Annotated in this window: 54 protein-coding genes and 2 pseudogenes (2 of these 56 only partly in view); 32 read left to right on the top strand and 24 right to left on the bottom strand. The window is 67.7% G+C overall.

Annotated features, from left to right (window positions below):
• The 3 genes and pseudogenes from QM019_RS01980 to QM019_RS01970 all read left to right on the top strand — a co-directional run.
• Positions 1–747, top strand: the 3' portion of a protein-coding gene (locus tag QM019_RS01980) for a metalloregulator ArsR/SmtB family transcription factor (protein ID WP_282828186.1). It extends 255 nt beyond the left edge of the window; 747 of the gene's 1002 nt are visible here — the last part of the coding sequence; the start codon falls outside the window, past its left edge; the stop codon is at positions 745–747.
• 20 nt (positions 748–767) lie between these two features.
• Positions 768–1172: an arsenate reductase ArsC gene (locus tag QM019_RS01975; protein WP_282828184.1), complete on the top strand. Its 405-nt coding sequence runs from the start codon at positions 768–770 to the stop codon at positions 1170–1172.
• An 83-nt stretch (positions 1173–1255) separates the two neighbouring features.
• Positions 1256–2447 (top strand): annotated as a pseudogene (locus QM019_RS01970) (IS3 family transposase).
• Here QM019_RS01970 and QM019_RS01965 read toward each other — a convergent pair.
• Positions 2444–2680 carry a hypothetical protein gene (locus QM019_RS01965; RefSeq protein WP_282851659.1) on the bottom strand — a complete coding sequence of 79 codons (237 nt, stop codon included), beginning with the start codon at positions 2678–2680 and terminating at the stop codon, positions 2444–2446. The pseudogene QM019_RS01970 and the gene QM019_RS01965 overlap by 4 nt on opposite strands.
• A gap of 12 nt (positions 2681–2692) precedes the next feature.
• Positions 2693–3046 (bottom strand): RNA-binding S4 domain-containing protein, encoded by a 354-nt coding sequence (locus QM019_RS01960; protein WP_193128206.1) that lies wholly within the window; start codon positions 3044–3046, stop codon positions 2693–2695.
• A 155-nt stretch (positions 3047–3201) separates the two neighbouring features.
• Between QM019_RS01960 and QM019_RS01955 the strand changes: the two genes are divergently transcribed.
• From QM019_RS01955 to QM019_RS01935, 5 genes are all read left to right on the top strand, one after another.
• Positions 3202–3468, top strand: coding sequence for a GlsB/YeaQ/YmgE family stress response membrane protein (locus tag QM019_RS01955; protein WP_282851658.1), 267 nt, complete (start codon positions 3202–3204; stop codon positions 3466–3468).
• Between the two features lie 109 nt (positions 3469–3577).
• On the top strand, positions 3578–4942 hold the full coding sequence (locus QM019_RS01950; RefSeq protein ID WP_282851657.1) for a hemolysin family protein: 1365 nt from the start codon (positions 3578–3580) through the stop codon (positions 4940–4942).
• Positions 4939–5979, top strand: coding sequence for a hemolysin family protein (locus QM019_RS01945; RefSeq protein WP_249385936.1), 1041 nt, complete (start codon positions 4939–4941; stop codon positions 5977–5979). The genes QM019_RS01950 and QM019_RS01945 overlap by 4 nt, the downstream gene beginning before the upstream one ends.
• A 28-nt stretch (positions 5980–6007) precedes the next feature.
• Positions 6008–7393: a lipase maturation factor family protein gene (locus tag QM019_RS01940; protein WP_282851656.1), complete on the top strand. Its 1386-nt coding sequence runs from the start codon at positions 6008–6010 to the stop codon at positions 7391–7393.
• 95 nt (positions 7394–7488) lie between these two features.
• Positions 7489–8793, top strand: coding sequence for an amidase (locus QM019_RS01935; protein WP_282851655.1), 1305 nt, complete (start codon positions 7489–7491; stop codon positions 8791–8793).
• Between the two features lie 94 nt (positions 8794–8887).
• Here the strand turns inward: QM019_RS01935 and QM019_RS01930 are convergent, their stop codons facing one another.
• On the bottom strand, positions 8888–10147 hold the full coding sequence (locus QM019_RS01930; RefSeq protein ID WP_282851654.1) for a hypothetical protein: 1260 nt from the start codon (positions 10145–10147) through the stop codon (positions 8888–8890).
• A 169-nt stretch (positions 10148–10316) separates the two neighbouring features.
• Here QM019_RS01930 and QM019_RS01925 point away from each other — a divergent pair, with 169 nt between their 5' ends.
• A complete protein-coding gene (locus QM019_RS01925) occupies positions 10317–10667 on the top strand; it encodes a hypothetical protein (RefSeq protein WP_282851653.1) in 351 nt (116 codons plus the stop codon).
• A gap of 718 nt (positions 10668–11385) precedes the next feature.
• Here the strand turns inward: QM019_RS01925 and QM019_RS01920 are convergent.
• From QM019_RS01920 to QM019_RS01910, 3 genes are all read right to left on the bottom strand, one after another.
• Positions 11386–12414 carry an McrC family protein gene (locus tag QM019_RS01920; protein ID WP_282851652.1) on the bottom strand — a complete coding sequence of 343 codons (1029 nt, stop codon included), beginning with the start codon at positions 12412–12414 and terminating at the stop codon, positions 11386–11388.
• 106 nt (positions 12415–12520) lie between these two features.
• On the bottom strand, positions 12521–13717 hold the full coding sequence (locus QM019_RS01915) for an McrB family protein (protein WP_282851651.1): 1197 nt from the start codon (positions 13715–13717) through the stop codon (positions 12521–12523).
• The gene (locus tag QM019_RS01910) at positions 13603–15861 is read right to left on the bottom strand and encodes a restriction endonuclease (protein ID WP_282851650.1); all 2259 of its coding nucleotides are present in this window, start codon (positions 15859–15861) and stop codon (positions 13603–13605) included. Before QM019_RS01910 ends, QM019_RS01915 begins: the two co-directional genes overlap by 115 nt.
• A 246-nt stretch (positions 15862–16107) precedes the next feature.
• On the opposite strand from QM019_RS01910, the pseudogene QM019_RS01905 reads away from it, so the two are divergent.
• The 4 genes and pseudogenes from QM019_RS01905 to QM019_RS01890 form a co-directional block, all read left to right on the top strand.
• Positions 16108–17108, top strand: a pseudogene (locus QM019_RS01905) (NAD(P)-dependent malic enzyme); the annotation flags it as partial.
• A gap of 139 nt (positions 17109–17247) precedes the next feature.
• Positions 17248–17769, top strand: a complete 522-nt coding sequence (locus QM019_RS01900) for a dihydrofolate reductase family protein (RefSeq protein ID WP_282851649.1) — start codon at positions 17248–17250, stop codon at positions 17767–17769.
• Positions 17770–17850: 81 nt separating this feature from the next.
• Entirely contained in the window at positions 17851–18147 is a 297-nt protein-coding gene (locus QM019_RS01895) for a hypothetical protein (protein ID WP_282851648.1), read from the top strand.
• 43 nt (positions 18148–18190) lie between these two features.
• Entirely contained in the window at positions 18191–18568 is a 378-nt protein-coding gene (locus tag QM019_RS01890; protein WP_193128197.1) for a DUF4870 domain-containing protein, read from the top strand.
• 18 nt (positions 18569–18586) lie between these two features.
• Here QM019_RS01890 and QM019_RS01885 read toward each other — a convergent pair whose 3' ends face one another.
• The 11 genes from QM019_RS01885 to QM019_RS01835 form a co-directional block, all read right to left on the bottom strand.
• Complete coding sequence (locus QM019_RS01885; RefSeq protein WP_282851647.1) at positions 18587–19462, bottom strand: MurR/RpiR family transcriptional regulator; 876 nt, start codon at positions 19460–19462, stop codon at positions 18587–18589.
• Positions 19440–20258 carry a phosphonate ABC transporter, permease protein PhnE gene (gene phnE / locus QM019_RS01880; protein WP_282851645.1) on the bottom strand — a complete coding sequence of 273 codons (819 nt, stop codon included), beginning with the start codon at positions 20256–20258 and terminating at the stop codon, positions 19440–19442. The genes QM019_RS01885 and phnE (QM019_RS01880) overlap by 23 nt, the downstream gene beginning before the upstream one ends.
• On the bottom strand, positions 20255–21091 hold the full coding sequence (gene phnE / locus QM019_RS01875) for a phosphonate ABC transporter, permease protein PhnE (protein WP_282851644.1): 837 nt from the start codon (positions 21089–21091) through the stop codon (positions 20255–20257). Before phnE (QM019_RS01875) ends, phnE (QM019_RS01880) begins: the two co-directional genes overlap by 4 nt.
• The gene (phnC, locus tag QM019_RS01870; protein ID WP_282851642.1) at positions 21088–21915 is read right to left on the bottom strand and encodes a phosphonate ABC transporter ATP-binding protein; all 828 of its coding nucleotides are present in this window, start codon (positions 21913–21915) and stop codon (positions 21088–21090) included. Before phnC ends, phnE (QM019_RS01875) begins: the two co-directional genes overlap by 4 nt.
• 27 nt (positions 21916–21942) lie before the next feature.
• Complete coding sequence (locus QM019_RS01865; RefSeq protein WP_282851641.1) at positions 21943–22956, bottom strand: phosphate/phosphite/phosphonate ABC transporter substrate-binding protein; 1014 nt, start codon at positions 22954–22956, stop codon at positions 21943–21945.
• A gap of 8 nt (positions 22957–22964) precedes the next feature.
• Positions 22965–23663: an HAD family hydrolase gene (locus QM019_RS01860; protein ID WP_282851640.1), complete on the bottom strand. Its 699-nt coding sequence runs from the start codon at positions 23661–23663 to the stop codon at positions 22965–22967.
• Between the two features lie 51 nt (positions 23664–23714).
• The gene (locus tag QM019_RS01855) at positions 23715–24362 is read right to left on the bottom strand and encodes an amino acid deaminase (protein ID WP_428831948.1); all 648 of its coding nucleotides are present in this window, start codon (positions 24360–24362) and stop codon (positions 23715–23717) included.
• Positions 24359–25435 (bottom strand): ABC transporter ATP-binding protein, encoded by a 1077-nt coding sequence (locus QM019_RS01850; RefSeq protein WP_282851639.1) that lies wholly within the window; start codon positions 25433–25435, stop codon positions 24359–24361. Before QM019_RS01850 ends, QM019_RS01855 begins: the two co-directional genes overlap by 4 nt.
• Positions 25428–26279: an ABC transporter permease gene (locus tag QM019_RS01845; protein ID WP_282851637.1), complete on the bottom strand. Its 852-nt coding sequence runs from the start codon at positions 26277–26279 to the stop codon at positions 25428–25430. Before QM019_RS01845 ends, QM019_RS01850 begins: the two co-directional genes overlap by 8 nt.
• Positions 26276–27112 carry an ABC transporter permease gene (locus QM019_RS01840; RefSeq protein ID WP_282851636.1) on the bottom strand — a complete coding sequence of 279 codons (837 nt, stop codon included), beginning with the start codon at positions 27110–27112 and terminating at the stop codon, positions 26276–26278. Before QM019_RS01840 ends, QM019_RS01845 begins: the two co-directional genes overlap by 4 nt.
• A gap of 121 nt (positions 27113–27233) precedes the next feature.
• On the bottom strand, positions 27234–28355 hold the full coding sequence (locus tag QM019_RS01835; RefSeq protein WP_428831947.1) for an ABC transporter substrate-binding protein: 1122 nt from the start codon (positions 28353–28355) through the stop codon (positions 27234–27236).
• Between the two features lie 208 nt (positions 28356–28563).
• On the opposite strand from QM019_RS01835, the gene QM019_RS01830 reads away from it, so the two are divergent.
• Positions 28564–29205 (top strand): hypothetical protein, encoded by a 642-nt coding sequence (locus QM019_RS01830; protein ID WP_282851635.1) that lies wholly within the window; start codon positions 28564–28566, stop codon positions 29203–29205.
• Here QM019_RS01830 and rarD read toward each other — a convergent pair.
• A complete protein-coding gene (rarD, locus tag QM019_RS01825) occupies positions 29132–30217 on the bottom strand; it encodes an EamA family transporter RarD (RefSeq protein ID WP_282851633.1) in 1086 nt (361 codons plus the stop codon). The two genes, QM019_RS01830 and rarD, sit on opposite strands and share 74 nt — an antisense overlap.
• 103 nt (positions 30218–30320) lie before the next feature.
• Between rarD and QM019_RS01820 the strand changes: the two genes are divergently transcribed.
• Positions 30321–31220 (top strand): LysR family transcriptional regulator, encoded by a 900-nt coding sequence (locus QM019_RS01820; RefSeq protein ID WP_282851677.1) that lies wholly within the window; start codon positions 30321–30323, stop codon positions 31218–31220.
• Between the two features lie 14 nt (positions 31221–31234).
• On the opposite strand, the gene QM019_RS01815 is transcribed toward QM019_RS01820, so the two are convergent.
• The gene (locus QM019_RS01815) at positions 31235–32248 is read right to left on the bottom strand and encodes an MDR family oxidoreductase (RefSeq protein WP_282851632.1); all 1014 of its coding nucleotides are present in this window, start codon (positions 32246–32248) and stop codon (positions 31235–31237) included.
• 165 nt (positions 32249–32413) lie between these two features.
• On the opposite strand from QM019_RS01815, the gene QM019_RS01810 reads away from it, so the two are divergent.
• The 6 genes from QM019_RS01810 to QM019_RS12890 all read left to right on the top strand — a co-directional run bounded on the left by QM019_RS01810 (position 32414) and on the right by QM019_RS12890 (position 37108).
• Positions 32414–33493 carry an NADH:flavin oxidoreductase/NADH oxidase gene (locus QM019_RS01810; protein ID WP_282851631.1) on the top strand — a complete coding sequence of 360 codons (1080 nt, stop codon included), beginning with the start codon at positions 32414–32416 and terminating at the stop codon, positions 33491–33493.
• 90 nt (positions 33494–33583) lie between these two features.
• Complete coding sequence (locus tag QM019_RS01805) at positions 33584–34399, top strand: ABC transporter ATP-binding protein (RefSeq protein ID WP_282851630.1); 816 nt, start codon at positions 33584–33586, stop codon at positions 34397–34399.
• Position 34400: 1 nt separating this feature from the next.
• Complete coding sequence (locus QM019_RS01800) at positions 34401–35069, top strand: ABC transporter permease (protein WP_282851629.1); 669 nt, start codon at positions 34401–34403, stop codon at positions 35067–35069.
• Positions 35066–35746: an ABC transporter permease gene (locus QM019_RS01795; protein WP_282827866.1), complete on the top strand. Its 681-nt coding sequence runs from the start codon at positions 35066–35068 to the stop codon at positions 35744–35746. The genes QM019_RS01800 and QM019_RS01795 overlap by 4 nt, the downstream gene beginning before the upstream one ends.
• Before the next feature lie 67 nt (positions 35747–35813).
• Complete coding sequence (locus QM019_RS01790; RefSeq protein ID WP_282851628.1) at positions 35814–36731, top strand: ABC transporter substrate-binding protein; 918 nt, start codon at positions 35814–35816, stop codon at positions 36729–36731.
• Between the two features lie 80 nt (positions 36732–36811).
• Positions 36812–37108 (top strand): NmrA family NAD(P)-binding protein, encoded by a 297-nt coding sequence (locus QM019_RS12890; protein WP_428831946.1) that lies wholly within the window; start codon positions 36812–36814, stop codon positions 37106–37108.
• Here the strand turns inward: QM019_RS12890 and QM019_RS01780 are convergent.
• Positions 37105–37524 (bottom strand): DUF1801 domain-containing protein, encoded by a 420-nt coding sequence (locus tag QM019_RS01780; protein ID WP_282851627.1) that lies wholly within the window; start codon positions 37522–37524, stop codon positions 37105–37107. The genes QM019_RS12890 and QM019_RS01780 overlap by 4 nt on opposite strands.
• Before the next feature lie 115 nt (positions 37525–37639).
• Here QM019_RS01780 and QM019_RS01775 point away from each other — a divergent pair, with 115 nt between their 5' ends.
• Genes QM019_RS01775 through QM019_RS01765 form a run of 3 tightly spaced genes read left to right on the top strand, consistent with a single transcriptional unit; the run spans position 37640 to position 39613 of the window.
• The gene (locus QM019_RS01775; RefSeq protein WP_282851626.1) at positions 37640–38611 is read left to right on the top strand and encodes an intradiol ring-cleavage dioxygenase; all 972 of its coding nucleotides are present in this window, start codon (positions 37640–37642) and stop codon (positions 38609–38611) included.
• A gap of 39 nt (positions 38612–38650) precedes the next feature.
• On the top strand, positions 38651–38959 hold the full coding sequence (locus QM019_RS01770) for an ArsR/SmtB family transcription factor (RefSeq protein ID WP_282851676.1): 309 nt from the start codon (positions 38651–38653) through the stop codon (positions 38957–38959).
• Between the two features lie 36 nt (positions 38960–38995).
• Positions 38996–39613, top strand: coding sequence for a hypothetical protein (locus tag QM019_RS01765; RefSeq protein ID WP_282851625.1), 618 nt, complete (start codon positions 38996–38998; stop codon positions 39611–39613).
• A gap of 46 nt (positions 39614–39659) precedes the next feature.
• Here QM019_RS01765 and QM019_RS01760 read toward each other — a convergent pair whose 3' ends face one another.
• A complete protein-coding gene (locus tag QM019_RS01760) occupies positions 39660–40496 on the bottom strand; it encodes a class II fructose-bisphosphate aldolase (protein WP_282851624.1) in 837 nt (278 codons plus the stop codon).
• A 129-nt stretch (positions 40497–40625) separates the two neighbouring features.
• Between QM019_RS01760 and QM019_RS01755 the strand changes: the two genes are divergently transcribed.
• The 3 genes from QM019_RS01755 to QM019_RS01745 are packed head-to-tail and all read left to right on the top strand — an operon-like array spanning position 40626 to position 42678.
• Entirely contained in the window at positions 40626–40946 is a 321-nt protein-coding gene (locus QM019_RS01755) for a putative quinol monooxygenase (RefSeq protein WP_193127738.1), read from the top strand.
• A 58-nt stretch (positions 40947–41004) separates the two neighbouring features.
• On the top strand, positions 41005–41520 hold the full coding sequence (locus tag QM019_RS01750) for an SRPBCC family protein (RefSeq protein WP_282851623.1): 516 nt from the start codon (positions 41005–41007) through the stop codon (positions 41518–41520).
• 9 nt (positions 41521–41529) lie between these two features.
• Complete coding sequence (locus tag QM019_RS01745; RefSeq protein WP_282851622.1) at positions 41530–42678, top strand: DUF418 domain-containing protein; 1149 nt, start codon at positions 41530–41532, stop codon at positions 42676–42678.
• An 8-nt stretch (positions 42679–42686) separates the two neighbouring features.
• Here QM019_RS01745 and QM019_RS01740 read toward each other — a convergent pair whose 3' ends face one another.
• Positions 42687–44615, bottom strand: coding sequence for a DEAD/DEAH box helicase (locus QM019_RS01740; RefSeq protein WP_282851621.1), 1929 nt, complete (start codon positions 44613–44615; stop codon positions 42687–42689).
• A gap of 338 nt (positions 44616–44953) precedes the next feature.
• On the opposite strand from QM019_RS01740, the gene QM019_RS01735 reads away from it, so the two are divergent.
• A complete protein-coding gene (locus QM019_RS01735; RefSeq protein WP_282851619.1) occupies positions 44954–46171 on the top strand; it encodes a CE1758 family FMN-dependent luciferase-like monooxygenase in 1218 nt (405 codons plus the stop codon).
• A gap of 86 nt (positions 46172–46257) precedes the next feature.
• Positions 46258–46968, top strand: a complete 711-nt coding sequence (locus QM019_RS01730; protein ID WP_282851617.1) for a CE1759 family FMN reductase — start codon at positions 46258–46260, stop codon at positions 46966–46968.
• A 33-nt stretch (positions 46969–47001) separates the two neighbouring features.
• On the opposite strand, the gene hrpB is transcribed toward QM019_RS01730, so the two are convergent.
• Positions 47002–49497 (bottom strand): ATP-dependent helicase HrpB, encoded by a 2496-nt coding sequence (hrpB, locus tag QM019_RS01725; protein WP_282851616.1) that lies wholly within the window; start codon positions 49495–49497, stop codon positions 47002–47004.
• A gap of 155 nt (positions 49498–49652) precedes the next feature.
• Between hrpB and QM019_RS01720 the strand changes: the two genes are divergently transcribed.
• The 3 genes from QM019_RS01720 to QM019_RS01710 all read left to right on the top strand — a co-directional run bounded on the left by QM019_RS01720 (position 49653) and on the right by QM019_RS01710 (position 52497).
• A complete protein-coding gene (locus QM019_RS01720; RefSeq protein WP_282851615.1) occupies positions 49653–51143 on the top strand; it encodes an SPFH domain-containing protein in 1491 nt (496 codons plus the stop codon).
• Between the two features lie 88 nt (positions 51144–51231).
• Entirely contained in the window at positions 51232–51897 is a 666-nt protein-coding gene (locus QM019_RS01715; RefSeq protein WP_282851614.1) for an alpha/beta hydrolase, read from the top strand.
• A gap of 9 nt (positions 51898–51906) precedes the next feature.
• A complete protein-coding gene (locus QM019_RS01710; RefSeq protein ID WP_282851613.1) occupies positions 51907–52497 on the top strand; it encodes a DinB family protein in 591 nt (196 codons plus the stop codon).
• Between the two features lie 109 nt (positions 52498–52606).
• On the opposite strand, the gene QM019_RS01705 is transcribed toward QM019_RS01710, so the two are convergent.
• Positions 52607–55470 carry the 3' portion of an AAA family ATPase gene (locus QM019_RS01705; protein ID WP_282851611.1) on the bottom strand. The gene runs 127 nt beyond the window's last position, so only the last 2864 of its 2991 coding nucleotides appear in the window; its start codon lies beyond the right edge, outside the window; its stop codon occupies positions 52607–52609.

Raw genomic sequence — 55470 nt, 5'->3', positions numbered from 1 at the left:
GCCTCGGAACGGCGCGGCACCTGGGTCTGGTACCGGATCACCCCGGCACGGCAGCGCGCCGTCGCCGCGCTCCTGGACGCGTTCGCACCAGCCGCGGTCTCAGGTGAGCCGGAGCAGCCCGAGGTCCGGGCTGAGGCGCTGCGCGACATGGACGCCCGCGTCACCCGCCTCGCCGAGGAACTCGCGGACGAGCTGACCGGCCTGAACCGGGACCTCGTGATCGCGATCGTCCGGGAGTCCTACGCGGGCCTGGTGCGGTCGGCGAAAGTGACCCGGCACATGATCCCGCTCACCGAACGCTTCGCGAGGCAGCGCCTGGCCGATCTCACCCGGGACCGCGTGGCGGGAATACCGCAGGTGCTGTTCGTGTGCGTGCAGAACGCCGGCCGCTCCCAGCTCGCCGCCGCCCTTCTCAATCAGCTCGCTGGCGGCACCGTCATCGCACGCTCGGCCGGGTCGACCCCGGCGTCGGACGTGCACCCGCATGTGCGCTCTCTGCTGACCGAGATCGAGGGCGAACCGGAGGCGGGGTCGGCGTTCCCGAAGCCGCTCACCGACGACGCCGTCCGAGCCGCCGACGTCGTGATCACGATGGGGTGCGGGGACGTGTGCCCGATCATCCCGGGAGTCCGCTACGAGGACTGGGCCGTGGGCGACCCTGCCCTCGCCTCCCCGGAAGGGGTTGCGGCGATCCGCGACGACATCGAAACCCGCGTCCGCGCACTCCTCACCACCCTCACCGACTGAACGAAAGAAGCGAACCGAACATGACCGATCACAAGCCTTCCGTGCTGTTCGTCTGCGTCCACAACGCCGGCCGCTCCCAGATGGCCGCGGGCTACCTCCGCCACCTCGCCGCCGGCCGGGTCGAGGTGCGCTCGGCCGGTTCCATGCCCGCCGAGCAGATCAACCCCGTCGCGGTCGAGGCCATGCGCGAGGAAGGCATCGACATCACGGCCGAGCAGCCGAAGATCCTCACGACCGAGGCCGTGCAGGACTCCGACGTGGTGATCACGATGGGCTGCGGGGACGCATGCCCGTTCTTCCCCGGCAAGCGGTACGAGGACTGGAAGCTCGACGACCCCGCCGGCCAGGGCATCGACGCCGTGCGCCCGATCCGCGACGACATCAAGCAGCGCATCGAGACGCTGCTTGCGGAACTCCTCGACTGAACGGAGCAACGAACGGGTCTGATGTAGGAACTGGTGACATCAAACATGGCTAGCCGAGAGGGCTGGCCTGGAAGGATGTCATCATGCCCAAGCCGTTCCCCAAGGAGTTCCGCGACGACGTCGTCCGTGTCGCGCAGAACCGCGACCCAGACGTCTCCCTCGCGCAGATCGCGAAGGACTTCGGCGTCCATGTCGGAACTCTCGACAAGTGGATGCGTCAAGCCCGCATCGAAGCCGGCCAACAGCCGGGTGAGACGAAGCAGGATTCCGCCGAGCTGCGCGAGCTCCGTAAGCGCAATCGCCTCCTCGAGCAGGAGGTCGAGGTGCTGCGTCGCGCGACCGCGTATCTGTCCCAGGCTCATCTGCCGGGAAAATGATGTACCCGCTCGTGAGCGAGCTCGCCGCCGACGGAATCCCTGTCGTGGTGTCGTGCCGGGTCTTGAAGCTCGCTCGCCAGCCCTACTACCGCTGGCTACGTGATCCTGTGACAAGCCGGGAGCTCGAGGAGGCGTATCGGGCGAACGCGCTGTTCGCCGCGCACCGCGACGACCCGGAGTTCGGGTATCGGCTCCCCGCCGACGAGGCCCGCGAGGAGGGCCAGGCGATGTCGGATCGGACCGCGTGGCGGATCGCATCATCGAATGGCTGGTGGAGTGTGTTCGGGAAGAAGCGGAGCAAGAACGGCAAGAAGCCTGGCCCCGCCGTTCACGACGATCTCTGCGTCGTCATCGAGGAGCACGGGCGTGAGCGTCACCGGTTCGTGGCGTCCCGGCCGAACCAGCTCTGGCTGACCGATATTACGGAACACAAAACGAACGAAGGTCGGCTCTATCATTGCGCGGTCAAAGACGCCTTCAGCGGTCGGATCGTGGGTTACTCGATCGACTCGAGAATGAAGGCATCACTCGCGGTCCGAGCTGTCCGCAACGCCATCCGGATGCGCGGAAACGTGAACGGCTGTATCGTCCATTCAGATAGAGGATCGCAATTTCGAAGCAGGAAACTGCGCCGCGAACTCGCCGTCCATAACCTCGTCGGTTCGATGGGCAGGGTCGCGTCCTGGGGCGATAACGCGGCGATGGAATCGTTCTTCAGCTTGCTGCAGAAGAACGTCCTGAACCGCCGCTCCTGGACCACACGTGAAGAGTTGCGCATCGCGATCATGACCTGGGTCGAGCGGACCTACCACCGCAGACGCAGGCAGGTCCGCCTGGGCCGTTTGACGCCATCTAGTTCGAGGCCATCATGAACAACGACCTGGCCCTCGCGGCCTAACTAGAACTGTCACCTCTTCCTGCATCAGACCCTTCGATCCAGCGCGCATCCTGCTCTTCGCGCAGCGAAATCGACCCTGCGTCGGCGCCGTCGACGACGATGACCTGCGTATTCTGCGGCCGAAATGCCGCGCGCATCCGCTCGCGCACTCGGTGTTCGCCAAACGCTCCCAGGCGCGCGAGGTCGGCGCGCAGTACCTCGGCCCGTAGCTCAACGAGCCACTCGATGTCCATGGCAGTGCTCGCTTAGTAGCCCCGCAGCCGTTCGATCTCGCGGCGCTCGCGCTTCGTGGGGCGCCCGGCGCCGCGATCGCGCACCGCGATGACGGCCACTGGCTCTCGCTGAGGCGTGCGATCCTCGTAGGCCTCGGCAGCCACCGCCGCACCGACTCGCTTCACGAGCGTGCGGCCCACGACGAGGATGCGATCGAAGCCGTTCTGGCGCACTCGCAGCACATCGCCGGGGCCGACTTTCTGCGCGGCTTTCACACGCTCATCATTCACGCGCACATGGCCCGCGCGGCACGCCGCCGTCGCCGCTGACCGGGTCTTGTAGGCCCGCACGGCCCAGAGCCAACTATCCACGCGCACCTGTTCCATGCGCCCATCCTAAGTTCGACGCGACGGCAAATGCAGGGCGAGGAGTTGGTTGCATCGCGGTTACATTTGCGTGTCGCTGTGATTTTCATGTGATCACGTGGCAATAATCGACACAGCACACGCACCCGTGTGCGAAAAATGAAAGGAGAGCTCTCATGGGCTTTTTCAGTTTCCTACTTCTCGGCCTCATCGCCGGAGCCATCGCAAAACTGATCCTTCCCGGTAAGCAGGGCGGCGGCTGGCTCGTCACGCTGCTGCTCGGCGTCGTCGGCGCCTTCCTCGGCGGCTGGCTCGGCGGCATCCTGTTCAACGCCAACCTCGAGGAGTTCTTCTCGCTGCAAACCTGGGCGCTCGCGATCGGTGGCTCGATCATCGTGCTGCTCATCTACGGCCTGATCGTTGGGCGCGGCGAAAAGAAGTAAGCACGCCGTAACCAAAATGCCCCTAGAATTCGGCCATGGAAGATTCTCCTGGTCATAGTCCTAAGCTCATCCCAGCGCCCAAATATGCGGGCCACGAGCGGGGTGAGCGATGAACTTCGAACTCTGGGGCATTCTTGCCGGCGTCCTTCTGACGTTCGGCACCGGCGTCTTCGTGGCGTCGGAATTCGCCCTCGTTAACCTCGATCGACCTGACCTTGAGCGGCGCCGTGACCGTGGTGAGAAACGTCTCGGCCCCACGATCAGCGCCCTCAAGGTCACGTCAACCCACCTCTCCAGCGCGCAGCTCGGCATTACGCTCACGACGCTGCTTGCTGGCTACACTTTTGAACCCGCGATCTCGTCGCTGCTGCGCGAGCCGCTCGCGGGCTTCGGCCTCAGCGACGCCGCGATCACCGCATCCGGGGCCATCATCGCCATCGTCATCGCGACCCTGTTCTCGATGATCTTCGGCGAACTCGTGCCCAAGAACTTCGCGCTCGCCGTGCCGCTCGCGACGGCGAAGCTCGTCGCACCGCTGCAGATCGCCTTCACCTGGCTCTTCAAGCCGGTCGTGCTGCTGCTCAACGGCACCGCAAACTCGCTGATTCGCGCCATGGGCATCGAACCGAAAGAAGAGCTTTCGGGTGCCCGCAGCGCAGAGGAGCTGAGCTTTCTCATTCGCCGCTCGGCGCTCGAGGGCTCGCTCGACCACGATGATGCAGCGATGCTGCACCGAACCCTCACGTTTTCGGAGCGCACCGCCGACTCGGTGATGACCCCGCGGGTGCGGATGCACACGCTCGCGAACGATGTCACGGCCGCGGATGTGGTGGCCGAGGCCGAGCGCACGGGCCACTCGCGGTTTCCGATCATGGGGCGCGACGCCGACAACATCGTGGGCATCGTCCACGTGAAGAGCGCGTACGGCGTGAACTTCGAGGACCGCGCGACGACCCCCGTGACCGAGATCATGTCGAAGCCACTGCTCGTTCCCGAAAGCGCGGGCGTCGGCTCGCTGCTCGGCACGCTCCGCGGCCGCGGCTACCAGATCGCCGTCGTCGTCGACGAGCACGGCGGCACCGCCGGCATCGTCACGCTCGAGGACCTCGTTGAGGAGCTCGTCGGCGACCTCCACGACGAGCACGATCAGGCGCAGCACCGCATCCACGTCGGCGAGAGCTCGGTGACGCTCGCCGCCTCGCTGCGCCCCGACGAGCTGTGGGAGCTCGCGGCAGTGCGCATCCCCGAGAGCGACGAGTACGAGACGGTCGCGGGCTACGTGCTCGAGAAGCTCGGGCGCATCCCGGCCGTCGGCGACGAGGTCGAGACCCCGCACGGGCGCCTGCGCGTCGAGCGCATGGTCGGCCCGCGCATCGATCGGCTGCGCTACCTGCCGAACGACATCACCAAGGACACCGCGTTCGCTGACACCCGCGAACGCATGATGGAGCAGTTTGAGGAGGGACAGCGATGAGCGAATACCTTCCCGGCCTCATCTGGCTTGTTGTACTGCTGGTGGTGAACGCGTTCTTCGTGGGTGCCGAGTTCGCCGTGATTTCGGCCCGCCGTTCGCAGATCGAGCCGAAGGCGGCCGCAGGCCACCGCGCCGCGAAGACGACCCTGTGGGCGATGGAACACGCCACGCTCATGCTCGCCACGAGCCAGCTCGGCATCACCGTCTGCTCGCTCGTGATTCTCAACGTGTCGGAACCGGCGATTCACCACCTGCTCGAGTACCCGCTCGCGTGGACCGGTCTCTCTGCCGAGGGCGTGACGCTGACCGCGTTCATCGTCGCCCTCGTGCTGGTGACCTTCCTCCACGTCGTGTTTGGCGAGATGGTGCCGAAGAACATCGCGTTCTCGGTGCCCGACCGCGCCGCGCTCATCCTTGCCCCGCCGCTCGTGTTGGTGAGCCGCGTCGTGAGCCCGATCATCCGTTCGCTCAACTGGATCGCCAACGGCATCTTGCGCCTGTTCCGCGTGCAGCCGAAAGACGAAGCCACGAGCGCCTACACGATAGACCAGGTCGCGACGATCGTTGAGGAGTCGCAGCGCGAGGGCACCCTAGTCGACGACTCGGGCACCGTGAGCGCCGCGATCGAGTTCACCGAGAAGCGGGTCGCTGATGTCGAGGTGCCGCTCGGTTCGCTCGTGCTGCTGCCGCACACCGCGACGCCGCGCGACGTACAACGCACGGTCGCCGAGCACGGCTACTCGCGCTATGTGCTGACGGATGAGCAGGGCACGCCGAGCGCGTATGTGCACCTCAAGGACCTGCTCGACCTGAGCACCCCCGAGGTGGTCGACGCGCCGATCCCGGCCGACCGCATCCGACCGCTCGTGACTCTCGACGCGCAGATGGAGCTCGAGGATGCGCTCGCGACGATTCGCGCGCGCGAGACGCACATTGCGCGCGTCGCCGACGCGACCGGCGTGACGACGGGTGCGCTGTTCCTCGAGGACATCGTCGAGGAGCTCATCGGCGAGGTGCAGGACGCGACCCGGCGGTAGGCGGGTGGCTTCGGCATAGTCTGGCGGCATGGACGGGTTCGCGGCCGTCGACTACGGCCTTGCTCGAGAGGTGTTGCAGCGCGGCATCGCGGCGCTGTTCGTGGTGGCTTTCGTGTCGACGCTGCGGCAGTTCCCCGTGCTCCTCGGGGAGCGCGGGCTGCAGCGGCGGCCAAAACAGCCCGTGCGGTTCACAATTTTTCGCTGGCTGCGCTACACCGACCGGCGCCTGCGCATGCTGTGCTCGGGTGGCATTGTCGTCGCGGCGCTGATCGTGGCCGGGCTGCCGCAGCTCGGGCCACCGTGGCTGCCGATGCTCGCGTTTCTATTGCTTTGGGCCGGCTACATGTCGGTGACGAGCCTCGGCGCGGTGTTCTACAGCTTCGGCTGGGAGATGCTGCTGCTCGAACTCGGCTTTCTCGCCGCGTTTCTCGGCTCGCGCTCGCAGGCGCCGTCGATCGTCGTCATCGTGCTGTTCTGGTGGCTGCTGTTCCGGCTCGAATTCGGAGCGGGCATGATCAAGATTCGCGGCGGCCGCGAGTGGCGCGACTTCACCGCGCTCACCTATCACCACGAAACGCAGCCGATGCCCGGGCCGCTGAGTCGGCAGGCGCACCTGCTGCCGCGGTGGTTTCACCGGCTCGAGGTCGCGGGCAACCACTTCGCGCAACTCGTCGTGCCGTGGTTCCTGTTCGTGCCGGGCGTGGTCGGCACCGTCGCCGCGGGCATCGTGGTAGCGACGCAACTCTGGCTCGTGCTCACCGGCAACTTCGCCTGGCTCAACTGGGCAACGATCGTCATCGCGGCGTCGGCCGTGGCGGTGCCCGGCGCCCCGATCGGTTCGGCCGAGCTGCCGGCCTACTGGGTGGTCATCACCTGGGCCATCGGTGCGCTCTACCTCTGGCTGAGCTGGCCCGCGTTCCACAACCTCTTCTTCGCGAAACGGCAGGTGATGAACTGCGCGTTCAACCGGCTGCAGCTCGCGAACGCCTACGGCGCGTTCGGCAGCGTGACGAAGGTACGCGTCGAATACGTCGTCGAGGGCACCCGCGACGCGAACCCGCGCGACGCGACGTGGCACGAGTACGAGTTCTACGGCAAACCCGGCGACGCTCGGCGGCGGCCGCGCCAGTTCGCGCCGTACCACCTGCGGCTCGACTGGCTCATGTGGTTTCTGCCGCTCGGCCGCGGCCTCGACGGCTGGTTCCGCACGTTCCTTGGCAGGCTGCTCGAGGCGGATGCGCCGACGCTGCGGCTCGTGCGGCACGACCCGTTCGCGGGGGAGCGGCCCGCGTGGGTGCGGGTGGTCGCGTACCGCTACCGCTTCGCTACTCGGGCCCAACATCGCGAGACTGGCGCGGTCTGGGTGCGCGACCAGCGGAGGCTGTTGAAGGGCCCGATGCGCCTGCGAAACTGAGGTTTCGCGCCGCTCGCGCTTGTCTCCGCGAACGCAGTCGGAGGCGCGTAGCTAACGCAATGGTCGCCCTCTCGTTCCGGGCTACGCTGGCGGGCGTGGCGAACAATGACGTGCATCCGACCCTGACCCAACTCGCGGCGCAGCTTGCTGCCGGCGAAACGACCTCCGTCGAGCTGACTCGACGGGCGCTCGAGGCGGCCCGCGCATCCGACAATCTCTTCATCACGGTGGACGACGCCGGGGCGCTCCGGGCAGCGGAGGAATCGGATGCGCGTCGCGCCGCGGGGGAGTCGCGCGGGGCGCTCGACGGCATCCCGACCGCGGTGAAGGACGTCATCGACACGGCGGGGCTGCGCACGACGATGGCCTCGGAGTTCTTCCGCGACAACGTGCCCGAGCACGACGCGTTCATCGTCGCGCGGTTGCGTGCGGTGGGCGCCGTGGTCGTCGGCAAGACGAACGCGCAGGAGTTTTCGTACGGCATTCGCGGTGACGTCGGGGCGTTCGGCGTCGTACGGAATCCCTTCGACGCCGAGCGGGTGCCCGGCGGCTCGAGCTCGGGCTCGGCCGCGGCGGTCGCGACTGGCGTCGTGTCATACGCGGTCGGGTCAGACACGGCCGGCTCGATTCGCCTGCCCGCCGCGCTCTGCGGCGTCGTGGGGCTCAAGCCGACGCTCGGCCTCATCGACACCACAGGCGCGTTCCCGCTCTCGGACGCCTTCGACACGCTTGGCTTTTTCGCGACCACGGCCGACGACATCGCTGTCGTGATGGAGGCGACCGGATTCCTTCGCGGTGCGGATGCGCAGGTCGCGAGATTCCTCGCCCTCGAGGATGTACGGGCCAAGGTCGTCGACGCGGCCGCCGGCGTTCCTCACGACCGCGTCGTGGCGCAGTTCGGCGCCGAGGCAGCTCGGCTGCCGCAGCTTGATGGCCACGACATCGACTATGCCGAGCTCTATCGCATCGTGCGCTCGAGGGAAGCATACGACTTGCACGCCGAGCGGGCACGCACGTCGCCCGAGAAGTTCCAGCCCAAGATTCTCGCGAACGTACTCGCTGGGCGCGACGTCACCGATGCTGAGGTCGCGGCCGCCGAGGCAGAGATCGACCGCGTGCGCGAGCTCTTCGAGGCGACCTTCGACGAACGCGAGGTACTCATCAGCCCGAGCTCGCCCATCCTCGCCCCGCGTTTCACCGACCCCGGTCCGAGTCGCGAGCTCGCATCAATGACGAACATCTGGAACGTGCTCGGCTGGCCCGCGATCGCCCTGCCGATGTGGGTCGACGGATGCGCGCTGCCGCAGTCGGTGCAGCTCATCGCGCGGCCCGGTCAGGAAGCTCTGCTGCTGAGTGCCGCCGCGCTCGTCGACAGCGCGAGCCTGCACATCGCCGCCTGATACTCGGCCCGCGCGACCTGCCCGAGCGGCGGGGCGCCGCGATCGCGGCGGCCGACGCGCATTGCGCCGACCGCCACGACAGCAGAGGCTCCCGTTAGAAGGTCACCTTGCTGACATCCGTCGAGTCAAACCTGTGACGTTCTTCGAGGTGGAACGACCGGATTCGGTCGTCGTCATGCGCGCCACGCGCGGCGAGGCCGAGGAGACGTTTCGCGCGGGGCACGCCCTGAGCATCGAGCGCGGCGAGAGCCGATTCGATCGCCCAGCTTGGCTTCGCGTCGGCACGTACCTCGTCACCGATTGCTCGGGGCCACAGCAGCAGCGCGGTGCGGGTCGATACGCTCGCATATCTCCGCGTAGCCGACCGGAGATCTGACCGATCCATCTCGATGACGTGCTGAGGATCGAGGATGCACTCGCGCCGAACCGTGAGGTCGATCACGCCCGGACACTCGGTGTCGTTCCACCAGCTGAGCTGCAGGGTTGTCCTCGCGTCGTCATATTCCTCGACGTCCAGGCGGCCTCCCGCGTACGCCCACTCGAATCCGGCCCGAGCGGCGCCGGAGCAGACCATACGGACGAGCGCCTCGTCTTCTGGACGCATCGCGTGGTCCGCCAACGCCAAGTCGGCGTAATCGTCGCTCAGCAGGAGCGCGACCGGCTCTGTTGCGTCTCGGCCCGCGTTATGGAGGTACCTCGCGACGACTTCGAGCTGGTCGGGCTCGGCCCCGATCGGGTTACTTGATGTCAGCGTGAAACTGAGGTGGATGACATAGCCCGAGGTCACCTCCGAGCTCGTGGGCTCATGCCCGAGCCGAATGGCGTGGGCGTCGTTGCCAAAGCCTCTCCATCCGTAATCCCAGCCGTTCGAACTACCGTGCCGCCTCCGCGACTCCTCGCGCTCAAACTCTCCGCCGCGATGTGTCGAACGGAGCTGCACGAAGACACGAGCAACAGCATCCGTGCGGGCGATTGCGGGCGCGGGCAATGTTATCGGCCCGGTGCCGTGCACGATGAGGCCATCGAAGTGGGCGTCGAGGCGGGTGCCATGTGGCATCCCGAGCTGCATCGGTATGTCGACGAGGGCCTCGGCGAGTTGCTCGTGCCAGTGGTCGGCGAGGTGGACCTGGGCGGGGGAGATGCGCCACGTGTGGCAGTCGGGCGCAGCGGGCTCGGCGATTTCGATGAGTTGTGCGGCGCGAGGCTTGGTGATGCTGTTTTGGAGCCCAGGCTGCCCGGCAATGTCGATGCCGACTCGGTTTGGCTGGAGGGCGAAGCGCGCGACTTGGGGCACAGTGCCCGCGCACAAGTGGGTCAGCAGGGTTTCAAGGTGTTCGACGTGGCTCAAGGTCATGGTCGCATCCTTCCCAGGGCTGCTTTGGTGGGTGCGACGAACAGTAGACCGAGCCTCCGACACAGTTTCTCGCCAGGTGAATCGATCGTTATCGCTTGTGCCTTTTCTGGGCTCCGACCTGGCCGTAGCGTTGCTCGCAGATCGTCTACGCAGCAGGGGGCGCAGAGCTATGACGAAGAACAATTTGGCGCGCATTTTTGCCGTCGGGGCCGTGGCCGCGCACGAGTACTACACCGGACGCTGGTGTGCGGCACCCGACAGCCCGGTCGATTCGGGCTGCATTACTGTCGAGTGGCCGGCGGCGACGTTCGACAACGGTCAGGTGTCGGTGAATCTTGAGTTCATGAACATGGATGACTTCGGTTGTCTCGTGATCTCGCAGGGCGACGCCCCGTTCGGCTCGTTCTGCCCTGCTGGCGTCGAACTTGATCTGCCGAACCCGAGCTTCCTGGGCCGCGACTACCCCGAGGAGGATCGCCTCTGGAACTCACAGACCGGCATCATGTACCTGCGCGACTAGTTCGAGGAGACAGACGCCATGCGGTGCCCCAGCCGCGTACTGGCCGAATGGCTCGTGACGAGAGCAGGCGCTGGCTCACCGTATCCCGCTGGTGGCATGGCTCGATCGAAGGCGTCGCGCTTGCGAGCGTGGTGATCCCGATCGTGCTGATCTTCACCGACGGCGCCGACGCGAACTCTGGTGACACTGGCACTGGAGTGAGCATTTCGGTTCGCCTCGTGCCGTTGTTCAGCTACTCCATCGTCGACAGCAACTTCGTCGTGGCGATCGTATGTTTGCTGCTCGTCGCAGACCCTCTGCGGCAGTGGCGCTGGTGGGATGCGCTCCGGCTCAAGGCGCTGCTCGCCATCACCAACACGGGCATCGCCTACGCCGTCGCGCTCGCGCCGGTCATCCAGCTGACGGGCTGGGCGCAGGCCGCGAACGTCGGCTTTCACTACATCGTGCCGTGGCGATGGTGGCGGGGTGGCTCGTCTTTGGGCCGCGCCCGCGGTTCGGCCGGCGCACGCTCGCCGCGGCGTTCATCCCGCCGATCGTGTGATTCGTTTCCCTTTTCATCCAAGGACCGTTCACGCGCTGGTGCTCGCATCCGTTCCTCGACGTCACGACGATCGGGCTCGGGACGGCGCTGTTCAACGCCGTGCTCGTGCTCGTGGTTGCGGCGGTGCTCAGGCTTATCCATTTGCCCGTCGACGCGAAGGTGCCGAGCATCCTTCCGTCACGGGCGTAGGTGCGACAGCTTAGTCGTGAGTTGTATACCAGCCTCCGGCGCAGACAAATCCACCGACACGACGTGGATGCGGCGGTCGCCGATGATGAGTGTTTCGTCGCGACCGGCATTGCCCGCGTAGACCAGTGCTCCGTCGTTTACGCCGGTCGCCGTTAAGTACGCATTCAGCTGATAGACGTCGTCACGACGAGCGCCCGACGAGGCGAGAATCTTGTACTTCACGTCGCCAATGAACAGCCAACCACCACCGCGGTACACGCCAAGGTCCGGCTGCAACTCGACGCGTCGGCCCTCATCGAGCCAGAGCTGTCGCTTCCAGGAATCGCGCATTGCAACGTTGTCGAGCGACCAGGCTCGGCGCAATCGTGTGCGCACCCACTGTTCGATCACCTGTGGCATGTTGAGCACGAAGCCGGGTATCCCGAGGGCCCCATCGTCCGGCGAGATTGAGCCAGACGCGAGGATGATCCGTGCCAGTCGAATGGCCTGTTCGTACGCCATGTTCTGCCGAGTCCAGACAACCCGCGCTGATGCCTCGAGTGGATCGCGAAGCTGCGCAACGTGACGAATTTCGCGCCACTGACGATGTGCTCCAACGCGCGTGCGGTCGGACACTATGGGAGACGTTCGTACGAGCTGCAGGGCCGATCGCAGGATGCTGTTTTCCAGGTTGTCCTCGTCAAATACGTCTGACTCGACAGCGACGGGAACGGGCGCGACTCGACGCACCGTCTGGGGGATGAGTATCTTGCCTCTTACATATGCGAGGTCCTGGCGGGTACGGCGATATGACCGCAGAAGGCCTCGGCGAAAGGTCTGCTGACATGCGCGTACAAAGAGCGCAGCAACGGCGTCTTCAACGGTGGCAGCGGCGGCGACAGCCTCGTCAGGCTCGAGCCAGCCGTACGGATCCGCGACCTCGCTGAGCAAGTGCAGCAACCGATCGATCGGAATCTTCGGCACCACTGACACGGCGAGGCCATCAATGATGGCGCCGCCGACTCGAGCGCCTGGCACCACCGTGACCAGGCCTCCGGGCGCGGGCGCGATTTCTGCGTCAAACCATGCACGGAGCTTTTGCTGTTGATTCAGTGTGAGTGCGAGGGCCGTGCTCCGGCGATGTTCAGTCAGTTTCAGCATCAGTGCTGTCGATCCCAACTGCAGCCTTCAACGCGTCGAACTCCAAACGTGCGACTCGATCTGGCTGGCCGTAGAATAGTTCACGCAGCGTCGGCATGACCGTGAAATTCCACGCTCGTTGCGCGTTCTGCTCACTCAGGTGGTCGGTGGGCATGAGGAAGTGGCTCGGTCCAACAGCCTGGTCGCGGTCACCAATGATCTTGTTTGCTTCGTCGAGGAGGCGTCCGAGCCACTCGAGTTCGGGTGCTCGATCTTTGACCCATTCGTCGAGTACATCGAGCATCGGCGGTTCGCCAGGTCGCAAGTCTCGGATCATGAATCGTCGGCGCAGCGCCGCGTCAATCGCGGCAATTGATCGGTCCGCGGTGTTCATTGTGCCGATAAGCAAAAGGTTCTTCGGCAGCGTGAACCTATCTCCGTAATTGAGGGTGACTTCCTCGTTGCGGTACTCGAGTAGGAAGTAGAGCTCACCGAAGACGGCAGGGAGGTTGGCTCGGTTGATTTCATCGATGACAAGTACATAAAGATGATCGGGGTCGCGGCGGGCGCGTTCGGCGACCTCCATGAGCGGGCCGTTGCGCAACTCGAAGTGCCCCGAGGTGTCCGGTTTCGGCCGAAGTCCCTGTACGAAGTCCTCATAGGCCGTGGCCGGATGAAACTGCACCAACGTCACCCGAGAACGATCGCGGGTGAGGAACCGCGATAGTGCTTGAGCGACGAACGTCTTGCCAGTGCCGGGAGGCCCCTGGAGGATGATCTGTCGCTTATCGAGTAGCAAGTCGCGAGTCAGGGTCAGCCACTCTCGGCTCTCACGAGTCGTGAACCCAAGCGAATCGGCCAAGTCCGATACCGTTTCGGGAATTGTCTGCTTGGGTGGTGTAACCACCTGTTCGCCGGTCTTGAGCTCTCTAGTAATTGGCTGGTAAACCACTATTTCGTCGGGCGATGTGACAGCGCGCCCTGATCGCCAATCGACAAACGCCGCTGCGAGTTCGGCAGGCCAATCCGTATCAGCAGGATTAAGGTCGAGCGTGAGTTGCGCAAGGTCTGCGGCATCCGTCGGGCTTAAGTCGATACCCTCGCGCTCAAGGAGCAGGCGCTGCAGCGTGGCGGTGCCTTCGAGGAGAATTTGGTAGGCCTCGCCAGGTCCGAATGGCACCGACGTGTCAATATTGGACAATTGCTCGGAGATTTCTCCCTGGTTTGCGCGAAAAAAACGGGTCGAGCGTAATTGATTGCTTGCAGCAGTGTCGAAGCAGCCTCAACGAACTCAGCAACATCACCACCAAAGCCTGATTCGATGTGGAGGTCGTCAATCGCACGTGATGGCTCGCCAAGACGGCTCTGTTCCAACACTGCGGTTGCGTTCACGGCATTGTCGTTTATCCACTGAATCAATGAGTTGGCGGCGTCCGTTTGCAACTCGTAGAGAGCTCCCACGGCCCGTGGCAGCGACTCCAGTGTGACAGGCTTTGACTCTTGGCGGTGGTCTTTCGGCTCGAGACCCTCGCGCACCAGCGACGCCCACGCAGCCCATGTCATTTGGGCATCGTTCGGCCGGCGCCATTCGAATACAAGGGGAGCCGCGTACAGATTCACTTGCCGTCGATCGCCGTACTTCAAGTTCGGCTCAAGGACATTCACGAGGCCATTGACGTCGTTAGATTCGAGGACCTCCGAGTATGCGTTGCTGATTCGCCTTCGGTCGTCGATGGCTGCGCCGTTCATCGCTCGTCCCGGGAACCATAGATGTTGCACGAGCCGCTCCATCGACCCGGCGGCCTGCACACGCGAGCGATCGATTGTGGCGTTCAGATCACTCCAGTTCGTGGTAACTCGATCCCGATCGGCTGTGGGGAGGGACGTGAGTTCACCCACAAAGGTGATCAAGAACTGCATGATTCGCCAGCGGTACGTGTGGTACCCAGTGCCGCCAGAGAGGATTCCTGAACTCAGCGGTGCAATGAATTCGTCGGGGAGGGGCGACAGGGAGGGCCGCCAACCTAGAATCTCGGCAATCTGTGCCTGTTTGGTTTCAGATCGCATCGAAGATGGCAAGAGTGGAAGACAATAGATGTAGAAGAGTTCGGCCGCCAGTAAGACCGCCTCGTCTGAAGCTGCGGCGAGCTGGACTCGGAGCTTCTCGAGGAACGAACCGTCACCTTCATCCGGCTTATTGATGAAATATGTAACGAGATCCGCGACGGCGTGTTCATATGGGAGCGCCTCGTTGGTGAACAGCGATCGCCCATTAACAAGCGCCAGTCGCCACCTTTCTGCCATGTCATACACAGGGTCCGCGGAAGGCCGTGAAACCCGAAAAGTTGCTGACGATGCTGTTGCCGGTGATGAGATAGCGGCGGTGGCGTCGTCATACGCCCAACGTTCGTCCGAAAGAAATGCCTCGAAGTCTTGAGGCACATCTTCGAAAATGAATCGCTCGAGTTGTTGTGCGTGAGAGTTGTCGAGATCGAGTCGCCAAACGAAACCACGGAAGGTGTAGAAATACCAATCGCGCGTTTCAAATTCGGGATCCCATGCGACACGAACGCGGTCGTCTTGCGTCGCGACAATCTCGCCGCGGGCTTTGATCCGCAATGTTGACACCGAACGGCCCTTTGCTTCAAAGGGTAAGTCATGTCGACGAACGTACGCTGCCTTGATCGCTATGCGATCACCCACTCTCATCGACTCGGCCTGGGCGGGAAGACCGTCAGGCAGCGCCCAGTAACCATCTTTGACGAAGGTTTCAGCGCGGTCATTTTTCCCTTCGAATGCGCTAACGAGCCAAACATTCTGCCGTCTGGGGATCATTGAGTTCTCGGTTAGTTGAACCGACCGAAACGGCTCGGCCCGGGTCGCATCGTTAGCGATGGATTCGTAGAGGTCGGGCGAACGAAGTACCTTCGACAGCGTCTGGATGCTCTTGAGCCCATTCCGCGTCTCGACGGGCAAGGCATCGCGCAGCATATCGGTCACCGACCACTGGACGGGGCGCCGATGTCGGTGGCTCGGTGCTTCCGCGTCGAAATAGTACGGTCCCGCAATTTTCCCGACTCGCAGTCGTCGGCTCTGGTCGTACGGCGCGACCACGACGTCGCCGACCTGAATGTCTTCGTAGAACCGGCGCAGGGTTCCTGCCCAGGCCAACAAACTTCCTCGAGAACTCTCGCCATGGGTCCTCTGCAACTCGCCCACAAGTGAAGCGGTATCGAGCGCGGTCTGCGCCAGGTCACCTATCTCGTCCCAACCAATTGAGATAAATCCGTCCCGCACGAGTTCTTCGTCGAACACGTCGTTCCGGATGAGCCACACCTGCGCCATGACAAGTCCTTTCTTCGTTTGAGGTGAGTCTATTGAGCGCCAACGACATCAACTGCCACCTATCGAGCATCCTTCACGAACCGGAAAAACCGAGACATTTCTCGCATCGATGGCGCACGGGTCGCGGTTTCTGCTGAATCTGCGTGTTGAATCGAAGTGGCAGATGACCTCTGCATCGTCCACACCTCGCTGGCCCCGCGCATCCGTACCGTCCCACAAGGATGTCGGTCTTCGTGGGCAAGCGCGCACTCGGTCATTTCGGTCGCGCAGACTCAAACGTGGTCGTCGCGCCTCGTCGCGGTCATCTCAGACGGCAGCGCCGTGCTCGGCCTCGGCAACATCGGCGCGAGTGCGTCCCTGCCGGTGATGGAGGGCAAGAGCGCCCTGTTCAAGAGATTCGCTGAGCTTCACTCGATTCCGATCGTGCTCAACGCCACCGACCCCGACGAGATCGTCGAGACTGTCGTGCGCATCTCGCCGAGCTTCGGCGCGGTCAACCTCGAGGACATCTCGGCACCTCGCTGCTTCGAGATCGAGCGCCGCCTCATCGAGGCGCTCGACATGCCGGTGATGCACGACGACCAGCACGGCACCGCCGTGGTCGTGCTCGCCGCGCTGACGAACGCCGCGAAGGTCGCCGGCAAGCCGCTCGAGGACCTCAAGATCGTCATCTCAGGCGCCGGCTCGGCCGGCGTCGCCGTCACCGAGATTCTGCTCACCCGTGGCGTGCGCGACATCGTCGTGCTCGACTCGCAGGGCATCATTGAGACCGGCCGCGCGAGCCACCCGCCGCACAAGGCCGACCTCGCGAACCGCACGAACCCGCGCCATCTAATGGGCGGCATCGCGGATGCGCTGGAGGGCGCCGACGTGCTCATCGGCCACTCGTCGGCACGATCGAGACCGAGATCGCCCAGACGATGGCCGACGGTGCGATCGTGTTCGCACCGTCGAACCCTGATCCCGAGATCACACCCGCGGAGGCCGGGACCTTCGCCACGGTGATCGCCACCAGCCGCAGTGACTTCCCGAACCAGATCAACAACGTGTTCGCGTTCCCCGGCATCTTCCTCGGCGCACTCGCTTCGGGCGCGAAGCGCATCACGCCTGAGATGAAGCTCGCGGCCGCCGCGGCGATCGCCGAGCTCGTCGGTGACGAGGTGAGCGCCGAGTACATCGTGCCGAGCCCGCTCGACCCGAGCGTCGCCCCCGCCGTCGCGACGGCCGTCGCCAGCGTCGCGCACTAGCTCGCGCCGCGCCGCAACAGCCCGACCCAACTCATCCCTGTCGCGGAGGGCGGATGCTCGACGAAGCTTCCGCCCACCGCGACGGAGCGTTTCTGGCGCACGGGTGCGGGCTGCCAGGGCGGCGCGCGAGAATGCACACATGACGACGCATTTCTACACCGCGACCAGCCTCGACGGATTCATCGCGACGCCAGAACACTCGCTCGATTGGCTGCTCAAACAGGACTTCGACGAAGAAGGCCCGATGGCGTACCCGGCATTCATCGAGGGCATCGGCGCGCTCGCGATGGGCGCGTCGACCTACGAGTGGCTGCGCAAGCACGACAGCGTCTGGTCGTACGAGCAACCGACGTGGGTGTTCACGCACCGCGCGCTCGAGACGACCGAGGGTGCGGATGTGCGCATCACGCAGGCGAACATCCGTGACGTGTACGCCGAGATGACCGCGGCAGCCAACGGCAAAGATCTCTGGATCGTCGGCGGGGGAGACCTCGCCGGGCAGTTCGCCGACCAGGGCCTGCTCGATGAAGTGTGGCTGCAATACGCGCCCGTGATGCTCGGCGCCGGCGCACCGGTGCTGCCGCGCGCCCTCAACCTCGAGCTCATCGAGCTCGCGCGTAACCGCTCGTTTCTCTGCGGGCGCTACCGTGTCGCCGGTTAAGCGAGCCACCGTGGCCTCGAGCACCCTGCAGTTTGCCGAAGACACCGAAGAAACCGAAGACGCCGACGAGGCGACCCGGTAGTGGCACGCCGAACCGCGCGGGCCGCCCTGCTCGCCGCCGAGCACCTCGAGCGAGAAAGGCCGAGCGAGACGGGGCTTGACGCTGTGCCGCTGTCATGGTTTCTGCCCGTCTGCATGAACCCCGGCGAGAACCTGCTCGGCCCGCTCGCGATTCCGACTCACTTCACCGTCGCGATGCTCGTCGGTATGGGGGCGAAGCGCGGGTGGGTGCTGCTCTGGCAGGTGGTTGCGATCGTGCTTTTGACCGTCGCACTCGCGCTGATGATCACTCGCGTCACGACCGTCGTGCTGCGCTAATGCAACTCAGCGTGCGCGCCGCCGAAGCTGCGAGAATGGCGGAATGACGCAGCAACCCGAAAATGTTTCGACCCAGGCCCGTGGCGCGGCGGTGCTCGCACACCTCTCGGCGCCGATCGCGGCGATCGTCTCGGCCGGCTGGCTCGCGATCGTCGGCCCACTCGTCGTGTGGCTGTTCTCGCGCAACAACTCGCAGTTCGTGCGTGTGGCCGCCGCTGGCGCGTTCAACTTTCAGATTTCGGCGTGGGTGATGTCGGTGCTCGGGTGGATCCTCTGCTTCACCGTGATCCTGCTGCCGGTCGGGATCCTGCTCATCGTGCTCGGCAACCTGCTCACCTTCGTGCTCGGCATCTGGGGTGCCGTACGCACCTCGGGTGGCTACCAGTACAAGTACCCCTGGCAGATTCCGATCCTGCACTAGGTAACCGGGTGGTTGTGTCTACTCGTGCAGGCCGCCGCCGAGCATCGACACGGCGGCGGCCTGCGCATCGCGGCCTCGATCGCCGCGATGCGCGATGAGCTGGTCAACGAGCTGCTCGGTGAGCAGCATGAGCGCGGCCCGCGAGGTGTGAATCAGCTCGTCCTGAAACGACTCGTTGATCGGTGGCACGACGAGCACGACATCGGCCTCGTCGGCGAGCACCGAGCGGGCGAACGAAGTGATCGCGAGCACCCGCGCCCCGCTTGCCTTCGCGGCCCGCATCGCCTCGAGCGTCGAGCGATTCGCGCCCGAACCAGACAGCACGACGCAAACCGAACCCGCACCGAGCAGGCGTGCGGAGATCTGTTGCGACATCGAATCCATGAGCATTTCGGCAGGGCGCCCCGCCGAGTTGAGCCGCAGCACGAGGTCCAACCCGAGCGACGACGAGAGTCCGTTCGCGATAACGAGCACGCGCTCGGCCTCATCGAGCCCGTGCACGAACGCGCCGACCGATTCCTCGGTGAGCGCCGACACCGTGTGGCTGAGGCGCGCGCCGAAGCGCTGCACGCCTGCGCGTACTGAGCCGACCATCGTGCCGTCGCCCGCATCCTCACCTGCCGTGTCACGGGCCGAGGTCTCGAGCGCGAGCTCCTGCGCGAGGGCAACGCGCAGCTGCGGGTAGCCCTCGTAGCCGAGCGACTGGGCGGCGCGAATGACCGTCGTGCGGCCGACGCCCACCGCATCCGCGAGTTCTTGCGCCGTGCGCTCGACCGTGCCGCTGCGGTCGGCGACGATCGCCTCGGCGACGCGACGTTCGCCGGGCTGCAGCGAGGGCGACAGCGAACCGATGCGCGCCGACGGCGGTGCGTCAGACGACCCTTGCCAGCTCACGTGACCGCGCTCCCTCCATGATCCGGCGACGAATCGCTCCCGAGATCGCGTCGACGATCATCGTCGCGACAATCACGACAATGAGCAGCATGCCAACCGTGTCCCACTGCCGATAGTTCGTGTAGTTCGAGAGCATACTGCCGATGCCGCCCGCGCCGACGAGGCCGAGCACGGCCGAGGTGCGGATGTTGATCTCGAAGCGGTAGAGCGCGAACGACATGAGCGCGGGGGCGACGGCGGGCCAGAGTGCCCAGCGGGTCACCTCGGCGGTCGAGCCACCGGCGGCGCGCACTGCCTCGGATGCGCCCTCCTGCGCCGACTCGATCGTCTCGTACACCCATTTGCCCTGCGTGCCAATACCCGCGATGCCGAGGGCGAGCGCGCCGGTGAACGGCGTGAGACCGGTGACCGTGAGCAGGATGATCGCGATGATCACCTCGGGCACGGCGCGGATCACCGCGAAGATCGCCCGCAGCAGGGTGCGCAGCCATGCGGGGCCGACGCCGCGCGCGGCGAGCATGCCGAGCGGCACCGACACGACGACGCAGAGGATCGCGCCCAGCCACGCCATCGAGATCGACCGCCACATCTCGGTGAGGGCGCGCGGCAGCTTCTCCCAGTTCGGCGAGGAGAACATGAGCTGCAGGTAATTCGCCACGCTCGCGGGAATCTCGGGCAGATCGCTCCACTGAATCTGGAGGCCCGCGGCCGAGGCGAGGATGATGAGGCCCGCGACGACGGCGAACACCGTCGACCAGCGGCGCGGCGGGCGCTGGGGAAGCGCGAGCGCGGTCATGTGAGCCTCCTTCGCAGCGCGTTCGAGCAGAGCTCGATGAGCACGACGACAACAAGAATTTCGAGGATGATCACCGAGACGTCCTCGTACGCGTAGAAGCCGCGACGCTCGTCGAGCAGGCGACCGATGCCGCCGGCGCCGACGATGCCGAGGATCGCCGAGATGCGCACGTTGAGCTCGAGCGTGTAGAGCCACTGGTTTGCGAACAGCGGCCAGGTCTGGGGCAGCGCCGTGACGCGGTTGATCTGCAACTGGCTGCCGCCGGCGGCGCGGCCGGCCTCCATGTAGCCGTGGTCGGCCGAATCGATCGCCTCCGACACGAGCTTCACGACGATGCCGAGGTCAAACAGGAACAGCGTGAGCAGGCCGGGCAGCGCGCCGACGCCGACCATCGCGACGAGCACGGTTGCGTAGACGAGGTCGGGCACCGAGCGCACGACGTTGATGATGGTGCGCACGACGCCGCGGCCGAACGAGTTCGGGTTCGTCGGCTTCGCGGCCCAGAGCGTGAGCGGCACCGACACGATCGCCGCGACGAACGCGCCGACGATCGCCATCTGCAGCGTCTCGAGCATCGGCTGAATGGTGCGAGGCAGGAACTCGAAGTTCGGCTGCAGCAGCTGCACGAGCTTGTCGGCGCCGTTGCGCCAGTTGCGCACGATGGCGCCGAGGTCGAGCTCGACGCCGCCGATGGCGGGGATGCACGTGGCAATCGTCATCGCGGCGATAGCGAGCAGGATGAGCGCGGTGCGCACTCGGTTGCGGGGGCGCGGCGGCAGTCGCAGCTCGCCCGCGCCGCCCTTGTCGGTCCGCAGCGAGGTGTCGACGCTCATTCCGCCCGGCCCATCACGTCGCGCGCCTGAATCGGGCGTCCGTAGATCTGCTCGAAGTCGGCGTCAGTCGCGGCGCCAGCGGGCCCGTCGTAGACGATCTCGCCGGCGCGCAGCCCGATCATCCTCGTCGTGTACTGGCGGGCGAGGTCCATGAGGTGGATGTTCACGAGCACCGTGAGGCCGCGCTCGCGGTTGATGCGGCGCAGGTCGCCCATGACGGCGTGGGCCGTGGGCGGGTCGAGGCTCGCGACCGGCTCGTCGGCGAGCATGACGCTCGGCTCCTGCGTCAGGGCGCGCGCGATCGCGACGCGCTGCTTCTGCCCGCCCGAGAGCGCGCCGCCGCGCGCCCAGACCTTCTCGAGCATCCCGACCGAGTCGAGCGCGCGCAGCGCGAGCTCGCGGTCCTCGGCCGAGGGGAGGCCGAGCAGCGTGCGCCAGGCGGGTGAGTGCGCGAAGCGGCCGACGAGCACGTTGTGGAACACATCGGTGCGTTCGGCGAGGTTGAAGCCCTGGAAGATCATGCCGACGTGGCCGCGCACCTCGCGCAGGGCGCGGCCACGCAGGCCCGTCACGGTGTGCGGGCCGACGGTGACGGTGCCCGAGCTCGCCTCGACGAGCCCGTTGATCGTGCGGATCAGCGTCGACTTGCCCGAGCCCGAGAGACCGACGATCGACACCATTTCGCCCGGTTCCACGCGCAGCGACACGTCGCGCAGCGCGCGGGTGCCGTTCGGGTAGGTCACCGAGACCTGGTCGAGTTCTACGTGCCACGACGTGGAGGCCGGGGCGAGCCCGGCCTCCACGCGGCCTGCATCAGTGTGCATGCGGATGTGCCCTAGGGGAGTTGGTGATTAGTTCTGGAACTTGGCGAGGATCTCGCCGTAGCGGTCGATCTGCTCCTGCTGCGTGTCAGCGGTCCAGTCCGACAGGCCCACGAGGTTGAACATGACGTCGGCAGCCTCATCCGAGGAGTCGGCGTACTCGTCCATCGCGGTGGTGAGCTGCTCGACGAGGTCGTCGGGCAGCGACTGCGAGACGGCGACGCCGCCGTTCGGGATCTGCTCGGTGTAGCCGAAGGCGACGACCTTCTCCGAAACGTCCGGGGCCTCCTCGAGCACGGTCGAGCGGGCGTCCCAGAAGCCGAAGCTCACCTCGGCGTCGTCGTTGTAGACCGAGAGCACCGCGTTGTTGTTGCCCTCAACGGGCACCTGCTGGATGCCGTTGTCGGTGTCGATGCCCGCGTCCTGCATCGCGACGATCGGGTACTGGTAGCCGGCGGGCGAGGTGGCGGCCTGGAGGGCGACCTTCGTGCCGTCGTCAATCTTCTTCAGCGCGTCGAGGCCGAGGGGGCCCTGCCCGGTCGCGTTGGCGCCCGCTTCTTCAATGCCGTTGCAGTACGACATCTCGACGTCGCTGGCGGCGTAGGTCGCCATGACAGGCTCGTCGTCGCAGTACTTGTCGGGGTTGTTCGTGTAGGCGACCGACGAGTACGAGGTGGCGCCGAAGCGCACGTCGCGCAGGATGAGCTTCGCGTCGTACTGGTTGATCGCGTTGTAGAGCGAGCCGGCGTCGGTGATGACGACCTGGGCCTGGTCGGCGCCGAGCGCCTCCACCGTGGCGGCGTAGTCGGTGGCAACGACGCCGTTCACCTCGATGCCGAGCTGGTCCGAGAGGTAGGTGGTGAGCGGGTCGAGCGCCTCGGCGAGGTCTTCACCCTCGGTCGAGGGCACGAGCGAGATGGTGATCGACTCGGGCCATTCGCTCGAGCCGGAGGTGGCCGACGCGTCGGAGTCGCCGGCGGCACAGCCGGTGAGGGTGAGGGCGGCCACGGCGAGGAGGCTGGTGGCGGCAAGGGACTTGCGCATGCTCGGAGTTACCTTTCGATGCTGGTAGTGGGGTGGGGTGACGCGGGAGAGCTGGCCGCGGTTGCGGACCAGGCGAGAATGTCGGGCACGAGTTCGGCGAGCGTGCGGCCGCGCAGCGTGGGCTGTTCGGTCGAGCTCGCGGCGGTCGCGCCGACAAGAGCGGTGGTGGCGCCGAGCGCGGCGGCCGGGGCGAGGTCAAACTCGAAGATGTCGCCGATCGACAGCACCGGGCCAGCCTCGAGGGCGGCGCGGATGATCGGCTCGAGCCCGGCGGGCTTGCCCACGGTGAAGTGGCGCTCGGCGAACGATTCGGCGAGGCCCCAGGTCTCGAGGGCGCGGTCAATGCCATCGGCGGGTGCGTTCGTCGCGAGCACGAGGCGGATGCTCGGATCGAGTCGAGCGACGAGCTCGGCGAGGCCCGTGGCCGGGGCGACGGGTGCCTCGTCGGTGCCGAGCTGGGTGCGGCTGTGCTGGTAGGCGCGGCTCAGGGTGGCCTCGTCGACCCCGTCGGCGCGGGCGAGCGAACCGACGACGTCGTAGCCATCGCGATACGCCGAGCCGCCCGCGTTGTAGTCGGCGAGGTCGGTCGCGACCCGCTCGAGGTACGCCGCACTCGCCGACTCCGCGGCCACGCGGGCGTAGGCCCACACGGGGCCGTCGCCGACGGCAACGGTGCCGTCGAAGTCGAAGATGATGGTTGCGGTCACGGGCGCTCCTCGGTTGTGGACGTTGCGTCCAAGAGTGCGCCGTGTTGTGGACTAAAGGTCTACATCTAGGTGAACAGCGGGTGACGTTTTGGACGAATCGTCCGCGTTCCAGCGATATCGCGGATGTTCCACGAAGTCGGCGAGCACCGAGCGCGAGTCCCCGGTGAGAGGAAAAGCGCTGATGAGGCGAAAACCGTCGCCCCCATCGATGCCGTAGATGAGGGCGGTGTTGGACGCTTCGTCCGCGCCGAGGAGCACGACGCGGGCCGTCGCGGAGCCGAGCCGGACGTCGGCGGTGCCTCGTGCATCTGCCGGGGGAGCGAGCAGCGAGGGGCGGATGGCCGCGGTCACGCGCTCAAGCAGCGTGCCCGGGCCGTCGAGGTGGAACGCCTCGGCGGGCAGGCCGAGGGCCAGCGCGAGGTGGCCGTCGAGCCAGCGGTCGCGCTTGTAGCCATACGGCGTGGGCTCGTCAGAGAACCAGTAGCCGTAAACGTGGAGCAGTCCGGCGTTGCCGACGGGGTACGTCGCCTCGATGCCTGCGGCGTCGTGCAGGCGGTCGAACAGCTTACGGTCGAGCACTGGTCCGCCCGTGTTCTCGTCGATGACCGTCGAGCGGCCCCACTGCGTAAACCGGCCGACCGCGGCATCCTCGCCGATGTCGGCGAGCGCCCGCGGCAACCACTCTGTGCGATCCATCACGCGGCCTCCACGGCGACCGCGTCGCCGAGGTAGTTCAGCTTCGCGCGGTCGTCGTCGACGAACTGTTGCGCCGGGCCGTGCTGCACCGTCACGAGTTCGCCGCCGTCGAGGCGCACGACGGTGCGGCGGTGCGCGCCGAAGAATCCGCTCGACACGACGGTGACCGGCACGCCGTGCTCGGCGTCGGACGCGTCGAGCCGCAGTTGCTCGGGGCGAACGAACGCCGTCACGGCGTCGCCCTCCTGCGCATCCGAGCCTGGCAGCACGTCGAGCGAAGTCCCCGGCAAGCGCACCTCGCCGCCGAGATAGGTGCCGAGAATTCGGTTCGAGTCGCCGACGAAGCTCGCGACGAACGGGGTCGCCGGGCGGCGGTAGAGCTCCTCGGGCGTGCCGAGCTGCTCGATCACGCCGGCGCGCATGACCGCGATTCGGTCAGCGACGGCGAGCGCCTCCTCCTGATCGTGCGTCACGAAAATCGTCGTAATGCCGAGCTCGGTCTGGATCGCCTTAATCTCGTCGCGCAGGCGCACGCGCACCTTCGCGTCGAGCGCCGAGAGCGGTTCGTCCAGCAACAAGGCGCGCGGCCGGGTGACCAGGGCGCGGGCGAGCGCGACTCGCTGCTGCTGGCCGCCCGAGAGCTGGTGGGCGAAGCGCTCCTTCGTCGCCGCGAGGCCGACGAGCTCGAGCGCCTCGTCGACGCGACGGGCGCGCTCGGCCTTGCCGACCCGGCGCATCTCGAGCCCGAAGCTCACGTTCTGTGCCACGGTCATGTGGGGGAACAGCGAGTACGCCTGGAACACGACCGACATGTCGCGGTGGTTCACCGGAACGGGCGCGACGTCGTCGTCGCCGACGAGGATGCGCCCGCCCGAAACCTGCTCGAGGCCTGCGAGGCAGCGCAGCATCGTCGTCTTGCCGCAGCCAGACGGACCGAGCAGTGCCACAAACTCGCCGGGGCGCACATCGAGGTCGATGCCGTGCAGCACGGTGGTGTCGCCGTACGCCTTCGTCACGCCGTCAAAGACGATTGGCGTGCCGCGCTCGGCGCGCACGGTGGTGGCGATGTCAGCCATTTGCGGCGACCTCCTTCTGCTTGCGCCGGCGCTCGCCCCGAGGACGAATCGAGGCGAATACGAACAGTAGAACAAATACGACGATGAGCGAGCACAGCGAGGTGATCACGGCGGCCCAGGGGTCGCTGCGCGAGACGTCGAGCAGGGCGACCTGCAGCGTCACGCGGTTGAGCAGCGACGAGACCGTGAACTCGCCGAGCACGACCGCGGCCGTGATGAGCGTCGCGCTCGTGAGGCCGCGGCGAATGCCCGGCACGATGATGCGCCAGAGCACCGTGAACCAGCTCGCCCCGAGCGTGCGCGCGGCCTCGGTGAGCGTGCGCGCATCCATGCCCTGCAACTCGGCGACGATGGCGCGGTAGGCGAACGGCAGCACGAGCACGCCGTAGGCGAGCGCGAGCGTCCAGATCTCGCCGCCAAGCACCTGCACGATGACGCGGTAGAGCGGGGCGAGGCCGACGACGAGCACGATCGCGGGGATCGCGATGGGCATGATCGTGAGGAACTCGAAGGCGCGCGCGAGCCGCGGGAACCGCAGGTGCACGAGCACGATGGTCGGCAGGAACAGCACCCACACGATGAGGATCGTGATGAGCGCGAGCAGCAGCGAATTCGTCACGCCCTTCCAAAGGTTGCGGTATGAGCGCGCGTTCTCGGGGTCGACTAACGCCTGCCAGTGTTCGAAGCTATAGCCCGCGTCGCCGCGCAGTGTGAACTCGAGCATCGCGAGCAGCGGAATAAGAAACAGGCCGCAGATGACGACGAGGATCGTGATGCGCAGCCAGGCAGGGGCCCGCCCGGAGACGGTCGCGGCGGGCTGTCGACGCTTCGTATCGCGGCTCATCGCTGCCACCTCGCGGCTCGGCGCTGCAGCAGCGAGTAGGCGGCCATGACGACGACCATGACGACGATCATGCCGAGCGCGAGGGCGCCGGCGGTGTTGGCGCGCGAGGCCCCCGTCTCGGCGATGAGGGCGCCGCGAATCTGCAGCGGCACGATCTGCGCACCCTGGCTGATGAGCGCCGCCGCGGTCGCGTACGACGAGAACGCGTTCGCGAACAGCAGCAGCAGCGAGCCGAGGAACGACGGCGCGAGGACCGGGCCGGCGATGCGCCGCCAGTAGGTGAACGACGAGCCGCCGAGCGTCGCGGCCGCCTCGGCCCACTCTCGGCGCAGCCCCTCCATGGCGGGCAGGAAGACGATGACCATGAGCGGCACCTGGAAGTAGAGGTAGGGGAGGATCAGCCCGGGCAGCTGGTAGAGCCAGACACCGTCGGCGTACATGTCGATGCCGAGGGCGTCGCGCAGCAGCACGGTCACGAGGCCCTGGATGCCGATGGTCGCGATGAATGCGAAGGCGAGCATGACACCGCCGAACTGCGCGAGCACGCTCGACGCGGCGTCGATAACGCGGCGCAGCACGCCGCCCGGCTTCGAGCCAGCCAGGGCGACGCAGAGCAGGGCGCCGAGCACCGCGCCGATGATCGCGGTGAGGCCGCTCACCCAGATGGAACTCCAGAACGAGCCGAGCACGACGGGGTCGCCGAGGTGTGCGAGGTTCTCGAGGGTGAAAGTACCGTCGGCGTCGACGAAACCGGTGGCAATCGCGAGCACCGTGGGCACGGCGAGAAACACGAGCACGTAGAGCGCGAACGGGGTGAGTCCGAGCCACTTCATGGCATCACCTCTGACGGTCGAAAGCGGATGGGGAAGAGCGTCGCGCGGGGACGCGCGGGAGGCGACGAAGCCGCAGGGTGCCGAATATCGGGCACGCTGCGGCTTCGTGGCAGGGGGAGCGCTAGCTAATGACCTTCGGCCATTCGGTCGAGAGCAGCTCGTTGGCGGCCTCGGTCTCCTCGGTCGTCGCGGTCACCTGCTCCTCGGGCAGACCACCGGCGGCTTCGAGCGCGTCGGCGTCGACGGTTCCGGCTTCATCCATGGCGGCGAGGCGCACGGGGAAGGCGCCGGCCTCGAGGTAGAGGTTCTGCACCTCGTCCGAGAAGATCCACTCCATCCAGAGGCGCGCGGCGGCCGGGTGCGGAGCATCCACGTTGATCGCCTCGTTGTAGTACGAGACGTAGGCGGTGCCGGGGAGCACCGCGTTCTCCCAGCTCGGGGTCTCGGCCTGCTGGCCGATGTTGTTGAACGACCAGTCGATCACGACCGGGGTCTCGCCCTGCGCGATGGTCGCGGGGGTCGGGTCGACAGTGAGGAAGTTGCCCGCGTCGTTGAGCTCCTGGAAAAAGTCGACGCCGGTCTGGAAGTCGTCGAGCGAGCCGCCCTGCTGCACGGTCGCCATGCCGACGCCCGCGAACGCCGCGCCAGCCTCGGTCGGGTTGCCGTTGAGCGCGACCGAGCCGGCGTACTCCGAGCCGAGCAGGTCATCGAGCGAGGTAGGCGCCGAGAACTGGTCTGAGTCGTAGCCGATCGACATGACACCGGTGTAGTTGTTCACCCACAGGCCGGTCTCTTCCTTGTTCTCGGCCGGGATGTCGTCCCAGGTCTGCACCTGGTACGGGGCGAAGTAATCGGTGCTCTCGAGCGCAACCGCGGTGCCGAGGTCGAACACATCGGGGGCGGTGTCCTGGCCCTTGAGGTTGTCGGCGGCCTGGATCTCTTCGGCGCTCGACACGTCGGGCGACGTCGAGTTCACGGTGATGCCGTACTTGTCTTCGAACCCCTGGATGATCGCGCCGTAGTTCGCCCAGGTCTCGGGCAGCGCGATGACGTTGAGTTCGCCCTCGGCCTGGGCCGCGGCGACGAGTTCGTCGAAGCTGCCGAAGTCCTCGGCGCTCGTGGCGGCCGCGGCATCAACGCCGTTTGCGGCGGTGCCGGCGGAGTCGCCGCCGCTGCACGCGGTGAGGCCGAACATGGCGACGAGGGCGGCCGCCGAGGCCGCAACGAAGGGACGTCGTTTCACGATGGTTCCTATTCTGCTAGGGAGGGAGCCGTGCCTCGCCGACCGACGTCGGCCGCTGGCACCTGCGCGACCGTACGGCGGCTCTTCGACCGAACGGGCCCCTTTCGGTGACGCCGAGCTGACCTTCCGGTGAACGCTCGGCGGTTCGATGCCGTTCGGTAACCCCCGCGTCGACTCTGCGCCACCGAGCCTGCGTAGCCTCGCACGCATGTCACTTGAGCAGAACTTGCGCGACTCCGCGCCCGCGATTGCACCGCTCGGCGAGGACGCCGAACACTATTGGTTTCTCGCGGATCTCTACGACCGCATCCTCACCGGAGACCTGCTCGACCCCGAGGACGCGCAGGAGCTGCTCACCGAGTACCTCTTGGACGAGGACGACGACGAGCTGCCGGAGGAGCTGGTCTCGGCGCTCGAGGCCGATGAGGATGCGCTGACGCTCGAGCTCGTGCGCGTGATCTGGCAGGCCGCGGCCGAAGAGGCTGGTGCCTGGGTCGACGACCACACCGACACCGACCGCTTCTTCGACGCGCTCGACGAACTCGAAGACGAAGACATCGACGCGGGCGTCTTCACCGACCACGCGTCGGTGCCCGCGCGTCCGGGTCAGCGCGGCACCGTCGTGCTGTGGGTCAACGCGTGGGAGGACCTCGACGCTGACGAGCCGAGCGACACGCTACTCAGCGTCACGGGTGCCGACGCGGGCATCACCGACGAGGTCGCGGCCGCGCTGCGGCACGCCGGCCTCACCGTCGTCGACGTGGCCGCCGAGACCGTTACCGTGCGGATGCAGTGGCGTCATCACGTTGAGTCGTGGGACGAGGCGTCCGGAACCTCGGGCGCCCAGTAACCCGCGCGCGAGGCCGGCGCCGGCGCCCGACCTCGCGTCGACCCGACTTCGGCAGACCATCGAGACAGAGCAGCAGGATCGCGAGCGCGATCGCGCCGTAGGTGAGCGCGTCGGCGAACGTGAGCCATTCGCCGAGCAGCACGACCGAGACGACGACCAACAGTGTCGGCTCGAGGTAGCTCAGCATGCCGAACAGGCTCATCGGCAGCGCCCGCTGTGCGAGCGAGTAGGTCGCAAAGCCGATTGCCGTGAGCACGCCGAGCAGGGCGATCGCGGCCCAGTTCATCGGCGTCGCGGCCACGAAGGCAAGCGAGTGCGGCTGCAGCACGAAGACCGCCACGATCGGCAGCAGCGTCGTCATCTCGAGCGCGAGGGCGGCGGGCGAGTCGAGGTTGAAGCGGCGACGGAGCACGAAGTAGGCCGGGTAGCCGAACGTGACCGCGAAGGTGGCCCACGAGATGCTCGCGCCGGTCGCGAGCGCGACGATGACGCCGATGACGGCGAGGCTGACGGCTGCGATGCCGAAGCCGCTGAGGCGCTCGCGGTAGAGCACGACGCCGAGCGCGACGAGCATGAGTGGCAGCAGGAAGTAGCCCATCGACACGGCGAGCGCGTTGCCGCTCATGGGGCCCCACGCGAACAGCCAGGTCTGCATGCCGAAGAGCAGGCCGTCGGCAACGAGCACGAGCGCGAGGGTTGGGCGGCGACGGATGCGGCCGAGGATGCGCCGCAGTTCGGGCCACTGACGCAGCAGGGTGAGGATGACCGCCAGGAACGGCAGCGCGGCGACGATGCGCCAGCCGAAGACGGCCGAGGCGTCGAGGCCGTCAAGCATGCTCGGGATGCCGAAGAGCGCGGCGAACGCGACCGAGGCGAGGACCGAGGTGAGGATGCCGCGGGCGGTCGCGGTGCGCGCGGGCGACGTCGCGGCCGGCTGGGCGGCGACGTCGGCGTTCGGGCGCTCGGGGAGCACCTGGATTGCGCCGGTGGTGGGCATCACGAGATCGTTCACATCCACTACGCTAGGACGGACCACCTATAAGCAAAAGCTGCAATACTTGCAAGAAAATGTCTTGTTTTACTTCACAATCAATTGAGGGTGCCGCGTGAGTGAGATGAAGCGGTTGCGGATGCTGCTCGAGCTCGACCGGCTCGGTACGGTTTCGGCCGTCGCGAAGCTGCTTTCGTACAGCACCTCGGCGGTGTCGCAGCAGCTCGCGCAGCTCGAACGCGACTTTGACGCCGCGCTGCTCGAGCCCGACGGCCGCCGGGTGCGGCTCACGGCGCAGGGGCAGGTGCTGCTCGGCCACGCGCGCCGCGTGCTGCGCGAGTGGGAGGGCGCGCACTCGGCGGTGACGACCTCGCAGGATGAGGTGCGCGGCACGCTCTCGCTCGCGGCGTTTCAGAGCGCGTGCCTGACGATGGTGCCCGAGCTCGTGCGCGAGCTGCGGGAGCAGCATCCCCTGGCCGACGTCAGCGTCGTGCAGGCCGATGCCGACGTGTCGCGCGATCGAGTCGTGTCACGCGAGTTCGACCTCGCGATCGTCGAGCGCTACTCGGGACAGTCGTTCCCGCGGCGTGACGACATCGTCGAGACGGTGCTGTTCGATGACCGCATGCTGCTCGTCGTGCCCGAGGGGCTTGAGCGTGACGTTGCGGGGCCGCGCGACGTCGCCGATCTTGACTGGGTCATGGAACTGCCCGGCACACCGACGCGCGACTGGGCGATGTCGCTGTGCCGCCGCGCGGGCTTCGAGCCGCGCATCCGTTTCGAGAGCTCCGACATGCTCGTTCACCAAAACCTCGCTCGCGAGGGCGTCGCGGTGGGGTTCCTCCCCGCGCTCATCCCGTCGCGCCTACTCAGCCGCACGCGGTTCGTCGACCTCGGGCCGGCCGAGTCGCGCACGGTCTACACGGTGTCGCGGCGCAGCCTGCAGTCGACGCCGCTCATGATGGCCGTGCTCGGGCTGCTCGCTCGGCGTCCCGAGGCGGCCGTCGACGAGCCAGCGATGTAGGCGTAGTCCCTTGGTTAGGCGAGTTTCACGACGGTACGGCCTCGCACCCGCCCGGCGAGGATTTCGTCGGCGATGTCGAAGGCACCCTCGAGCGTCGTCTCCTCGGTGAGCGAGTCGAGCAGCTCGAACGGCAGGTCGCTCGCGAGGCGGTCCCACGCCTGTTGCCGGAGGGTGCGCGACGCGGTGACCGAGTTGATGCCCGCCAGCGAAACGCCGCGCAGGATGAACGGCAACACGGTCGTCGGAAGATCGGTGCCCGCGGCAAGGCCACAGGCGGTGACGGTGCCGTTGTCGAAAGTCTGCGAGAGCAGGTTTGCGAGCACGGTCGAGCCGACGCAGTCGACTGCGCCGGCCCAGCGGCGCTGCTGCAGTGGCGCGCCGGCCTCGATGAACTCGGCCCGGTCGAGCACCTCCGCGGCGCCGAGGGATGCAAGGAAGTCGCCCTGCACCTGGGCGCGGCCGGTGATCGCCGCCACTTCGTAGCCGAGCTTCGCGAGAATCGCGACGGCGACCGAACCGACGCCGCCCGAGGCGCCGGTGACCGCGACCGGCCCCGAATCGCGTGTGACGCCCGCGCGTTCGAGTGCGAGGACCGAGAGCATCGCGGTGAAGCCAGCAGTTCCGATCGCGGCCGCGCGCTTCGCGCTGAGGGACTGGGGGCGGCGCACAAGCGCGTCGCCGTTCACGCGGGCCCGTTCGCTGAGCCCGCCATGCTTCGTTTCGCCGATGCCGTCGCCGGTGAGGATCACCTCGTCGCCCGGCTGGAACGCGAGATCCGCCGACGAGACGACCCGGCCGACGAGGTCGATGCCGGGGATGAGTGGGGACGCCTTGACGATGCCGGGGCGGCCGGCTATCGCCATGCCGTCCTTGTAATTGATGTCGGAGTACTCGACCTCGATATCGATCGGCCGCTCACCGCCCGAAGCAGTGAGGAAGTCATCGTCGAGCTCGCGCAGCTTGGCGGCGTGTTCGGTGATGCGACCTCGGTCGGTGGTCTGTTCAATGACGATGGCGCGAAAGCTCACGTGCAGCTCCTTTGGTGGCGATGGAGTTCAGGATAGGGCGGGGCGTTGCGCGTCGACTGACCGCCGGCGGAATAAAACCAAGCGACAGCCGTTGGCTTCGGGGCGTGGCATTTCACGTCAAGGCGCCCGGGCGCGCCGAAGCAATCCTCGACATTCAGGAGCACGATGACCCACAAGTTGTTCGAGCCGCTCACGCTGCGCGGCGTGACCTTCCGCAACCGCATCTGGGCGCCGCCGATGTGTCAGTACGTCGTTGAACAGCACGACGGCGTGCCGACCCCGTGGCATCTCGTGCACCTCGGGCAGTTCGCGATCGGCGGCGCCGGCGCAATCATCGTCGAGGCGACGGGTGTCGTGCCCGAGGGGCGCATCTCGCCTCGCGACCTCGGCCTGTGGAACGACGAACAGCGCGACGCCTTCACCCCAATCGTGGACTTCGTGCACTCGCAGGGGGCCAAGATCGGCATCCAGCTCGCCCACGCCGGGCGCAAGGCGAGCACCTACGGCGAGTACGACGCCGAGGGCAAGAGCGGCTCGCTCTCGGCGGAGGACGGTGCTTGGGTGACCGTCGCCCCCTCGACGATCGCTTTCGACGGGCTCGACACCCCGGAGGCGCTCGACGAAGCCGGCCTGACCGAGGTGAAGGCCGCGTTCGTCGCCGCAGCCAACCGTGCGCTCGACGCTGGCTTCGACTTCCTCGAACTCCACGCCGCCCACGGCTACCTGCTCCACTCGTTCATTTCACCGCTGAGCAACCAGCGCACCGACGAGTACGGCGGTTCGCTCGAGAACCGAGCGCGCCTACTGCTCGAAATCGTCGACGCCGTGCGCGCCGAGATCGCCGACACCGTGCCACTGTTCGTGCGCCTCTCGGCCACGGACTGGACCGAGGGCGGCGTCACCATCGACGAGACGGTGCAGCTCTCAAGCTGGCTTAAGGAGCACGGAGTCGATTTCATTGACGTGTCGACCGGCGGCAACGTGCTCGCCGAGATCCCCGTCGGCCCCGGCTACCAGACGCCGTTCGCGAGCCGCGTGCGCGCCGAGGCGGGCATCCCGACCGGGGCCGTCGGCCTGATCAACGACCCGTTGCAGGCCGAGCACGTGCTCGTCACTGGCCAGGCTGACGTCGTGCTCATCGGGCGCGAGCTGCTGCGCAACCCGCGCCTGCCCATCCAGGCCCAGGAGGCGCTGCGTTTCGATGCCGGGCTCGTGCCCGGGCCTTACCGACGCGCTCACCGCTAACGGAAACCCGCAGCATCGCGTCGGCTACGCTTGGCCATCACACCGAGCCAGGCGTGGCCGAGCGATGCGCGCCGAGGGGGACGAACGCTCATGATCGAGTTTCGCCATGTCACGAAGCGCTATGACGCGCAGGCGCCGGCGGTCGACGACTTCAGCCTGACGATCGACTCGCGAACGACATGCGTGTTCGTTGGATCGTCTGGCTGCGGCAAGACGACGCTGCTGCGCATGATCAACCGGATGGTCGAGCCGACGTCCGGGGAAATCGAGATCGACGGCACGCCGGTGTCGAAGCTCGACCCGGTGAAGCTACGCCGCAGCATCGGCTATGTCATGCAGAACTCCGGGCTCATGCCGCACTTCACGGTGGCCGACAACATCGCGACCGTACCGCGACTCGAGGGCGCGACCCGGCGGGCGGCGCGGAGCCGGGCACTCGAGCTCATGGACACGGTCGGCCTCGGACCCGAACTCGCCGACCGGTACCCGAGCCAGCTTTCGGGAGGCCAGCAGCAGCGCGTCGGAGTGGCCCGTGGGCTCGCGGCCGACCCAAACATCCTGCTCATGGACGAACCCTTCGGTGCGGTCGACCCGGTCGTGCGCGCCGAGCTGCAGCAGGAGCTCATCCGCCTTCAGCGCGAGCTCGACAAGACCGTCGTGTTCGTCACTCACGACATCGACGAGGCATTTCTGCTGGGCGATCAGGTCGTGATGCTGCAGGCCGGCGCGCAACAGCTGCAGGTCGGCAGCCCGAGCGAGATCATCGAAGCCCCCGCGAACGACTTCGTCGCCGCCATGATCGGCGCCGACCGCGGCAAGCGCGCGCTGCAGCTCAAGCAGACGCCGAACGGCACCGTAGTGGTGGATGCGCAGGGGCGCACCCAGGGCGTGCTGCGCGAGGAGTGACGTGAACTGGGTCGCGAACAACCTCGAGCTCATCTGGCAGCTCACGCTGGTGCACGCGCGCCAGAGCCTCATTGCGCTCGTGCTCGGACTCGTGTTCTCGCTGCCGATCGGCTGGGCCGCTTGGCGCTACCGGCCGCTTCGCGGCCTGCTCACCGGCGTAAGCGGCCTGCTCTACACCGTGCCGTCGCTCGCCCTGCTCGTGATTCTGCCAGTCATCGCCGGCTACCCCGCGGCAAGCGAGGTGAACCTCGTTGTCGCGCTGACGCTCTACGCGCTCGCGATCCTCGTGCGCTCGGTCGTGGATGCGCTCGATTCGGTCGACAGCGATGTGCGACAGGCCGCGGATGCGCTTGGGTACGGGGGAGTGCGCCGCTTCTTCGCCGTCGACCTGCGCCTCGCGGTGCCCGTGCTGCTTGCCGGCCTGCGCGTGACGGCGGTGAGCACCGTCGCGCTCGCGACGGTCGGTATTCTCGTCGGCGTCGAAAACCTCGGCTACCTGTTCACGAACGGCCTGCAGCGGCGCATCATCGCTGAGGTGTTCGCCGGCGTGCTCGCCGTCGTGATCATTGCGCTCGTGATCGACCTTGCCCTCGTGCTACTCGGGCGCGCGCTCACGCCGTGGCTGCACGGCGCGACCCGTCGCATCAAGGTCGAGCGGAGCCTGGCATGAGTTTTCTGCTCGACGCCGTCGCATGGATCTTCGGCCCCGGCCAGTGGAGCGGCGACGCGACCCTCCTCGGCTTGCTCGGCGAGCACCTGCTCACCACCTTCGTCGCGGTGCTCGTCGCGGTCGCGCTTGCTGTGCCCCTCGGGTGGTGGATCGGCCACACCGGTCGGGGTCGCGAGTTCGCTGTTGCCGTGACGGGCGCGGCGCGCGCGATTCCGTCGTTCGGTCTGCTCGTGCTGCTCGTGTTGCTGCTCGGCGTGACGCGCCGACCCGAGGCGGCGCTCATCACCTTCGTGATTCTCGCGATTCCGTCGTTGCTCGCCGGCGCCTATTCGGGCATTGAGGCGATCGATCGCCGCGTCATCGATGCAGCGCGCAGCGTCGGCATGACCGACTGGCAGCTGTTCTGGCGCGTCGAAGTGCCACTGGGGCTGCCACTGCTGCTTGGTGGGCTGCGCACGGCCGTGCTCCAGGTGGTCGCGACCGTGACGATCGCCGCCTACCTGAATCTCGGGGGCCTCGGCCTACCGATCATCACGGGGCTGAGCCTGCGCCGCTACGACGAGGTGCTCGGTGGCGCGCTCCTCGTCGTGGCCCTCGCCCTCGCGCTCGACCTGCTCCTTGCACTTGCGCAGCGCGCCTCCGTACCGCGCGGAATACAACTTGCCGCGGCGCGTTGATGACCGTGGCCGTGTCACACGCCCACGCTAGGGTTGGCGGACAGGCTCACCGATGAGAGGAACACTCATGCAGCATCGCCAAATTCGCGCAGGAATCGGGGCAGCCGCGGCGTTCGCCGTGGCGGTAGCACTCGCCGGATGCGCCTCGGGCGATCCGCTCGACACGCCCGCTGAGAGCGGCACGGCCGCCGCGGGCGACACCATCGTCGTTGGCTCGCAGAGCTACTACTCGAACGAGATCGTTGCCGAGATCTACGCGCAGGCGCTTGAGGCGAACGGCTTCACGGTCGACCGCAGCTTCAACTCGGGCCAGCGCGACGCGTACATGCCCGAGATCGAGAAGGGCAATATCACGCTCTTCCCTGAGTACACCGGCAACCTGCTGCAGTACCTCGACCCCGAGGCGACCGCCCGCGAGAGCGAGGAGGTCTACGCCGCGCTCGAGGCCGCGCTGCCCGACGGCCTGCAGGTGCTCGACCAAGCCGAAGCATCCGACCAAGATTCCTACACCGTGACGCAGGAGTTCGCGCAGGAGTACGAGCTCGAGTCGATCGCCGATCTCGCGGGCGTCGAGGAGCAGCTGACGCTCGGCGGCCCGCCCGAATTGGCCGACCGCCCGTACGGGCCGAAGGGCCTCGCTGACACCTACGGTGTTGACGTTGAGTTCTCGGCGACCGGCGACACGACGGTCGAAGACCTGCTCGCTGGCACTGTCAACGTGGCGAATGTGTTCACGGCCGACCCGCGCATCGAGACCGACAGCCTCGTCGTACTTGATGACCCCGAGTCGCTGTTCCTCGCCTCGCAGGTCGTGCCGGTCGCGAGCGACGCGCTTGACCCGGCGGCCGCCGACGTCATCAACGAGGTGAGCGCGAAACTCACCGCCGACGACCTCATCGCGATGAACGTGCAGAGCACCGAAGACCAGGCATCGACCCCCGACATCGCGAGCGAGTGGCTCGAGCAAGCCGGGCTCAACGGCTAGCGAGACGTAGATAGCTGCGGACGCGCCCGAGCGAATACTCGCCCGGGCGCGTCCGCATTCATGAGTGCGACCCACCGAGAATGCGCGGTGGCCGTTGCGCCGCCGTCGAGCCGTTCTCGTATTCCGACCGCGAGGCGTCCATCCGCGCCCTCCACGGGGTGCAGACACTGTTCATGGTGTCGGCCTCCGAGAGCGCCGATCGGCTTAACCAACACCGCGCGTTCATCAATGCCGCCGCCGAAGCCGGGGTCAACCACGTCGTCTACACGTCGTTCGCGGCGGCCGCGCCCGACGCGACCTTAGTGAGCGGCGACGTCGAGGCGATCACCGGCACTCCGCCGCGGTCGTTCGAGACGTTCCTGCGTGAAACGGCCTAGCTCGGAGCCCCGTCGGCCTGCGCGCGCCAGCCGAGTTCGACGAGCTCGCGGAGCACGTCGAGGTCGAGGTCCTGCAGCGAGTTCGCGTACACGCAGCCGGCGCCGAGGGCGTGCTTGCCGAGCCGTTCGAGCGCCTCAGGCTGGTGCGTGTAGCCCTGCAGACCGTAGAACGTGAGCTTCGCTTTGCGCGGGCTGAAGCCGACCTTGAACCATGAGTTGGTGCCCATCGTGTTCGTGTAGTCGGTCTCGCCGAAGCCGATCATCGACGGGCCCCACATGACAGCGCGTTGGCCCGTGACCGCCTCGAATAACTCCAGTAACTGCGAGCCCTCCGCGCGCCGGCGCGCGGTCGGGAGTTCGGCGATGAACTCGCGTGGGTCAACGTCGGTCGGCTTCGTCTTGATCTCGCTCGCCATGTCTCGGAGTCTACGGGCCTGGATGCAGCGCATAGCTCACGCATAGGCGGTGCTTACTCTGTTGCGAAACGGTCCGCGAATGATGGTGACATCGCAACCGACGAGAGGATGCCCCATGACCGGATTCCCCGATCCCGAAGAGACACCCGAGGGCCTGAAATACCAGGGCCGCAAACTCGACCGCCCCGACGAGGAGGTCGTTGACCAGGGCGCCTCCTTCGACATCACGACGCTGCTGACGCGCCGAGGTGTGCTCGGTGTGCTCGGCGTCGGCGCCGTCGGAACTTTCCTGGCCGCCTGCACGGCCGGCTCGACCGGCACGACCGCAACGCAAAGTGCTACCTCGAGCGCCTCCGCGAGCGCAACCGCCACCGCCTCGGCGACCGCCACCGAGGCGCTGCCAGCGGGCGAGATTCCCGACGAGACGGCCGGTCCGTACCCGGGCGACGGCTCGAACGGCCCCGACGTGCTCGAGGAGTCGGGCATCGTGCGCAGCGACATTCGCTCGAGCATCGGCGCCGACGACCCCGTCGACGGTGTGCCCCTCAACTTCACGTTACGCATCACCGACATGGCGAACGGCGACCGCGCCTTTGAGGGCGTCGCCGTCTACGCGTGGCATTGCAACGCCCTCGGCGAGTACTCGCTCTACTCGAGCGGTGTCGAGGACGAGTCGTGGCTGCGCGGCGTGCAGGTCGCCGACGCGAACGGCCAGGTGACGTTCAAGTCGGTCGTGCCCGGCTGCTACACGGGTCGCTGGCCGCACATCCACTTCGAGGTGTACCCCGACGTCTCGCAGATCAGCGACTCGACAAACGCGATCGCGACGTCGCAGATGGCGCTGCCGCAGTCGATGGTCGACTCCGTCTACGAGAGCAGCACCTACACTGGCTCGGCGAACAACCTCGCGCAGATCACGCTCGACAGTGACAACGTATTCGGCGAAGACGGGGGAGCGCTCCAGCTCGCCACCGTCGCGGGTAACGCGACCGACGGGTACACCGCATCCCTCGTCGTGCGGGTCGACACGACGACCGAGCCGACCGCCGGTGGCGGCGGTGGCGAGGGTGGCGGCGGCCGCCCGTAGCGTTTCGACAGACACCTCGCGGGCGACGATACTTGGGTGATGGATCCGGATCTTGCCGTCGAACGCGCAGCCCAGCTCTTCAAGGTGCTCGGGAGTACCTCCCGGCTGCGGCTCATGCGCGAGATCGGGCGCGATCCCGCCACAGTATCGGCGCTCGTCGAGGCGACTGGCATGTTGCAGCCGCTCGTGTCGCAGCACCTGCGGATGCTCCGCGAGGCTGAACTCGTCAAGGCCGTGCGGCACGGGCGCGAGATGTATTACGAAGTTGCGGATTCGCACGTCGTGCACCTGATTGAGGATGCGCTTGAGCACGTTGCCGAGGATGGCGACGGTGACGCCGTAGGGTAGGTGCCGCAAGAAACCGGCTCAACTCGAAGGACCACCGTGGCGAACATCAATTGGGGACGCATCGGCCGCATGGTCGTCGACACCGTCGTGAAGGCGGTCTCGTCGACCGCGACACAGGAGCGCACGTCGTCGCCCGCGAAGTCGAAGCGCCGCACCACGTCCTCGGGTGCCACGCCGAAGACGTCGCCGAAGCCGACCTCATCGCGCGGTTACGAGCAGCACGGCGACGATGAAGCGACCGCCGGCCAGTACGGCCCGGGCCGCACCCGCGAGATTCGTGCGAACGAGGTGCGCGGCATCCAGACGAGCTACGCGCCCGACCGCGATGGCACGCCCGACCCGGGTGAGGTCGTGTGGACCTGGGTGCCCTACGTCGAGAACGACGGCCGCGGCAAGGACCGCCCGGTGCTCATCCTCGCCCGCATCGACGCGACCTCGGTGCTCGGCTGCTATCTCTCGACCAAGGAGCACAACGGCTACCTGTCGGTCGGCACCGGCGATTGGGACTCGAGCGGACGTGAGAGCTTCATGAACCCCGAGCGGTTGCTGCGCGTGACCGACGACGGGATGCGCCGCGAGGGCGCCGTGATGCAGCGCGGCTCATTCGACCGCGCCGTCGCCGCACTCTCGGCCGAGTACGACGAGCTGTTCTAGTGGGAGGCTGCGGGCGCGGGCGCGACAAGGCACCCGCGCCGAGCGGTTACGCCGCGTAGAGGCCGAGCAGACGCTCGACCTCGGCGCGCACGACCGTGTTGCCGGCTGCGACATACTTGCGCGGGTCGACGACCCCGGGGTTCGCGGCGAGGTACTCGCGCACGGCCGCGGTGAACTGCACGTTGAGGTGCGTCGAGACGTTGATCTTCGTCATGCCCGCGCGGATCGCCGCGACCATGCCCGCATCCGAGACGCCAGAGGAGCCGTGGAGCACGAGCGGCACCGGCACCGTCGCGGCCATGCGCTCGATGAGCGCAAGGTCGAGGTCGGCGCTGCGTTCGGTCATCGCGTGCGACGAGCCCACCGCGACGGCGAGCAGGTCGACGCCCGTCTTCGCGACGAAGTCGGCTGCGTCGTCGGGGTCGGTGCGCACGCCCGGCGCGTGCACGCCGTCTTTGCCACCGACTTCACCGAGCTCGGCCTCGACGGTGACGCCCGCCGCGTGGCAGAACTCGACGACCTCGATGGTCGTGGCGAGGTTCTGCTCGAACGGCAGGTGCGAGCCGTCGTACATCACCGACGTGAAGCCGAGGCCGACGGCCTCGCGAATGAGGTCGACGTCGTCGGCGTGATCGAGGTGCACGACGGCGTCGATCTTGGCGGCCTTCGCGACCTCGATCGTCGCCCGGCCTATGGGAGCGAGGTGGCCGCCGTGGTACTTCACGGCGTTCTGGCTGACCTGCAGCACGACGGGGCGACCGGCCGCGGCGGCGGCATCGACGAGCACCTGCGCGGTCTCGAGCTGCACGACGTTGAAGGCGCCGAGGCCCTTCCCGGCCTCGCGGCTCGCAGCGGCAACGGTGGTGAGATCGGTGAGTGGCATGTGCCCTCCTCAGCTAGTTGGAATCGCAACTTTGAAAAGTGGTATCGCAAGTATCGCAGGTTGTGACGCATTCAAGCAGAGTAAGTTTCCACGCGGCAGGCTAGAGAGCCAGCAAAGTAGAGGAGCAACATGATCTTCATCGTGGTCAAGTACGACGTGCTGCCCGAGTACGCCGACACGTTTATCGAGCGCACGCGCGAGTTCACCGAGGCGACCCGCGCCGAGCCGGGCAACAAGTGGTTCGAATGGAGCCGCTCGGTCGAGCGCGAGAACGAGTTCGTGCTCGTCGAGGCATTCAACGACGACGCGGGCGCCGCGCACGTCGGCTCGGAGCACTTCGCGAAGGGCCTCGAGACCATGCGCCCGCTGCTCGCGTCGACGCCGCAGATCATCAGCCGCACGATCGACGGCGATGACTGGGACGCGATGGGTGAGCTGCAGATCGACTAGTTTCGCGACACCCGGATGCGTTCGCGCGCTATCCAGCTCCCTCCGGCAGGGTTGCGCCATGGATATCCGCGAACGCATTCTCGCGTTGAATATTGCCGCGCGCATCGACAGCGACGTCGAGCCGCCCCAGCTGCGCATGGACTTCATGACCGACGGCGCCGACCCGCAGACCGTGTGGAGTTATGTCACCGAGCCCGAGCTACTCGCTGCCTGGTCGCCGAACGTACCCGATCGGCCGCTCACCTCGGTCGGCCCGGCCGAGGCTCGGGAAAACCCCTACGATGCCCCGTTCTCGGTCGAGGTGCTCGCCGTCGACCCGGGCAAGCAGGTCACGCATCGCTGGGGTGACGACCTCATCACCTGGACCATCACGGGCGACCGCATCGACTGCGCGATGGTGCTCCACGACCTCGACGCCGCGCCGATGTACGCCGCGGGCTGGCAGGTCTGCTTCGGCGTGCTCGCCGCCCTGCTCCAAGGCGAACAGCAGCCACGCATCGTCGGCGAGGCGGCGTTCCGCTACGGCTGGCAAGAACTCAAAGAGCGCTACGACGCCGAGTTCGCGCGCCCGTAGTATCGGAGCATGACCGCAGCCGCCCCGGCACCCACGCGCATCCTCGGCCTCGACTACGCTCGCGCGTTCGCGGTCTTCGGGATGGTCGGCGCGCACCTCGGCAACGCCCCGGCGTTCGTGCTCACCGACCCGAGCACCTGGGACGGCATCATCCACGGCAACTCGTCGATCCTGTTCGGCCTGCTCGCGGGGGTGTCGATCGCGATCATGACCGGCGGCAGGCGCATCCCGCAGCCGCATGAGCTGCCGACACTTCGGCTGCGCCTGCTCGGCCGCGGCGGCGTGATCTTCGCGATCGGCCTGCTGCTCGAGCTGCTCGGCACGTCGGTGGCGATCATCCTCACCTTCTACGGCCTGCTCTACCTGCTCGTGCTGCCCGTGCTGCGGATGCGCCCCGCGGCCCTCGTCGCGCTCGCGGTGGGAATCGGGGTGGTCGGGCCGGCCGTCGTCTCGACGATCTACAGCCTCGGCTACCTCATCTACGCGCCGGGCTTCGACATGCTCTTCGGCGGCATGTACCCGCTCACCACCTGGTTGCCGCTGCTGCTGCTCGGCCTTGCGCTCGGGCGCAGCAACTTCACGAAGATGATCAACGCCATCACGATGCTCGTGTTCGGCTTCGGCGTCTGGCTGCTCAGCCAGGGGCTCGGGATGCTGCTGATGCCGGTGATCGAGGACGTCGAGCTCACGACGGGCGGCACGACCGCGACGATGCTGCGCGCGCTCGCCGACATCACGCCGCACGGCGGCGGCACCCTCGAGCTCGTCGGTTCGGGCGCGTTCGCGTTCGCGCTGCTCGGATTCTGCCTGCTCATTCCGCGGGCCGCCGCCACCGTGCTGCGGCCGCTCTCGGCCGTCGGCGCGATGCCGCTCACGACCTACACCGGCCAACTCATCGGGCTCGCGCTCATCTGGCCCGGCGGCGAACTGCCGTACAGCAACGCCGTCTGGGGCATCACCGTCGTCATCATGCTCGTCGTGTGCCCGCTCTGGCTGAGCTACGTGCGACGCGGGCCGCTCGAACAGATCGCCGCGCACGTCGGGCTGCTCGCGGCCGGGCAGCGGCTCGTCGGCCGACCGGTCGTCGTGCGCGCCGCGGAAACGCCAAACGGCGGGGCACCCTCCGAAGAGGCCGCCCCGCCGTCGGTGCGAGAGTAGCGCGCGGGTTAGTAGCGGTTGCCGCCGCGGTCGTCACGATCGCGGTAGTTGCCACCACGGCCACCGCCGTTATAGCCGCCGCCACGTCCACCGCGGTACCCACCACGGTCGTCGCCGTCACGGTTACCTCGATAACCGCCGCGCTCGTCGCCGTCGCGGTTACCGCGGTAGCCGCCGCGGCCGCCGCCACCGTAGCCGCCGCGGCCGCCGCGGTCGTCATCGCGACGACGCTTCGCGGGCCCGTTGTCGGGGCGAATGTCAATGTTCTGGCCGGCGACCCGGATGCCACCGAGACGGTTCAGGTCGTCGCGTGAGAGGTCGCGGGGCAGCTCGACGATGGTGAACGCCGGGTAGATGTTGATCGCGCCGATGTCGTCGCGGCCGATGCCGCCCTCGTTCGCGAGCGCGCCAACGATCTGGCGGGGCTCAACGCGGTTGCGCTTGCCAACCTCGATGCGATACGCCTGTAGGTTGCCGTTCGACTCGCGGCGCTCGCGGCGGCCGCCACCGTCGCGGTTGTCGCGGCCGTTGTCGTGGCGGTCGCGCGAGAAGTCGGGCTGGTTCGCCATCGGGTCGTTGTTGGGGTCGAGCAGCAGCGGGTCATCGCCCTGCGCGACAACGGCGAGGCCCGCGGCGACGTCCGACTCCGGCACATCGTGGTGACGCACGTAGTGGTCGATGATGTCGCGGAAGGCCTCGATTCGTGCCGTGTCTTCGAGCGCCGCGGTGATCGCGTCGTCGAAACGGCTCAGGCGCGTCTCGTTGACGTCGGCGACGGAGGGCAGGCGCATCTGCTCCATCGGCTGGCGCGTGACGCGCTCGATGTGGTTGAGCAGGCGACGCTCGCGCGGGGTGACGAAGCTGATCGCGGCGCCGGTGCGGCCCGCGCGGCCCGTGCGGCCGATGCGGTGCACGTACGACTCGGGGTCGGTCGGAATGTCGAAGTTCACGACGTGCGTGATGCGCTCGACGTCGAGGCCGCGGGCGGCGACGTCGGTGGCGATAAGGATGTCGAGCTTGCCAGCCTTGAGGTCGCTCACGAGGCGCTCGCGCTGGTTCTGTGCGATGTCGCCGTTGATGGCGCTGGCCGAGAGGCCGCGGGCGCGGAGCTTGTCGGCAAGCTGCTCGGTCTCGCTCTTCGTGCGCACGAAGATGATGAGGCCGTCGTACTCTTCGACCTCGAGGATGCGCGTGAGCGCGTCGACCTTCTGGTGGAAGGGCACGACGAGGTAGCGTTGCGAGATGTTCTTCGCGGTCGCGGTCGTCGACTTCACCGTGATCTCGGCGGCATCGTTGAGGTACTGCTGCGAGATGCGGCGAATCTGCGGGGGCATCGTCGCCGAGAAGAGGGCAACCTGCTTCTCTTTGGGGGTGTCGGCGAGGATCGTCTCGACGTCCTCAGCGAAGCCCATCTTCAGCATCTCGTCGGCCTCGTCGAGCACGAGGAACTTGATCTCGCTGAGGTCGAGGCTGCCGCGCTTGAGGTGGTCCATGATGCGACCCGGGGTGCCAACGACGACGTCAACGCCGCGGCGCAGTGAGTTGAGCTGCGAGCCGTACGCAGCGCCACCGTAAATCGGCACCATGCGCACCGCGGGGAGCTTCGAGGCGTAGCTCTCGAATGCCTCGGCGACCTGCAGTGCGAGCTCGCGGGTAGGCGAGAGCACGAGCGCCTGCGGTTTCTGGGCGCCGCCCTCGATGCGCGAGAGCACGGGCAGTGCGAACGCGGCGGTCTTGCCCGTTCCCGTCTGGGCGAGGCCCACGACGTCGCGGCCTTCGAGCAGTGTCGGGATGGTCGCGGCCTGGATCGGGCTCGGGGTCTCGTAACCGATCTCGGTGACGGCCTCGAGCACCGGGGCGCTCAGGCCGAGCTCGGAAAAGCTGGGGGTAGTTGAGTTTGAGTCGTCGTCGGGAACGTCGGTCGTGGGGTGCGTCATCGTGGCGCCTTCCTTCGGTGCGTGCTCGTCGGGATGCGTAGAGACGAACACACAAGTGCAAGGGGGCAGTCGTCGAGTCGCATCCGGGCCTGATGGCCGGTCTGAGGAATGACCACCGGTGTGGTGATCGAACGGGTGACGCCAGATCCGTGCGGCCGAGTTCCGGCGCAGCTTGGGCGTCAACCAGCCAAGTCTACCCCAAGGGTGCGCGTGCGGTCGAGATGCACCTTGCCGAGAAGAAATCCATGTCGCGGGAATATTCTCGCCGCGGACGAGTTCTACCTAGCATGCAGGTTCATGCAAACGCATGATTCAATCGCGAATCACAAGGAGTCACCATGCAGTTCGGCATCATGTCGGTCAGCGATGTCACCCGCAATCCCGTCACCGGCGAGACGCCGAGCGAGGCCGAGCGCATCAAGGGCATGATCGAAATCGCGAAGAAGACCGAGGAGGTCGGGCTCGACGTCTTTGCCGTCGGCGAGCACCACAACCCACCCTTCTTCTCGTCGTCGCCCACGACGCTGCTCGCGGCCATCGCCGCCCAGACCGAGCGGCTCATCCTCACCACGTCGACGACGCTGATCACGACGAACGACCCGGTGCGCATCGCCGAGGAATACGCGATGCTCCAGCACGTCTCGGATGGTCGCATGGACCTCATGCTCGGCCGCGGCAACACCGCGCCCGTCTACCCGTGGTTCGGCCAGGACATTCGTCAGGGCCTGCCGCTCGCGCTTGAGAACTACAACCTGCTCCACCGCCTCTGGCGCGAGGACGTCGTGAACTGGCAGGGCAAGTTCCGCACGCCGCTCAACGGCTTCACCTCGACGCCGCGACCGCTCGATGATGTGCCCCCGTTCGTGTGGCACGGTTCGATTCGCACCCCCGAAATCGCCGAGCAGGCCGCGTTCTACGGCAATGGCTACTTCGCCAACTTCATCTTCTGGCCGCCGGAACACTCGCTGCGCCTCGCGAACTTCTACCGCGAGCGCTTCGAGCACTACGGCCACGGCACGAAGAAGGAGGCAATCGTCGGCCTCGGTGGTCAGACGTACATCGCGAAGAAGTCGCAGGATGCCTACAGCGAATTCCGCCCGTACTTTAACGAGGCGCCCGTGTACGGCAATGGCCCGTCGCTCGAGCAGTTCTCGCAGGCCACCCCGCTCGCGGTTGGCAGCGTGCAGGAGGTCATCGACAAGATCCTCGGCTTCCATGAGCTGTTTGGTGACTACCAACGCCAGCTGTTCCTGCAGGACCACGCCGGTCTGCCGCTGAACATGGTGCTCGACCAGATCGAGCTGCTCGGTACCGAAGTCGTGCCCGTCGTGCGCAAGGAACTCGAGGGGCGTCGCGACCCCGAGTCGGCGCCGGCCCCGACGCACGAACTCCTCGTTGCGAAGAAGTATGGCGACGGGCCCGCGCGCCAGCCCCGGCCCACGGCGAACCGTGGCGACAACGTCACCGGCGGCTCGCCCTACCTCGACACCGACGAGGTCACCGCGAAGCGCGAGGCGGAGGCGGCTGCGCAGCCGTCCGCCGAGGCTGACTCCTAGTTTGCAGCCCGCCGAGGAATCCGGAATGAAGCGGCGTCGGCGCGCGTTAGATGAACCGAAGTAGATGGAGAGGAACGAGCACAGCGATGACTTCAGCATTCAATGAGCACACCGGCACGGGCGAGGCGGAGGAATTCCGCGTCGTGGTTGTCAATGCCGGCACCTCGAACCCGTCGTCGACCGCGATGCTGGCCGACCGCGTCGTCGAGGAGCTCATGAAACACGCCGATACGAGTGGCGCGAAGCTCAGCGCAACGGTGATCGAGTTGCGCGACCTCGCGCAGGAGATCGCGAACGGGCTCGTCACCGGGCTCCGCGGGGAGGGCCTCGAGCGGGCAAGTCGACTCATCGCCGATGCCGATGCGCTCGTTGCCACGACTCCGGTCTACAAGGCCGAGGCCTCGGGCCTGTTCAGCGGCTTCTTCCAGGTGCTCGACCGCGACCTGCTCGTCGGCACGCCGGTCGTGCTCGGTGCGACCGCCGGCACGAGCCGCCACGCCCTCGTCATCGACGGTCAGATGCGCTCGCAGTTCGCCTACCTGCGGTCGCTCGTGGCCCCGACGTCGCTGTTCGCAGCGACCGAGGACTGGAACGACCCGAACTTCGCGACGCGAATCCGCCGTGCCGCGGGCGAGTTGTGGCTGCTCATCGAGTCGCGGTTCGCGGCGCGTCTGCGCGCGACGAACTGGGACACCTATCAGCACGACTTCGGCAGCGCGAAGTCATCGGGCGACGACGACGAGATCGATCTCTCGAGCGACCTCATGCGCCTCGCGACCGGCGGCAGCCTGGCCTAAACAAGCCCCATCCCCACCACGCACCGCGCCGTGTCATCGCCCCGAACGGGTGGTGCCGCGGCGCGGTGGCGCGTTGAGGGGGTCTTCGGGCCACGGATGCTTCGGGTAGCGGCCGCGCATCTCGGCGCGCACCTGGGTGTACGGGCCCGACCAGAATGACGCGAGATCGTCGGTAATCGCGAGCGGCCGTTGCGCCGGCGAGAGCAGGTGCAGCAGCACGGGCACGCGGCCGTCGACCAGGCGCGGGGTGTCGACCCAGCCGAAGCACTCCTGCAGCTTCACCGCGAGCACGGGCGGGCCGTCGGTATCGTGCTCGGCGTACTGCACGCGCACCATCGAGCCGGTCGGCACCTCGAGCCGTTCGGGCGCGAGCTCGGCGAGCCGGGCGGCGTCGGGCCACGGCAGCAGTCGTCGCAGCGGGTCGAGCAGGTCGATGGACGCGGCGGTCGAACCGCGTGCGAGCCGGTCGAGTTCCGGCGCGAGCCAGTCGTCGAGCCGTGCGAGCAGCGCGCCGTCGTTCACGTCGGGCCATGGCGCTCCAAGCGTGCGATGGAGCAGGGCGAGTCGACGCCGTAACTCGTCGGCGGCCGTCGACCAGCGCAGCAGCCCGAGGCCCACGCGCTCGAGCTCGCGTGCGACCGCATCCCGCGCCTCCTGTGGGTTCGGCGTGTGCGGCGACGACGCGAGCAGGATCTCGCCGAGCCGAGTCTCACGGGTGGCCCTGACCCGACCATCCCGCCACTGTGTCACCGTCGTCGTGCGCACGAGCGGCCCGGCAAACTCACGGGCCGACTCGGGGCCGATCGGCACGGCGGCACGGATCACGGCGCCAGAGGCATCGGTCGTCGTTGCCCGGGCGACCTCGGCCACCGCGAGCCAGTCGTGCCCGGTCAGCCCACTGCCGCGGGGCAGCGTGGCGCCGGTGCCCGAGGCGAGCTGGTAGCCGCCGCCGCGCGCGCGGGCGAGTCGCTCGGGATACGCGAGCGCGATCACCTCGGCGAGACCGGCGTCGTCGCCGACCGACGTGGTGGCACGGCCAGGTGGCACGAGTTCGCGCAGGCGGCGGGCATCGTCTCGCCAGCGCTTCGACGACGCATCCCGCCCATCCCGCAGCTGGCGCACGAGCGCCGCGAGGTCGCCGCCGGGCGCGCGGCGATCTGACTCGATGGCCGCCGCATACTCGGCGGCCCGTGTCGCGCCGAGTCGGGGCGCGGCATCGAGCAGCGCCCGGGCGATGCGCGGATGCGCCGGAATGCTCGCGAGCTCGCGCCCGCGCGCCGTCAGCCCGGCCTCGTCGAGGGCGCCGAGGTTGCGCAGCGTCGCCTGGGCGCGTTGCAGCGATGCGACTGGCGGCCGCTGTGGGAGCGGCAGCTCGCTCGCGTCGGGGTCGCCCCAGGCCGCGAGTGTGAGGGCGAACGGAGTGAGCTCGGCCGAGGCGATCTCGGTCGTCGGTGCGGGCGCGAGCCGGGGCCAGTCAAGCTCGGCATAGCAGCGCACCACGCGGCCGGGGCCGACGCGCGCGGCGCGGCCCGCGCGCTGGGTTGCGGCCGCCTGCGAGACCGACACCGTCACGAGCTGGGCCATGTCTCGCGCGAGGTCGATGCGTGGCTCCCGCGAGAGCCCGGCGTCGATCACGAGCCGAACATCCGGCACCGTCAGCGAGGTCTCGGCGATGGCCGTCGCGACGATCGCGCGGCGCTCGCCGTTCGGGCGGAGCACGCGTTGCTGCTCCTCGAGCGAGAGCGACCCAGTGAGGCTCTCAGTGGGGATGCCGCGGGCGCGCAACCCCTCGACGACCCGATCGACCTCGCGCGCGCCCGGCAAAAAGACGAGGGCGCTACCCGCGGGTACGTCCGCGAAGGCGTCGGCGCTCACACGGGTGACGTGACTGAGGAAGTCGCGCGTGACGCCGCGCTCGTCGAGCGGGCGAACGTCGCGCGGCGGAGGCGCCCAGCGCACCTCGAGCGGATGCGGGGCCACGTCGACCTCGCACGCGCGCGTTCCCGGGCCGAGCAGCTCGGTCCACGCCGCCACGTCGAGCGTCGCCGACATCGCGACGAGGGTGAGGTCGTCGCGCAGCTGCCCGAGCTCGCCGAGCATCCCGATCGCGAGATCGCTGTCGAGCGAGCGCTCGTGCACCTCATCGAGCACGACGGCATCGACGCCCGCGAGTTCGGGGTCGGCGAGCAGGCGCCGCACGAGCAGGCCCGCGGTGACGAACTCAACGCGGGTCGCGGCCGACGTGCGCCGCTCGCCGCGCACCGAATAACCGACCGCATCCCCGAGTCTCGTGCCGCTGAGTTGCGCGAGTCGGCTCGCGGCCGCGCGGGTCGCGATGCGGCGCGGCTGTGTGACGATGACGCGGCCGTCCGCGAACTCGGCGACCGCGGGCGGCACGACCGTCGTCTTGCCCGATCCCGGCGGCGCGGCAACGACGGCCCGCGCGCCCGGCTTGGCGAGCGCATCCCGCAGTTGGGGGAGCAGGGTGGCGGCGGGGAGGCCCTCGGCGATCCGCGTGAGGTCGAACATCCCTTCCAGTGTGCCGCATCGATCGAGGTCAATCTGCGGGGTGACGGCGATACATCCACCGCCCGGCGCGGCGGGGCGGTCGGGCGTGGGAGATTAGTACGGACGATGCCCCTCCCCGGCAGCCGCGTGCGCTGCCGCCTCTCGAAAGGACACCCGTGGACCTATTTACCGGAGCCCTCGGCCTGGTCATTCTGATCGTCGTGATCGTGATCGCGGTCATCGCGCTCGTCGTGTTCATCATCATTTCCCGCACCTGGTACCGCACCGCCGCCGCCGACGAGGCCCTCGTCATCACCGGTAAGGCGAAGCGCGGCCAGGAGACCTCGAAGATCGAGGTGATCTCGGGTGGTGGTCTGTTCGTCAACCCGTTCACCCAGCGCTCCTCGAAGCTGTCGCTGCGCTCGCGTTCGATCGAGATCAAGCCGACCGCGCAGGCCGCGAACGGCGTGACCGTCGACGTTGAGGGCATCGCGCTCGTCAAGGTCGGCTCGGCGCCCGAGGCGATTCGTCGCGCCGCCGAGCGCTTCCTCTCGCAGGACCGCGCCATCGAGGCGTTTACCACCGAGGTGCTCGAGGGTGCGCTGCGTGGTGTGGTCGCGACGCTCACCGTCGAGACGCTGATGAAGGACCGCAAGGCCCTCGCCGAGCAGATTGCCGAGGGCATCGAGGGCGACCTCGAGCGTCAGGGCCTTGTGCTCGACTCGTTCCAGATTCTCGGCATCACCGACCAGGGCGGCTACATCGAGGCGCTCGGTGCGCAGGAGCTCCGCCGCGTGCACCGCGAGGCCGAGACTGCGAAGATCGACGCCGACCGTGCCGTCGCAAAGCGCCAGATCGAGACCGACACCGAGACGCTCTATGAGCGCACCACGTTCCAGGAGTCGGAGGCCGCGTCGAAGGCGAAAGTCGGCCGAGCGATCGCCGAGGCCGAGCAGGCCGAGGCGCTGCGCCGTGCCGAGCTGCAGCAGGCGGTGCTCGACCAGGAGGCTCAGAACAAGCAGTCGCAGCTTGACGCCGATGTGAAGAAGGTCGCCGACGCGAACCTCTACGACCAGGAGCGTCGCGCCGACGCGCAGGCCTACCAGCAGAACAAGGAGGCCGAGACGCGCAAGCTCGTGTCGGAGGCCGACGCGACGGCCCGCACCACCGCCGCTCGCGGTGAGGCGACTGCCCGCACGACCGCGGCCGAGGCCGAGGCGACCGCGCGCCGCGCGAAGGCGGATGCGGATGCGCATGCGCGTCGCGTCGAGGCCGAGGCGGAGGCGGAGGCGATCCGCGCCGCCGGTCAGGCCGAGGCCGCCGCGCAGCTCGCGCTCGGTGAGGCCGTTGAGAAACACGAGCAGGCGCTCGTGACGCAGCGACTCATCGATCAACTCGTGCCGATGGTCGCCGAGTTCGCGAAGGCGCAGCAGGCGATCGACGGCTACACCGTGATCACGACCGAGGGCGGCGCCGGTCACCAGGTCGCCGAGTCGGCGGCGACGATGCGCGCCCCGTTCGACGCAATCAAGAATGCGACCGGCATCGACCTGGGTGAGCTCATCCAGGCGAGCGTGCAGGGCACGCGCACCGGTGCGGCGCTTGCCGATGGGATGCGCGGGCAGGCCCCCGCGGCCCCGGCACAGGGCGGCAACGCGGCCGAGTAGTGCGACGAAGTGATGAAGGCCCGCGCCAAATTCTGGCGCGGGCCTTTTCTTCAGACAAGGCGCAAGCGGGCGGTGCTTGAATCGCGATATGACCACTTTGCACACCCTTTCTCCCACGGGCCTCCGCGGTGGACCAACGCTGCTCCTCCTTCACGGCTTCGGTGCGGACGAACGCGATCTGTTCGGTCTCATCTCGCCGCTCGATGTGCCGCCGCACTGGGACATCCTGTCGATTCGAGCGCCCCTGCCCGTGCCGGAAATGACAGGTGCGTCGTGGTTCCCTTTCGACCCGAAGACCAAGCGCGGCGGCGTTGCCGAGGCGCTCGACGGTCTCGATGATGAGGCCATCGCGAAATCGCTGCAGCTGCTGCTCAATACCCTCGACCAGAAGGTGCCGACGAGCAAGATCGTGCCGATCGGGTTCTCGCAGGGCGCCGTCATGGCCGCCGAACTGCTGCGCGCCCGGCCCGAGCGGGTGCCAGCGGCCGTGCTGCTGTCGGGCTTCGTGCTGCCAACCCAGAACAGCTCGGTCGAGTCCGACGCGAAGCTCACCGAGCTCGAACGCCAGGTGTTCTTCGGCTGGGGCGAGCAGGACGACTCGTCCATCTCGCGCGCCGCGTTCCACCTCACCGAGGACTGGCTCAAGCGCCACACGAAGGCTGAGATTCACCGCTTCCCCGAGCTCGGCCACGAGATCTCGATGGACGAACTGCGCGAGGTGCGCGACTTCCTCGAGCGGCTGCGCATCCGCTAGGCGGATTCGATGATCGAGTCGGGTCACGACTACGTGCGCGGGGCGCTCGCGCGCGGGCACGAAGCACTGTGGTGGAAGTGCGCCGGCCTCGATGAGGCGGAGCTTCGCCGGCCGCGCACCGCGACGGGCACGAACCTGCTCGGCCTGGTGAAGCACGTCGCGTTGATCGAGGGCGGGTACTTCGGCGCGGTGCTCGGCCGCGACTGGCCGACTCCCGAGGAACTCATCACCGAGGCCGACTGGGACGTCGACCCGCAGGCCGACTGGTATGCCCGCGCGGACGAGTCGGCCGCGAGCATCCTCGATCTTTCACATCGCGTCGCCGAGTTCGTCGATGCCGCCTTCGACGAACTTGAGCCGGATGCGCCGGGCGAGGTGCCGTGGTGGCCGCCCGAGCGCCGCTCGGTGACGTTCGAAGAGATCGCGCTGCACGTGCTCGTCGACCTCACCCGCCACGTGGGTCACGCGGACATCTTGCGCGAGGACATCGACGGCGCCGTCGGTCTGCGCGCCAGCAACACGAACATCCCCGACGATGTCGACTGGGACGCGTATCGCGAGAAGCTCGAACGCCTCGCCGAGGGTGCCGAACGGACGTAGTGTGCCGCGCCGGACGACCCACCATTGGTGGGTGCGGTTTTCTACGTTCGCTGCAGTTGCAACCGCGTCGTTCGTAGAAAACTGCATCAGGGTGTGCGGATGCGGTCGCCTAGGCGGGGGAGTCGGCGTCGCGGAGCTCGAGGGTGCTGGAGCCGTCCTCGAGCTGGCGCACTTCGACGTGGGTGGGGATGCGCTCGTGCATCGAGGTCACGTGGCTGATGACGCCGACGGTTCGACCGGATGCGCGCAGATGGTCGAGCGTGCGCATCGCGACCTCGAGCGTGTCGGCATCGAGCGATCCGAAGCCCTCATCGATGAAGAGCGTGTCGAGCGCGATGCCGCCCGCCTGCGCCGAGACGACATCGGCAAGACCGAGCGCGAGTGCGAGCGAGACGAGGAAGGTCTCGCCGCCCGAGAGTGACTGCGGGCTGCGGTTGATGCCCGTATAGATGTCGGCGACCTCGAGCCCGAGCCCCGACTGCGCGCCGCGGCGGGCGAGCGAGTCGTCGCGCACGAGCGAGTAGCGGTTCGACGTGATTTCGCCGAGGCGCACGTTCGCCGCGATGATGATCTCTTCGAGGTGAGCCGCAAGCACATAGGCCTCGAGGTTGAGCTTGCGGTTATTGTCGCCGCGCAGTTCACCCGCGAGTTGCTGCCGCATGCGCGCCCGCGCGAGCGTGCGGTCGGCGCCGCGCAGGTGCGCGCGGCCTCGGGTGATGGCCGCGTCGATCGTCTGCCGCCGTGCTGTCGCCTCGCCGTGCGCGCGCTGGGCTTCACCGAGCGCGTCGGCGGCGCGCTGCGCCGCGTCCTTCGCCGGGGTGACATCGACCTGCTCTTCGGGCAACCCCTGCAACTCGGGTTCGGCGAGCGTCGCTCGGGCACCATCGATGCCCGAGTCGTGGGCGCGCTTGCGCTCGGTTAGCTCGGCGCGACGCGCGTCGCTGAGCGCCGCGGCCCGGGCGGCATGCTCGTCGGCGAACTCGCTCGCCGCAAGCCGCTCGGCGGCACGCTCGGCCGCATCGCGCGCGGTCTCGCGGGCGCCTTCGGCGGAGCGCTGCGCCTCGATGACAGCGCCTAGCGCATCGGCCACGGACTCGACCATGGCGCGTCGGGCGCTCACCGTCTCGAACGTGCCGCGCAGCTCGCGCTGCTGCTCGGCGAGCGATGCGAACTCGGTGCTCGCGGCGGTGGCCGAGGCGAGCTGCGTCTCGGCCAGCTCGGCAAGCTCACGTTCGCGCTGCTCGTCTCGGGCGTCCTGCGCCCGGAGCGTGTCGGCGTTCGCACGGGTATGCGCAAGCTCGGCCGCCGCCGATTCAAGCTGCTTCGCGCGGGCGGTCGCGTCGCGGTGTCGCGTGGTGGCTTCGTCGACGTCGAGGCCACCAGCGGCCGCGGCGTGCTTGGCGTGCTCGGCCGCCACGTCGTCGTATGCGCCGCGCGCTTCGGCATCGGCATGCTTCGCCGACTCGACGGCGGCCGAGGATGCCTCGAGGTCGGCATCGGTGACCGGTTCGCCAACCGACTCGGCGGGGGAGGGATGCGTCGTCGAGCCGCAGACCGCACACGGTTCGCCGTCGACGAGGCGGCCGGCGAGCTCGGCGGCGCTGCCGTCGAGGCGGCGGGTAATCAGCTCGCGGTCGGCGGCGGATGCGCTCGACAGTGCGTCGGCGGCCTGCTCGCGCTGTGCCAGAGCGGCGTCGCGACGCTTGGCCAGGCCCGCGGCCGCCTTCGCCGCGCGCAATTGCCCGGCGAGCATCGTCACGAGCTCGTTCGCTTCGTCGAGCTGTCCAGCCTTCGCGGTGAGCTCGGCGACGGCGCCGTCGAGTGCCCGAAGTTGCGTGGGCCGCTCGGCGCGGGCCTGCCGAAGCTGCTCAAACTGTTCTCGCGTGATTGCACGCTCGGCGTCGGCGGACCGCGCTGCGCGCTCAGCCCGCTCGACCCGCTGGTCGACCGACTCACCTTCGCGGAGCGTGCCGAGGCGTTCGCGCAGCAGCGTGTGTGCGGCCGTACGCGCGGCGAGCTCGGTGCCGTCGACGAGGTTGTTCAGCTCGGCCGCATCGGCCCGTGCAAGTCGGGCGTCGAACGCCGCGGCGGCCGCCTCGAGTGTCCGCTCGCCGGATGCGCGGGTGCGTTCGGCCCGCGCGTGGGCATCGAGCACGGGCACGAGCGGCGAGGCGAGCCGGTCGCGTCGCAACGGCTCGTCGACCTCCCGCGCGATGTCTTCGCGCTCGGCCTCGAGGCGCGCGAGCCGCGCTGCAGCCGAATCTCGGCGCTGCTGGCGTTCCTGTTGTCGCTCAAGGTCGCGCCGCCGCTTCGCCGCGTCGTCGTGCACACCCTGCGCCGCCCCGAGTGCCGTCGCCGCGGCGGTCACCGAGTCGGCAACCTCGGCCGCGAGCGAGGTGAGAGCTTCGTCGGTGACGGCGGACTCGTCGTCGCCGAGGCCAAGCTCGCGGGCGACGCCCTGCAGGTCACGCTGCAGCCCCTGCCATTCCTGCGCGGCTTCGCGGGCGCGCTCCTGCGCGAACTCGCGGAGGTCGCGGTACCGGTGCGTGCGGAAGAGCTTGCTCAGCAAGTCTTGGCGATCCTTCGAGTCGGCGTGGAGGAAGCGCTGGAAGTCGCTCTGTGCGAGGAGGACCACCTGAAAGAACTCGCCACTCGTGAGCGGAAAGACCTGGCCAAGCTCGTCGGCGACATCGCTCGCCTTCGTCGCGACGCCCTGCCAGTCGTCGGCCGCCGCGTCCCAGCGATCGAACTGCTGTGCGGCGCCCTGTACCGTGGTGCCCTCAGCGACGCGCTTTTTGCGGCGCTCGTACTCGGGTGACCTGGTGATGCGGTAGCGCTCGCCGCCGTGCTCAAACTCGAGCGTCACCTCGGTTGGGTTGTCGAGCGACGCAAAGGTGCTGCGCACCCGGCCGACCGAGCCGTCGTAGCGCGGCACGCTGCCGTAGAGCGCGAACGCGATCGCGTCGAGCACGG

The sequence above is a fragment of the Gulosibacter sediminis genome, from assembly GCF_030011715.1.
GTDB lineage: Bacteria > Actinomycetota > Actinomycetes > Actinomycetales > Microbacteriaceae > Gulosibacter > Gulosibacter sediminis.
The sequence above is the reverse complement of the archived record's forward strand: the minus strand, read 5'-3'. Positions and strand labels throughout refer to the sequence as shown.

Excerpts from the sequence above, each read along its gene's own strand:
- QM019_RS01975 (WP_282828184.1), top strand. The coding sequence starts at position 768 with ATGACCGATCACAAGCCTTCCGTGCTGTTCGTCTGCGTCCACAACGCC.
- QM019_RS01965 (WP_282851659.1), bottom strand. The coding sequence starts at position 2,680 with ATGGACATCGAGTGGCTCGTTGAGCTACGGGCCGAGGTACTGCGCGCC.
- QM019_RS01960 (WP_193128206.1), bottom strand. The coding sequence starts at position 3,046 with ATGGAACAGGTGCGCGTGGATAGTTGGCTCTGGGCCGTGCGGGCCTAC.
- QM019_RS01955 (WP_282851658.1), top strand. The coding sequence starts at position 3,202 with ATGGGCTTTTTCAGTTTCCTACTTCTCGGCCTCATCGCCGGAGCCATC.
- QM019_RS01950 (WP_282851657.1), top strand. The coding sequence starts at position 3,578 with ATGAACTTCGAACTCTGGGGCATTCTTGCCGGCGTCCTTCTGACGTTC.
- QM019_RS01945 (WP_249385936.1), top strand. The coding sequence starts at position 4,939 with ATGAGCGAATACCTTCCCGGCCTCATCTGGCTTGTTGTACTGCTGGTG.
- QM019_RS01940 (WP_282851656.1), top strand. The coding sequence starts at position 6,008 with ATGGACGGGTTCGCGGCCGTCGACTACGGCCTTGCTCGAGAGGTGTTG.
- QM019_RS01930 (WP_282851654.1), bottom strand. The coding sequence starts at position 10,147 with ATGACCTTGAGCCACGTCGAACACCTTGAAACCCTGCTGACCCACTTG.
- QM019_RS01925 (WP_282851653.1), top strand. The coding sequence starts at position 10,317 with ATGACGAAGAACAATTTGGCGCGCATTTTTGCCGTCGGGGCCGTGGCC.
- QM019_RS01910 (WP_282851650.1), bottom strand. The coding sequence starts at position 15,861 with ATGGCGCAGGTGTGGCTCATCCGGAACGACGTGTTCGACGAAGAACTC.
- QM019_RS01900 (WP_282851649.1), top strand. The coding sequence starts at position 17,248 with ATGACGACGCATTTCTACACCGCGACCAGCCTCGACGGATTCATCGCG.
- QM019_RS01890 (WP_193128197.1), top strand. The coding sequence starts at position 18,191 with ATGACGCAGCAACCCGAAAATGTTTCGACCCAGGCCCGTGGCGCGGCG.
- phnE (WP_282851645.1), bottom strand. The coding sequence starts at position 20,258 with ATGACCGCGCTCGCGCTTCCCCAGCGCCCGCCGCGCCGCTGGTCGACG.
- phnE (WP_282851644.1), bottom strand. The coding sequence starts at position 21,091 with ATGAGCGTCGACACCTCGCTGCGGACCGACAAGGGCGGCGCGGGCGAG.
- phnC (WP_282851642.1), bottom strand. The coding sequence starts at position 21,915 with ATGCACACTGATGCAGGCCGCGTGGAGGCCGGGCTCGCCCCGGCCTCC.
- QM019_RS01865 (WP_282851641.1), bottom strand. The coding sequence starts at position 22,956 with ATGCGCAAGTCCCTTGCCGCCACCAGCCTCCTCGCCGTGGCCGCCCTC.
- QM019_RS01850 (WP_282851639.1), bottom strand. The coding sequence starts at position 25,435 with ATGGCTGACATCGCCACCACCGTGCGCGCCGAGCGCGGCACGCCAATC.
- QM019_RS01845 (WP_282851637.1), bottom strand. The coding sequence starts at position 26,279 with ATGAGCCGCGATACGAAGCGTCGACAGCCCGCCGCGACCGTCTCCGGG.
- QM019_RS01840 (WP_282851636.1), bottom strand. The coding sequence starts at position 27,112 with ATGAAGTGGCTCGGACTCACCCCGTTCGCGCTCTACGTGCTCGTGTTT.
- QM019_RS01830 (WP_282851635.1), top strand. The coding sequence starts at position 28,564 with ATGTCACTTGAGCAGAACTTGCGCGACTCCGCGCCCGCGATTGCACCG.
- QM019_RS01820 (WP_282851677.1), top strand. The coding sequence starts at position 30,321 with ATGAAGCGGTTGCGGATGCTGCTCGAGCTCGACCGGCTCGGTACGGTT.
- QM019_RS01810 (WP_282851631.1), top strand. The coding sequence starts at position 32,414 with ATGACCCACAAGTTGTTCGAGCCGCTCACGCTGCGCGGCGTGACCTTC.
- QM019_RS01805 (WP_282851630.1), top strand. The coding sequence starts at position 33,584 with ATGATCGAGTTTCGCCATGTCACGAAGCGCTATGACGCGCAGGCGCCG.
- QM019_RS01795 (WP_282827866.1), top strand. The coding sequence starts at position 35,066 with ATGAGTTTTCTGCTCGACGCCGTCGCATGGATCTTCGGCCCCGGCCAG.
- QM019_RS01790 (WP_282851628.1), top strand. The coding sequence starts at position 35,814 with ATGCAGCATCGCCAAATTCGCGCAGGAATCGGGGCAGCCGCGGCGTTC.
- QM019_RS12890 (WP_428831946.1), top strand. The coding sequence starts at position 36,812 with ATGCGCGGTGGCCGTTGCGCCGCCGTCGAGCCGTTCTCGTATTCCGAC.
- QM019_RS01780 (WP_282851627.1), bottom strand. The coding sequence starts at position 37,524 with ATGGCGAGCGAGATCAAGACGAAGCCGACCGACGTTGACCCACGCGAG.
- QM019_RS01775 (WP_282851626.1), top strand. The coding sequence starts at position 37,640 with ATGACCGGATTCCCCGATCCCGAAGAGACACCCGAGGGCCTGAAATAC.
- QM019_RS01770 (WP_282851676.1), top strand. The coding sequence starts at position 38,651 with ATGGATCCGGATCTTGCCGTCGAACGCGCAGCCCAGCTCTTCAAGGTG.
- QM019_RS01760 (WP_282851624.1), bottom strand. The coding sequence starts at position 40,496 with ATGCCACTCACCGATCTCACCACCGTTGCCGCTGCGAGCCGCGAGGCC.
- QM019_RS01755 (WP_193127738.1), top strand. The coding sequence starts at position 40,626 with ATGATCTTCATCGTGGTCAAGTACGACGTGCTGCCCGAGTACGCCGAC.
- QM019_RS01750 (WP_282851623.1), top strand. The coding sequence starts at position 41,005 with ATGGATATCCGCGAACGCATTCTCGCGTTGAATATTGCCGCGCGCATC.
- QM019_RS01745 (WP_282851622.1), top strand. The coding sequence starts at position 41,530 with ATGACCGCAGCCGCCCCGGCACCCACGCGCATCCTCGGCCTCGACTAC.
- QM019_RS01740 (WP_282851621.1), bottom strand. The coding sequence starts at position 44,615 with ATGACGCACCCCACGACCGACGTTCCCGACGACGACTCAAACTCAACT.
- QM019_RS01735 (WP_282851619.1), top strand. The coding sequence starts at position 44,954 with ATGCAGTTCGGCATCATGTCGGTCAGCGATGTCACCCGCAATCCCGTC.
- QM019_RS01730 (WP_282851617.1), top strand. The coding sequence starts at position 46,258 with ATGACTTCAGCATTCAATGAGCACACCGGCACGGGCGAGGCGGAGGAA.
- hrpB (WP_282851616.1), bottom strand. The coding sequence starts at position 49,497 with ATGTTCGACCTCACGCGGATCGCCGAGGGCCTCCCCGCCGCCACCCTG.
- QM019_RS01715 (WP_282851614.1), top strand. The coding sequence starts at position 51,232 with ATGACCACTTTGCACACCCTTTCTCCCACGGGCCTCCGCGGTGGACCA.
- QM019_RS01710 (WP_282851613.1), top strand. The coding sequence starts at position 51,907 with ATGATCGAGTCGGGTCACGACTACGTGCGCGGGGCGCTCGCGCGCGGG.